This window comes from Pantoea sp. GM_Pan_3 (genome assembly GCF_026541045.1).
GTDB classification, from domain to species: Bacteria; Pseudomonadota; Gammaproteobacteria; order Enterobacterales; family Enterobacteriaceae; genus Pantoea; species Pantoea anthophila.
In genome coordinates, this window is record NZ_JALNVA010000002.1 from 173,014 (window position 1) to 230,684 (window position 57,671).

Sequence of the window (57,671 nt, forward strand, 5' to 3'; positions counted from 1 at the left end):
CTGAGCCGTATCACGACAGAAGCCTTTGGTCAGCGCCGTAAAACATTGCGCAACAGCCTGAACCACATGGTGGCGGCAGGTGCGCTGGAAGAGTTATCCATTGATCCTGGTCTGCGTGCTGAAAACGTCTCGGTCGCGCAATATTGTCAGCTGGCTAACTGGCTGGCGACGCATCAGGGAAAATCGCAGGAGTAAGTCATGAGTGAAACGGCCCGCGTCTCCGTTCATGTGCAAAGCCAGTACGTCGCCTCCCAGTCCTCGCCGGATGAGGATCGCTACGTCTTCGCCTATACCATTACGATACGCAATCTGGGCCGTTCCGCCGTGCAGCTGCTGGGGCGTTACTGGCTGATTACCAACGGTAACGGCCGCGAAACAGAAGTTCAGGGTGAAGGCGTGGTCGGTGAGCAGCCGCTTATCCCGCCGGGCAACGAATTTCAGTACACCAGTGGTGCTGTTATCGAAACGCCGATGGGCACCATGCAGGGACACTACGTGATGGTCGACGATCAGGGCGACACCTTTCACGTTGAAATCCCGGTGTTCCGCCTCGCCATCCAGACGCACATTCACTGATTTTCACGCCTTTTGCCCGATACGTCGGGCACATTCCCGATGGATAAAACGTTATGAGCACATACCTGATTGGCGACGTCCATGGTTGCTACGATGAATTACGTGCCTTGCTGCAGCAGGTCGATTTCAATCCCGAGCACGACACGCTGTGGCTGACCGGTGACCTGGTGGCGCGCGGTCCTGGCTCACTGGAGGTCCTGCGCTATGTGAAGTCACTGGGCGACGCCGTGCGCCTGGTGCTGGGCAACCACGATTTACATCTGCTGGCGGTCTATGCCGGAATCAGCCGTAACAAGCCTAAAGATCGCCTCACCACCCTGCTGGAAGCGGACGATGCTGATGAGCTGATCAACTGGCTGCGCCGTCAGCCGCTGCTGCAGGTGGATGAAGAGAAAAAGCTGGTCATGGGACACGCCGGTATCACGCCTCAGTGGGATATCGACACCGCGAAAAAATGTGCGCGGGAAGTGGAAGCGGTGCTCGCCAGCGACAGTTATCCGCTGTTCCTGGATGCGATGTATGGCGATATGCCAAATAACTGGAGCGAAGATCTGACCGGTCTGGCCCGACTGCGCTTCAGCACCAATGCCTTTACCCGTATGCGCTACTGCTTCCCCAATGGTCAGCTGGACATGATCTGCAAAGATGCCCCTGAATCGGCGCTGCCACCGCTGAAGCCCTGGTTCAACATCGACGGACCGGTCGCCCGGGACTACACCATCGTTTTCGGTCACTGGGCTTCACTGGAAGGCAAAGGCACGCCAGAGGGAATTATCGGCCTGGATACCGGCTGCTGCTGGGGCGGCGCGCTGACCCTGCTGCACTGGGAAGAGCAGCGCTATGTGGTTCAGCCCTCTAACCGCGAGAAAGCGCTCGACTCCAGCGAAAGTCTGGCGCCTCCGGCGCTATAACCCTGAGGCTGGCCTGGCGGCCAGCCTGCTGTTTTATGCGCCGATAATGCCGCCATCCTCCCGGGTGATCATGATCACCGACGAGCGCGGGCGCGGACTGTTGTCAGGAAAATGTGAATCCCCCTCTTCGCCAGGGTGCTGCACGTTCACGAACAGCGTTCTGTAGTCAGGCGTGAAGGTAATGCCGGTCAGCTCGCAGGATTTAGGGCCGACCATAAACCGGCGAATCTCGCCGCTGTCCGGGTCTCCTGCCAGCATCTGATTATTCCCCTGCCCCTGATAATCCTCTTTGTTGCTGTATTTGCCATCGGTAAGGATCCAGAGCCGTCCCTGCGCATCAAACCCCAGGCCATCCGGACTGTTAAAGGTGTTTTCAGCAGAGATGTTCGGTGTGCCACGATAGATGCCTTCGGGATGGGCAATCGGATTGCCGCATAACGCGTAGATGTCCCAGGCAAACGACGTGGCCGTGGCATCGCCCTTCTCATCCCAGCGGATAATCTGGCCGTAGATATTTTTAGGACGCGGGTTGGCGGCATTAACCGGCATCCCCTCATTGCCGCGCTTGTTGTTATTGGTCAGCGTACAGTAGGCGCGGCCATCATGCGGGTTAACGGCGATCCATTCCGGCCGATCCATCCGCGTGGCGTTAACCACATCGGCAGCAGCACGCGCATTGATCAGGACATCGGCCTGGCTATGAAATCCCTTCTCAGCAGTGAGTCCATTTTCCCCCCACTTCAGTGCCAGCCAGCGACCGCTGCCTTTCAGGGGTGTGCCCTGTTCATCGCCGTTAAACTGCGCCACATAGAGCGTGCCCCGATCGAGCAGTCCGTGATTCGCTTTCGCATCGTCCGGGTTAACCTTGTCGTCCGAGACATATTTATAAATGTACTCGCCACGCTCATCGTCGCCCATATAGACCACCAGCTGGCCGGTTTTAGCAACCGTCACCGCAGCATTCTCATGCTTGAAACGCCCCAGCGCGGTTCGTTTGACCGGCACCGATTGGGGATCGAAGGGATCGATTTCGACTATCCAGCCGTGGCGGTTAAATTCGTTAGGATTTTTTGCAATATCGAAGCGGGGATCAAAATCGGACCAGTTTCGCTCCGGCTCGGCGGCGTTCAGGGTGTAGCGCTTCTGCTGCGGGGTCGGCGTAAAATTCGCGTCATGCGTGCCAAAGTAGGTGTCGTAGTTCTCTTCGCAGGTCAGATAAGTGCCCCAGGGCGTTTTACCGTTGGCGCAGTTACCAAAGGTGCCGAGAACCTGCAGGCCCTGAGGATCGGCGGCGGTCTGCAGCGCTTTGTCGCCTGCGGCCGGACCGGAAAAACGCATCGGGGTATTCGCGGTAATGCGGCGGTTGTAATCTGAAGGACGGACAACCTGCCAGCGATTGCCTTCGCCGCGTTTAATCTCAACGACAGAAACGCCGTGCGCCGCCTGTGATTTCTTCACATCCTCCAGGCTGGTCGCTTTGCTGCCGCCATGGGCGAACAGCGTCGGCTCATTCACATACTCATTGTTGATTGCCATCACGCCACGATGCTCATCAATGGCGAAGAAGCTCATCCCGTCATTGTTGTCACCGAACTGCTTTTCCTGATCCTCCGCGCTGTTGTTGCCATGGGGATCGAACTCAGCCGCGCCATTAACCAGCGGATCGCCCCAGGAGATCAGCACTTCAGCGCGATAGCCTGGCGCCACGACAATCTCATCCGCGGTCGAAGCGGCAATCGCCTGAAAGCCCAGCAGCGGGCTGCCGGCGGGTTTTTCCTGCGCCAGTGCGCCGGATGAGAAAGTCAGGCCGCCGCTGAGAAAGCCGGTCAGCCCGAGTGCGCCGGAACCGGCAAGGAACTTACGTCGCTGCGAATCGGGCAGGCGGTCTGTGCTTAACGCGGAGAGTTCGATCTTCATCAGTGATTGCTTCCTTTGTGTCGGTCCCGGAAAAGAAGCAATGCTAATGAATAAAGATGACAGCCAGGTTACAGGCGGGCGGGCAAGGAATCAGCGACGGCGATCCAGGATCTCAAAGCAGTAGCTGTGGGAGTTATGCTCATCAGCGTCGTGGAACTCGCTGAACGTTGACTGCCACTCATCCGGCTCGTAATCCGGGAACTGCGTGTCACCTTCTACTTCTGCATCGATGTGGGTCAGATAGAGGCGATCGGCACGCTTCAGCATCTGCTCATAAACGCGTCCGCCACCGATCACCATGATCTCTTCGGCTTCACCGGCAGCCTGAACCGCCTCATCCAGCGAAGTGACCCAGGTGACGCCTTCGGCGGTGCCGGGCTGGCTGCTGACCACGATATTCAGTCGGCCAGGCAGAGGACGACCAATGGATTCAAAGGTCAGCCGGCCCATAATCACTGGTTTTTTCAGGGTGTTACGCTTGAACCACGCCAGATCTGCAGGCAGGTCCCACGGCATGGCGTTCTCCATTCCAATAATGCGATCTGCTGCTAATGCCGCGATAAGACTAATCATGTTAACTACTCACAGGAAAAAAATTGGCGCCATGATACGAGAAGGTGAAACTTTCGTCGATAGGGGGGAAGGTCTAATTGCGTAAAGCTTTTTATGATGTCGCATTTCACTGCCTGCGCAGCGTTTTTCACCGCGAAATCGCGTCTGTTAGCCGCAGCTCGCCAGTAATCTGACGCCAGCTGGCACAAAACCGGGCGAATAAGAAAACGGCTCCCGCAGGAGCCGTCGGGGTTATCAGAAGTCGTAGCGCAGACGCACCAGATTCATATCACCCAGGTTATCGGTGCTGGAGGTAAAGACATGTTCGTAATCGACACGGAAACCGTAGTCGAGGAAGAGCGTCACACCCAGACCGTTGTCGATGCGCTGATAATCACGGCCGGTCGCATACTCAATGCGATCGCCCATGACATACGGCTGCACCGCTTTCAGGCCATACTGCGCCACCGGAATTTTATAACCGGCAAAGTATTCCACGCCCCATGCATCGCCAGCAAAGTAGTCATGCACATCTTTGCGTTTGGTGGTCATGAAGTTCTGATACCAGCCGCCGCCCGCTGACAGCGTCCAGTTGCCCGGGGTCCAGCTCAGCGCGGTGCCATAAATGTTCTGGTCGTAATCGCCGCTGTCGCCATTGTTCGGGTTACGCATCGCCGCGCGGGTGTAGTTCCACGCCGTGCCCCAGCTCAGATCGTCGGTAATGTGATAATCCACACCCAGCGAACCGCCGCCTTTGCGCTTGTAGCGCAGGCCGTTGCCTGGCAGGAACTCATTATCGTCGAACAGATAAGAGGCGTAGAGATCCAGATCGCCGAAGGTGTTTTTATACTTCAGCTGCTTACGCGAACGGTAAGAGCCATCGTAGTCGCCATTGATCCCGTTGCCTGGTGCCTGACCGATCATGTCGTAGTCCCAGATATCGGTCTTGGCCCCTACGGTATCGTAGTAAACGCTGTTCTGCTGACCAAAGGTCAGCTGGCCCCAGGTCTTGCTTTTCAGACCGGTGTAGAGCTGGCGGCGCGTGGTGTTATTCGCACCGTCGGCATAATGACGATCCCAGCTGAATACCGCCGGAATATTCACACCCAGCTCGTAGTAGCTGATCCAGCTGACGTCGTCGAACAGGTAGTAATCCGCGCCGAAACGGAAACGGGTGCCGCCATCGAATCCGTCACGCTTGTACGATTTGTCATCCACGCCGGTCTGGTGATTGACCTGAGCACGGATGCTGCCGCCAAAGGTAAAGTTGAGGCGGCTAAGGGGATCGCCAGCCTGTGGATCCTGTTTTAACAGGGTGATTTCCGCCTGGCTGGCGAAAGGAAGAATAGCCATCAGTGCAGCCACTGCACTCACAGAAAAAGTACGCATTTTCATTTTTATAGGTGTCCTTGCACGCTCCGGTGATGAGCGGCAGGCATATTACTGGCGAAAAATCCGGACAGGAAGTGTTTATCTTATAAATTTGTGCGAACGGGGCTGATTCGCACCTATAGCTAAAAAACTAAGTCAAATCAGTGACTTTAAGGCAAATCCTTTGCTTTACGCGAGCCTGATTTTCAGATTATCGCCAGGTGAGAGGCAAAAAAAACGGCTCCCGCACGAGCCCTTCAGACAGCTGACAAATTCAAATTCTGGGGGTACCGCAACGTATCAGCACAACGCGCAGGGAGCACGGACAGAGGAGGAAAGCGTCCCGCGCCATGGACGGCGCGGGCCGGGCGGCCAGGGACTGGCTTGAGCGACTTTCCGATCTGCCCGTGTTCCCTTCGCAGGCGCGATCTCACCGCTGATATGGCCAGAATATAAAAAAAAACGGCTCCCGCAGGAGCCGCTTTTCACACTACCTCGACTTACATCGCCTTAATCTGCGCGTGCATCTCCTGAACGGAGATGACCTGCTCCGTCGGATCGGCATTCAGGGCCATCGCAGTGGCGAAACCGCCATTCAGCGTGGTGTCATAGTGCACTTTATACTGCAGAGCACTGCGGCGAATCAGCTTCGAATCTTCAATCGCCTGACGTCCTGCCGTGGTATTGACGATATAGCTATATTCGCCATTCTTCAGACGGTCCTGAATGTGCGGACGACCTTCATGCACCTTGTTCACCAGACGTGGGTTAATTCCCGCCTCGCCCAGCACAACCGCCGTGCCGTGTGTCGCATCCAGCTCGAAACCAAACTTCTGCAGCTTGGCAGCCAGGTCGACGATACGTTTCTTGTCGCCTTCACGCACCGACAGCAGTGCACGGCCCGACTTCTTCATGTTGCTCTGTGCGCCCAGCATCGCTTTAGAGAAGGCCTCAGCAAAGGTGCGGCCCACGCCCATGACTTCACCGGTCGAACGCATTTCCGGTCCAAGAATCGGGTCAACGCCCTGGAACTTGTTGAATGGCAGTACGACCTCTTTCACGGAGTAGTAAGGCGGAATCACCTCTTCGGTAACGCCCTGCTCTGCCAGCGTTTTACCTGCCATCACGCGTGCGGCCACTTTCGCCAGCGGCACACCGGTCGCTTTCGAGACGAACGGCACGGTACGCGCGGCGCGCGGGTTAACTTCGATCAGGTAGACTTCGTTGTCTTTAACCGCGAACTGGACGTTCATCAGGCCGCGGACGTTCAGCTCGAACGCCAGCTTCTCAACCTGCTGACGCATCACATTCTGAATCTCCTGATTCAGTGTGTAGGCCGGCAGTGAACAGGCGGAGTCACCGGAGTGAACGCCGGCCTGCTCGATATGTTCCATGATGCCGCCAATCAGCACCCGCTCACCGTCGCAGATCGCATCCACATCGACTTCGACCGCATCATCCAGGAAGCGATCCAGCAGCACCGGCGCATCGTTAGAGACGGAGACCGCTGTCTGGAAGTAGCGCTTGAGGTCGGTTTCGTCGTAGACGATCTCCATGGCACGGCCGCCCAGTACATAAGAAGGACGCACCACCAGCGGATAGCCCAGGCCAGCGGCTTTCTCAACGGCCTGCTCCAGCGTTGCGACCGTGGCATTGGCTGGCTGTTTCAGGCTCAGACGATCGACAGCCTGCTGGAAACGTTCACGGTCTTCAGCACGGTCAATAGAGTCCGGGCTGGTGCCGATAACCGGCACACCTGCCGCTTCCAGCGCACGCGCCAGCTTCAGCGGGGTCTGACCGCCATACTGCACGATTACGCCTTTAGGCTGCTCGATACGGACGATTTCCAGCACATCTTCCAGCGTTACCGGCTCAAAGTAGAGACGGTCGGAGGTGTCATAATCGGTCGACACCGTTTCCGGGTTACAGTTGACCATAATGGTCTGGTAACCATCTTCACGCAGCGCCAGCGCGGCGTGAACACAGCAGTAGTCGAACTCAATACCCTGACCGATACGGTTTGGCCCACCGCCCAGAATCATGATCTTATCGCGATCTGTCGCCGGGTTGGCTTCGCACTCCTCTTCATAGGTGGAGTACATGTAAGCGGTATCGGTGGCGAACTCGGCGGCGCAGGTATCCACACGCTTATAAACCGGGTGCAGGTTAAACTGCTGACGCAGCTTGCGAATTTCGCTCTCAGCCACGCCTGCCAGCGCCGCCAGCCGGGCGTCGGCAAAGCCTTTACGCTTCAGCGCACGCAGGAAGGTCGCATCCAGGCTGTTTACCCCTTCACGAGCCACCTGGTCTTCCAGCCGGATCAGCTCTTCAATCTGCACCAGGAACCAGCGGTCAATGTTGGTGAGATTGAAGACGCCATCGACCGACATCCCGGCGCGGAACGCGTCAGCGATATACCAGATACGGTCTGAACCGGCATCTTTCAGCTCGCGGCGGATGCGGGTCAGGGCTTCCGGGTCGTCCAGATGCACTTTCGGGTCGAAGCCGTGCGCGCCCACTTCCAGGCCGCGCAGCGCTTTCTGTACGGACTCCTGGAATGTGCGGCCAATCGCCATCACCTCACCGACCGATTTCATCTGGGTGGTCAGGCGGTCGTTGGCACCGGCAAATTTTTCGAAGTTGAAGCGTGGAATTTTGGTGACCACGTAGTCAATCGACGGCTCAAATGAGGCGGGCGTTAAACCACCGGTGATGTCATTCATCAGCTCATCGAGAGTAAAGCCGACCGCCAGCTTGGCCGCAACTTTCGCAATCGGGAAGCCGGTCGCCTTTGAAGCCAGCGCAGAGGAGCGAGAGACGCGCGGGTTCATCTCGATAACAATCAGGCGACCATCTTTCGGGTTCACCGAGAACTGGACGTTAGAGCCACCGGTTTCCACACCGATTTCACGCAGGACCGCCAGCGAGGCGTTACGCATGATCTGATACTCTTTATCCGTCAGCGTCTGAGCGGGGGCGACCGTGATAGAGTCACCGGTGTGAATCCCCATCGCATCGAAGTTTTCAATCGAGCAGACGATGATGCAGTTGTCGTTTTTATCGCGAACCACTTCCATCTCATACTCTTTCCAGCCAATCAGCGACTCATCAATCAGCAGCTCATTGGTCGGTGAAAGGTCGAGGCCCCGTTCACAAATCTCTTCAAACTCTTCGCGGTTATAGGCGATGCCGCCACCGGTGCCGCCCATGGTAAAGGAGGGACGGATGATGCAGGGGAAACCGACATCTTCCGCCACGGCCAGCGCTTCTTCCATGGTGTGTGCGATACCGGAACGGGCGGTGTCCAGCCCGATGCTTTTCATCGCGACGTCAAAGCGACGACGATCTTCTGCTTTATCAATGGCGTCTGCAGTCGCACCAATCATGGTCACGCCAAACTCTTCCAGCACGCCCTGACGCTCAAGCTCCAGTGCGCAGTTCAGCGCAGTCTGGCCGCCCATGGTCGGCAGTACGGCATCCGGACGCTCTTTTTCGATGATTTTGCGCACCACTTCCCAGTGAATGGGCTCGATATAGGTGGCATCGGCCATCTCAGGGTCGGTCATGATGGTCGCCGGGTTGGAGTTCACCAGGATGACCCGGTAACCCTCTTCACGCAGCGCTTTACACGCCTGCGCACCGGAATAGTCAAATTCACAGGCCTGACCGATCACAATCGGACCGGCACCAAGAATCAGGATTGATTTTATGTCTGTACGTTTTGGCATGAATTAGCTCCTGATTACTTCGCTTGCAGACGGAAGGCGTCAATCAATTCAATAAAGTGGTCAAACAGCGGCGCAGCATCACCCGGTCCCGGGCTGGCTTCCGGGTGTCCCTGGAAGCTGAAGGCTGGCTTGTCAGTGCGGTGAATGCCCTGCACCGTTTTATCGAACAGCGAAATGTGGGTGACACGCAGGTTCGCGGGCAGATCGTTCTCATCGACGGCAAAACCGTGGTTCTGGGCGGTGATCATCACGCGATTATTGTCGAGATCCTTCACCGGATGGTTGCCGCCGTGGTGGCCAAGTTTCATCTTCACGGTTCTGGCTCCGCTGGCCAGCGCCAGCAGCTGATGACCCAGGCAGATACCGAACACCGGAATCTCGGTTTTCAGGAAGGCCTGAATCGCGCTGATGGCGTAGTCACATGGCTCCGGGTCACCCGGGCCGTTGGAGAGGAAAATGCCATCCGGATTCATCTTCAGCACCTCTTCCGCCGGTGTCTGAGCCGGTACAACGGTCAGACGGCAGCCGCGGTCAACCAGCATACGCAGAATGTTGCGCTTGGCACCGTAATCGTAAGCCACGACATGATAAGGCAGGGATTCCGCTGAGGATTGTTCCGGCAGGCCACTGCCCAGCGTCCAGCTGCCCTGCTGCCAGCTGTAGGTTTCCGTTGTGCAGACCTCTTTCGCCAGATCCATCCCTTTCAGCCCGGGGAACGCCTGGGCTTTCTGCAGCGCCAGCGCGGCATCCGGATTATCACCGGCGATAATGCAGCCATTCTGAGCGCCTTTCTCACGCAGCAGACGCGTCAGCTTACGGGTATCGATATCGGCAATGGCCACAATGTTGTTGCGCTGCAGGTAAGCGGAGAGTCCCTCTTCGCTTCGGAAGTTGCTGGCAATCAACGGCAGATCGCGGATGACCAGGCCCTGAGCATGAATCTGGCTTGATTCTTCATCAGCGGCGTTGGCACCGACATTACCGATATGGGGATAAGTGAGAGTAACGATTTGGCGGGAATAGGAAGGATCAGTGAGGATTTCTTGATAACCGGTCATTGAGGTGTTGAAAACGACTTCCCCCACTGCCGACCCCGTTGCCCCGATGGCCCGACCGTGGAATTGGGTTCCGTCTTCCAGAACCAGGATTGCTGACTTAATCAAAACATCCTCCAGGGAATAAACAGTCATAATATCTGCATATTAATTCAAAATAGCCGCCTGAATCAATGCAAAAACCGCCTGAATTGTCGATTTTTGGCAAATTGCGCGCATTCTAATGATCACCCTGGGGCTTGTCTACCCTGAGGCCCATTTTTTTCATCTTTATCTGACTTATGAGGCCAGAAACGGGCTTAAGCGGTAAAAACAGGAGAAAACCCGGCCGAATAATCGTTTGCCAGGCAGTAAAAATAAGAACGCGAGGCTGTCAGGCTGATTTTTTTGACCAAATGGTCAAAAATGGCATCTTAACGGAGATAAAATGCACAGAAAGTGATAAAAACAGATAGTTTGATCTGCTTTTACATCATAGCGAGGATTTAAGACAAAATTAAGGGCAATAAAAATATTGCCCTTTTCCAATCAATTGGTTAACGATTGAAATAACCACATCACGATGGTTCACAACACGCACAACATCACAGATCCAGCACATCCCGCATATCAAACAGGCCTGCTTTCTTCTCTTTCAGCCATAATGCCGACTTAACCGCACCTTTTGCGAAGGTCATACGGCTTGAGGCCTTGTGGGTTATCTCAACCCGTTCGCCAATATCCGCAAACATAGCCGTATGCTCACCGACGATGTCCCCGGCGCGCACCGTGGCAAAACCGATAGTCTGAGGCTGACGTTCGCCGGTGTGTCCTTCGCGCGTATAGACCGCGTGCTCATCCAGTTTCCACTGCATCGCATCGGCAATCGCTTCACCCATCGCCAGTGCGGTGCCCGATGGCGCATCCACTTTGTGGCGATGGTGCGCTTCAGTAATCTCAATATCCGCATACTCCCCCATCACGCTGGCGGCTTTCTCCAGCAGCTTCAGCACCAGGTTAACGCCCACACTGAAGTTTGCGGCGAATACAATGGCGATATCTTCTGAGGCGGCGCGAATGGCTGCTTTGCCTGCGTCATCGAACCCTGTGGTGCCGATCACCATCGCTTTGCCGTGCTCACGGCAGATCGCCATATACTCCAGCGTGCCTTCCGGACGGGTAAAGTCGATCAGCACATCAAAGTCATCAATCACTGCACGTAAATCGTCAGCAATCAGGATGCCGTTTCTGCCGATGCCCGCTAACTCTCCGGCGTCGCTGCCGGTCAGCGATGAACCCGGACGGGCGAGCGCAGCACCCAGCTCCACGCCTTCTGCCTGCTGTGTCGCCTCAATCAGATTACGGCCCATACGGCCCGGCGCGCCCACAACGGCAATGCGGATATTCTTCATATTTATTCATTCCTAAAACAAAACTATGCATCCAAAGCGTCATCAGGTTAACGACGAGTTAACAGTCACGCCACTATTAATCAGGGATAATAAGAATTTTATGCCAGCCGCCTGCGATTATCAGTAAAAGCAATCGCCATGGCAAAAGATGGGCTTTTCATCGGCCGATAAAAACAAAAAAGGCCGAACAGAGTCGGCCTTTTTATCAGGATTAACGTGCGGTTACTGCACGTTGCGCACCTCGACGCGCAGCTCTTTTGGCACTTCAAAGACGATGTTCTCTTCACGGCCAATCAGCTCGATCGCGGCTTCGCCGCCCAGCTCACGCAGTCGCTGAATCACCTGCTGTACCAGAATATCGGGCGCTGAGGCACCGGCGGTGACACCGATACAGGCCACGCCTTTGACCCACTCTTCCTGAATATCATCAGCAGAGTCGATCAGCTTCGCCAGCTTACCGGCGCGCTGCGCCAGTTCAGCCAGACGGTTCGAGTTGGAGGAGTTCTTCGAGCCCACCACCAGCACCACCTCGGCATCTTTCGCCAGGGTGCGAACCGCTTCCTGACGGTTGGTTGTGGCATAGCAGATATCATCTTTACGCGGCCCGATAATCGCCGGGAAGCGCTGACGCAGAGCATCGATGATGTCTGACGTATCATCCACTGACAGCGTGGTCTGCGTCATGAAGCTCAGGTTGTTTTCATCCTTTACCGTCAGCCGGAAAACATCTTCCGGAGACTCGACCAGATACATCCCGCCATTGGGGTTGTTGTACTGCCCCATGGTGCCTTCCACTTCCGGATGACCCGCATGACCGATCAGTATCGCCTCAACGCCTTTACGGCTGGCACGTGCCACTTCCATATGCACTTTTGTCACCAGCGGACAGGTTGCATCAAACAACATGGTCAGATTGCGCGCTTTGGCTTCTGCACGCACCGCCTGCGAAACACCGTGCGCGGAGAAGATCAGAATCGCGTTGTCCGGCACTTCACTGATCTCTTCGATGAAGATCGCCCCGCGCTCACGCAGGCTGTTGACCACGTAACGGTTATGCACCACTTCGTGACGCACGTAGATGGGCGCGCCATACATCTCCAGCGCGCGCTCAACGATACTGATGGCGCGATCAACGCCGGCGCAGAAACCGCGCGGATTAGCTAACAGGATTTGCATCGTTCGCCTCCAGTGCCGGATCGATCTCCAGCACCTCTACATCAAACTGAATACGATGACCTGCCAGCGGATGGTTAAAATCCACGGTGATCGAATCACCGGAGACTTCACGGATCACGCCTGGCATTTCACTGCCGCCCATGCCGCTGAACAGCATGATGGCCCCCACTTCCGGTTCACCGGCATCGATAAAGTCACGACGCGAGAAATACTGGATCAGGTCAGGGCTGACGCCACCAAATGCCTCTTCCGGCGCCAGAGTGAACTGTTTAGTTTCACCCGCTTTCAGCCCCAGCAGTGCCTCCTCCAGTGCCGCAGAGAGGCTGCCATCACCGAGACGGAACAGCGCAGGCTTACCGTTTGCACGGGTCGATTCCGCCGTCGAGCTATCTTCCAGCTTCAGCGTAAAATGCACCAACACCGCGCTGTCGCGCTGTACGGACTCAGTCATCACTTACCCTTTCTGTTTAGCCTGTTTGCCGTTCGGGCTGAAAAAGCCCTCCAGCACCACCAATGCGGCACCAATACAGATGCCGCAGTCAGCGGTATTAAATGTAGCGAAGTGCCAGTTACCGACATAAAAATCGATAAAATCGACCACAAAGCCATGCCAGGAGCGATCAAATAAATTGCCTATCGCACCGCCGATAATCAGGGCATACGCGATGTTTGAAATCTTCTGGCTGGCCTGATTGCGATACATCATCAGCACCAGTGAAACCACGATCGCCAGCGCAATACCGGCAAAGAACCAGCGCTGCCAGCCGCCTTTGTCCGCCAGGAAACTGAACGCCGCGCCGTAGTTGTGCGCATAGAACAGGTTCAGATAAGGCATCAGCGGCTGCGTTTCATGCAGCATCATGTTGTTCATCACCCACTGCTTACTGGCGAAGTCGACAACGATGACCACCAGCACCAGCCACAGCCAGCGCAATCCGGTTGAGAGAATAGGTTTACGCATCAGGCAAATTCACGCTGTTCACCGTCACCGGCTACGTTAGTGTAACAACGACCACAGACCGCAGCGTGCTCCGGATTCTGGCCGACGTCGGTAGTGTAATGCCAGCAGCGCTGACATTTCTCGCCTTCCGCCTTGTGCAGCGCAATTTTCAGACCTTTCAGCAGTTCGCTCTGCTGCGCTTCATCGTTTGCCAGCGCATAATCGGCCACCAGGGCACCCGAGGTCAGCAGCACAAAGCGCAGCTCGTTGCCCAGCGCCTGCAGCTTAGCGGCCAGCTCCGCATCAGCATAGAGCGTCACGGTGGCTTCCAGTGCGCCACCGATACGTTTGTCGGCACGCGCCTGCTCGATGACCTTGTTGACTTCGCCACGCACTTTCAGCAGCTCAGCCCAGTAGGCATCGTTCAGGGCTTCATCTTCCGCCAGGCCAAACAGACCCTGATACCACTCTTCGGTGAAGACATACTGCGCGCGTTCGCCAGGCAGATAGCCCCAGATCTCATCCGCGGTAAAGGACATGATCGGCGCCATCCAGCGCACCAGCGCTTCAACGATGTGCCACAGCGCGGTCTGACAGCTACGACGCGCCAGGCTGTCGCCCTTCGCGGTGTACTGGCGATCTTTGATGATGTCGAGATAGAAGCTGCCCATCTCAACAGAACAGAACTGCATCAGGCGCTGGATCACTTCATGGAAATCGTAGTTCTCATAAGAGGCGACGATATCGGCCTGCGCCGCCTGCGCACGTCCCACGGCCCAGCGATCCACCACGACCATCTCTTCCGGTTTCACCAGGTCGGTGGCCGGATTGAAGCCGTTAAGGTTCGCCAGCAGGAAGCGGGCGGTGTTACGGATACGGCGATAGGCATCGGCGGAACGCTTCAGGATCTCATCGGAGACCGCCATTTCACCCGAATAGTCGGTTGATGCCACCCACAGGCGCAGAATGTCAGCACCCAGCTTGTTCATCACATCCTGCGGCGACACGGTGTTGCCGATCGATTTCGACATTTTGCGGCCCTGACCATCCACGGTGAAACCGTGTGTCAGTACCTGACGATAAGGCGCTTTGCCTTTCATCGCGGTGCCGATCATCAGCGAGGACATAAACCAGCCGCGATGCTGATCGGACCCTTCCAGATAGAGGTCCGGCGCCTGTCCTTCGAATTCCGGACGGGCATCCACGACGGAATAGCTGGTTGACCCGGAGTCGAACCAGACATCCAGAGTATCCGGAACCTTGACGTAATGATCGGCGTCATCGCCCATCAGCTCGCGCGGATCGAGATCCCACCAGGCCTGAATACCATCCTGCTCAACACGCTGTGCCACTTTCTCCATCAGTGCCAGGGTATCCGGGTGCAGCTCTTCGCTCTCTTTATGAACGAACAGCGCCATCGGCACGCCCCAGGTACGCTGACGAGAGATACACCAGTCCGGACGGTTCGCCACCATCGATTCAATACGCGCCTGACCCCAGTCCGGGATCCACTGCACGCCTTTGATCTCTTTCAGCGACTGCGCACGCAGGCCTTTCTGATCCATGCTGATGAACCACTGTGGCGTGGCACGGAAGATGATAGGCGTTTTGTGACGCCAGCAGTGCGGATAGCTGTGCAGCAGTTTTTCAACGTGCAGCAGCGCCTGCTTCTCTTTCAGCAGCTCAACGATCATATCGTTGGCTTTAAAGACGTTAACCCCATCCAGCGTCGGGTAAGTGCCTGGCAGATACGCGCCATCTGGCCCGACCGGGTTAGCGGTTTCGATGCCATATTTCTGGCCGATCACATAGTCATCCGGGCCGTGGCCGGGTGCCGTATGGACCGCACCGGTACCGGCGTCCAGCGTGACGTGTTCGCCCAGCACCACTTTCGACTGAATCTGCTCAAGGAACGGATGCTGGAACAGCTGCAGCTCCAGCGCGGCACCTTTGCATTCGCCCAGCACCTGCCATTCGCTGACACCGGCACGCTTCATGACGCTTTCCACCAGCTCTTTTGCCAGGATCAGGGCACGGCCCTCGATCTGGATCAGCTGATAGTCAAATTCCGGATGCAGAGAGATGGCGCGGTTAGCGGGCAGCGTCCACGGAGTGGTGGTCCAGATAACCAGTGAAATCGGGCCGTTGACCGCGGTGACGCCGAACGCCTGACGCACAGCGTCGGCATCGACGGCGTTGAACATCACATCAATCGACGGTGAGGTCTTGTCGTAATATTCCACTTCCGCTTCGGCCAGGGCAGAACGGCAATCCAGGCACCAGTGCACCGGCTTCGCGCCCTTGTGCAGGTGACCGTTGCCGATGATTTTACCCAGCGCACGGATGATGTTGGCTTCCGTGTTGAAGTCCATGGTCAGGTAAGGACGATCCCAGTCGCCCAGTACGCCCAGACGGATAAAGTCTGCTTTCTGGCCTTCAACCTGTTCTGCCGCATATTTGCGGCACGCTTCGCGGAATTCTGCCGCCGTGACTTTCTCGCCCGGCTTGCCGATCATCTGCTCAACTTTATGCTCGATAGGCAGACCGTGACAGTCCCAGCCCGGCACATAGGGCGCGTCATAGCCCGCCATGCCTTTCGACTTAACGATAATGTCTTTCAGAATCTTGTTAACTGAGTGACCGATATGAATGCTGCCGTTCGCATAAGGAGGGCCATCATGCAGGATAAAGGTTTTTTTCCCCTTTTTGGCTTCGCGGATAACGCCATACAGGTTGTCGGCATACCAGCGTTGCAACATTCCCGGTTCGCGTTTGGCCAGATCGCCACGCATCGGGAATCCCGTTTCCGGCAAATTCAGGGTAGATTTATAGTCACTCATCAGATTCTCGATTCCGTTTTTCGCTCAGGTTAAAGCAGCCCAAAGAACTGCCGGGCCGTTACCACATCATTCGCAATTTGTTCTTTCAACGCCTCCAGTGAGGCAAAGCGCTGCTCGTTTCGTATTTTCTGTTTCAGCACCACATCAATGTGACGACCATAAAGATTGATATTGATGTCGAGCAGGTGAACTTCAAGCTGCTGGCGTAAACCTTTTACCGTCGGACGGGTGCCGATATTCGCCACGCCCGGCAGCGGCTCCGGCGTCAGCCCTTCCACTTCCACCGCATAGACCCCTTTCACCGGCGACACGCTGCGGCGTAAAGGCAGGTTGGCGGTTGGGAAGCCCAGCGTGCGTCCCAGTGCATCACCGTGCACGACGCGGCCGGAAATCGTGAAAGGATGGCCTAACAACGACTGCGCCAGCGCTAAATCATCGGCGGCCAGCGCCTGACGCACGGCGGTGCTGCTGATGCGCTTTCCGCCCTCACAGAAGGTTTCGGTACTGATAACCTCGAAGCCATACTCCACACCGGCTTTCTGCAATAACCGGAAATCCCCCTGGCGACCGGCGCCAAAGCGGAAATCATCGCCCACCGCAAGGTATCTGACGTCGAGCTTTTCAACCAGCAGGTCGCTGATAAAACGCTGGGCGGATAACGCCGCAAAGCGACGGTCAAACCGCACGCAGAGCACCTTATCGACGCCGGCTTCAGCCAGGTAGCGCAGTTTTTCACGCAGGCGCGTCAGGCGAGCCGGGGCTTTATCGCCAGCAAACAGCTCCAGCGGCTGTGGTTCAAAGACCATGACCACCACCGGCAGATTACGTTTGCGTCCCTCTTCACACAGCCGGGCCATCAGTGCCTGGTGCCCGCGGTGTACGCCATCGAAATTACCAATGGTCAGAACGCAGCCGCGATGCTGCTCGTTAAGATTATGAATACCGCGGATAAACTTCATGGCTGACCCAAACCGGTGGAAATCGGCGGATTATACCCTTGAAACCGGTTCAGGTTAACCCGTCAGCACGCCTTTCATGCTTAACGCGCTGCATTTCCTGTTACAGAAGCACGTGTTGAGAATTTTGTCGCGAAATACTGTATTCAGGAAGGCGAAGCTGGTAGAATCTTGCGCCATCAAATACGTAACCGAGTGCTGCTCATAGAGCGACGCTTATTTGCACAAATCCATTGACAAAATCAGGTTGGAAGGGCATAGTCCTCGGCCTTTGATTTGTCTCTATAGAACACATTTGGGAGTTGGACCTTGGCTAATATCAAATCAGCTAAGAAACGCGCCGTAACATCTGAGAAACGCCGTAAGCATAACGCTAGCCGCCGCTCTATGATGCGTACCTTCGTTAAGAAAGTATACGCGGCGATCGCTTCAGGCGACAAAGCTGCTGCGCAGAACGCATTCAATGAAATGCAACCAATCGTGGACCGTCAGGCTGCTAAAGGTCTGATCCACAAAAACAAAGCTGCACGTTATAAAGCAAACCTGACTGCACAGATCAACAAACTGGCTTAATCGCCTGTTGTTTATCGCTTTGTTGAAAGAACCGGCGCTTACGCCGGTTTTTTTTCGCCTGTCATTTGCCGCACCGCCATTCCCCGTGAGGGTGATGCAGGGCGAAAAAAGGAGGCTTTCGCCTCCCCTCTCTTAACGCAGCCTGACCCGTAACAGGCTATATCCCAATACGGCGGAGAGCAGAGAACCGGTCAGAATTCCCAGCTTAGAGAACGTCACCAGCTGCTCATGGGCGGCATCAAAGGCCAGTGAACTGATAAATATCGACATCGTGAAGCCGATACCGCACAGCACGCCGATCGCCATGATATCGCGGATGGTGGTGCCGCCAGGCAATACCGCCAGCCGCAATCTGACGGCCAGCCAGCAGAAGAGCGTAATGCCCAGGGGTTTGCCGATTAACAGGCCAAAGATGATGCCTGCCGGTTCCGGTGACAGGATATCGCCCAGCGTAATACCGGCGAGTGAAATACCGGCATTGGCAAAGGCAAACAGCGGCAGAATCAGCCAGTTCACCCACGGCATCAGGCCGTGCGCCAGATGCTCTGCTGGCGAGTGCCCCTCTCTCTTCTCCAGCGGCACAAAGAAGCCCACGATAACGCCTGCCAGCGTTGCATGAACACCCGACTTAAGGACGGCGGTCCAGAGCACAATGCCCACCAGAATGTAGATCGAGATTTTGCGGACGTTGAAGTAATTCAGCAGGGCCAGCACCACAATCGCCGCTGCCGCCACGCCCAGAGAGAGCATCGACAGGCCGCTGGTATAGAACAGGGCGATAATCACAATCGCCCCCAGATCATCGATAATCGCCAGCGCCATCAGAAACACTTTCAGCGCAGCAGGAACCCGGCTGCCGAGCAGGGCCAGCACCCCCAGTGCAAACGCGATATCCGTTGCCGTGGGAATCGCCCAGCCGTTGCGGGCAATCTCATCACCGTGGTTGAAAGCCAGAAAGATCAGGGCGGGCAGCGCCATGCCTCCCAGGGCTGCGATAACCGGAAAGATTGCCTTCTCCCGGCTTGCGAGTTCACCGACCCTCAGCTCGCGCTTCACCTCCAGCCCAATCAGCAGGAAAAACAGCGCCATCAGCGCATCGTTTATCCATAACAGCAGATTTTTGCTGATATCCAGCGCACCAAAGCGGATCTGGACAGGCTCATTCAGTAACGCCTGATAGCCTTCGGCCGTCGCAGCGGTATTGGCGAGGATCATGGCCGCCACGGCTGCCAGGATTAATATCATGCCGTTACTGGCATCACTTTCAATGAAGCTCCTGAGGAGGTTTCTGAGTTTCCGAGGCTTATTCAACGTTTATCTTCCTGATCGGCGAGTGAAAGTGAATAAGTGTAACGACTCATATCGCCCGTTAACAGCAGCTTGTGCCCGGCGTTGTCGCTCGCGTTGACCGGAACATCCGCAGGCCCGGCTACGCTGCGGAGCAGTCGGTGTGCAGCATCCCTGATCAGAGGCCAAAAAAAACGGAGCCCAGGGCTCCGTTTTATCTTTCCCGGTTTATCGGGTCAGGTCGTCAAAGAATTTTTTCACACCGTCGAAAAAGCTCTTGGAGCGCGGGCTGTTGTGCTCGCCGCTCGGACCGCCAAAACTCTCTTCCAGTTCACGCAGCAGCGATTTCTGTTTCTCGTTCAGGCTGACCGGTGTTTCCACCACGACGCGACACAACAGGTCACCAACCGCACCACCGCGGACAGATTTCACGCCGCGTCCGCGCATGCGGAACAGCTTGCCGGTCTGGGTCTCTGACGGCACTTTCAGCTTCACGCGTCCATCCAGCGTCGGCACTTCAATCTCACCGCCCAGCGCCGCCATCGCAAAGTTAATCGGCACTTCGCAGTAGAGGTTATTCTCTTCACGTTCGAAAATCGGGTGTTTCTTCACCGAGACCTGAACATAGAGATCGCCCGCTGGCGCGCCCTGCTCGCCCGCTTCGCCTTCTCCGCTCAGACGGATACGATCGCCGGTGTCGACCCCGGCCGGAATTTTCACTGACAGCGTTTTCGACTTCTCAACGCGACCGTGACCGTGACAGGCGTTGCACGGATCTTTGATCACCGAGCCGCGACCGTGACAGGTCGGACAGGCCTGCTGAACGGTGAAGAAGCCCTGGCGCATCTGCACCTGGCCTGCACCGTGACAGGTCGAACAGGTTTGTGGCTGCGTGCCCGGTTTCGCGCCGCTGCCGTGGCAGACATCACACTCTTCCAGCGTTGGAATGCGGATCTCTTTGGTCACGCCGCGTACCGCTTCTTCCAGCGTCAGCTCCATGTTGTAGCGTAAATCGGCGCCGCGGGATGCGCGCTGACGGCGTCCACCACCAAAGATGTCACCGAATACGTCGCCAAAGATATCGCTGAAGTCTGCACCGCCGCCGCCAAAGCCGCCGCCGCCGAATCCACCGCCACCCATGCCGCCCTGTTCAAAGGCTGCATGACCATATTGATCGTAGGCCGCACGCTTCTGCGCATCGGTCAGGATTTCGTACGCTTCTTTAGCCTCTTTGAATTTGGCTTCGGCTTCTTTATCTCCGGGATTACGATCCGGGTGAAATTTCATTGCCAGGCGTTTGTACGCCTTTTTGATTTCACGCTCGTCCGCGGATTTGGCGACGCCTAAAATCTCGTAGTAATCACTCTTCGCCATGTTTATTTAGCCCTTAACATGATCGCACGGGCGTGGAGAGATCTCCGACGCCCGTGCTGGTTTCAACGGCTGTCAGGCCAGCCGTCGCGCCCGGTCAGGGGCAATTATTTCTTGTTGTCTTTTACTTCTTCGAATTCAGCATCGACAACGTCGTCATCTTTCTTCGCTGACGCATCACCGGCATCGGCTGCACCTGCCTGAGACTGCTGTGCGGCTTCCATCAGTTTGCCGGACACTTCCATCAGCGCCTGCATTTTGGCGTCGATTTCCGCTTTGTCTTCGCCTTTCAGCGCAGTTTCCAGCGCGGCCAGTGCGGCTTCGATTGGCGCTTTGTCATCTGCTGACAGTTTATCGCCGGCTTCTTCCAGCTGCTTACGCGTGCTGTGGGCAATCTGATCGCCCTGGTTGCGCGTCTGTACCAGCTCTTCGAACTTACGGTCAGCTTCTGCGTTCGCTTCCGCATCACGCACCATTTTTTCGATCTCTTCGTCGTTCAGACCGGAAGAGGCTTTGATGGTGATTTTCTGCTCTTTACCGCTGTTCTTATCTTTCGCCGACACGTGCAGGATACCATCCGCATCGATGTCGAAGGTGACTTCGATCTGCGGCATACCGCGAGGCGCAGCCTGGATACCGTCGAGGTTGAACTGGCCCAGTGACTTGTTGTCATTGGCGCGCTTACGCTCACCCTGCAGCACGTGAATGGTCACGGCTGACTGGTTATCTTCAGCAGTCGAGAAGACCTGGCTGTGCTTGGTCGGGATAGTGGTGTTTTTGCTGATCAGCGACGTCATCACGCCACCCATGGTTTCGATACCCAGTGACAGCGGGGTTACGTCCAGCAGCAGCACGTCTTTCACGTCGCCACCCAGTACACCACCCTGAACCGCAGCACCGACAGCAACGGCTTCGTCCGGGTTCACATCTTTACGTGGCTCTTTACCAAAGAACTCGGTGACTTTCGCCTGAACCAGTGGCATACGGGTCTGACCACCGACCAGGATAACGTCGTTGATGTCAGAAACCGACAGGCCCGCATCCTGCAGCGCAACTTTCAGTGGCGCGATTGAGCGAGCAACCAGATCTTCAACCAGTGACTCCAGCTTAGAGCGGGTCACTTTGATGTTCAGGTGCTTAGGACCGGTCGCATCTGCAGTGATGTACGGCAGGTTAACGTCGGTCTGCTGAGCAGAAGAGAGCTCGATTTTCGCTTTCTCTGCGGCTTCTTTCAGACGCTGCATCGCCAGAGGATCGTTGTGCAGATCGATGCCCTGATCTTTCTTAAATTCAGCTACCAGATAGTTAATCAGACGGCTGTCGAAGTCTTCACCACCCAGGTGGGTATCACCGTTGGTTGCCAGAACTTCAAAGGTTTTTTCGCCATCAACTTCGTCGATCTCGATGATAGAGATATCGAAGGTACCGCCACCCAGGTCATACACGGCGATGGTGCGGTTACCCTGACCTTTGTCCAGGCCGTAGGCCAGTGCAGCAGCGGTTGGTTCGTTAATGATACGCTTAACTTCCAGACCCGCGATGCGGCCTGCATCTTTGGTCGCCTGGCGCTGTGCATCGTTAAAGTATGCCGGAACGGTGATCACCGCTTCGGTCACTGGCTCACCGAGGTAATCTTCGGCGGTCTTTTTCATTTTCTTCAGCACTTCAGCCGAAATCTGCGGCGGTGCCATTTTCTGGCCTTTCACTTCCAGCCAGGCGTCGCCGTTGTCAGCGCTGGCGATTTTGTACGGCATGATTTTAATATCACGCTGAACTTCTTCGTCCTGGAAGCGACGACCGATCAGACGCTTAATTGCGAACAGGGTATTCTGCGGGTTGGTCACTGCCTGACGTTTAGCCGGTTGACCGACCAGAATTTCGCCATCCTGTGTGTACGCAATAATTGAAGGCGTGGTGCGATCGCCCTCGGCATTTTCCAGCACGCGTGCTTTGGTGCCATCCATGATCGCAACACAAGAGTTGGTTGTACCCAGGTCAATACCAATAATCTTACCCATCTAAACATCTCCCACTTAAATTCGTTGCCAATTTGGGTTGTGAACCTTTTATGTGGGCGGGTTGTTTGCATTCAACCTGCCAGCACATGCTTTTTTTCCAACGTTCACAACGCTCGATGAGAAGTAAATGGGGCCGCTTCGATGCGCATCAAGGGTTAAACCAAAAAAAATTTTCACCTCTGGCCCGGTCGGGATCAAAGAACCCAGGCAGAACGCTGAATATGATGCGCCGCTCCGCTCGATGGAGTGAAGCGGAGCGCTTTTTATCATCAACGTTTACTGACCGCCGAGGAACTATGGCAAATTCAACACTGGCCAACCCTGCCCCGCTGGGATTAATGGGATTTGGCATGACAACGGTTTTACTTAACCTGCACAACGCGGGCCTGTTCACGATGGACGTCGCGATTCTGGCCATGGGGATTTTTTATGGTGGGATTGCGCAGGTGCTGGCAGGCCTGCTGGAGTTTAAAAAGAATAACACCTTTGGGCTGACGGCCTTTACCTCTTACGGGATGTTCTGGTTAAGCTTTGTGGCGATTCTGCTGCTGCCGAAAATGGGCCTCGCGAACGCCCCCGACGAACGTTTTCTGGGGGCCTGGCTGCTTCTGTGGGGCATCTTCACGCTGTTTATGTTTGTCGGCACGCTGAAAGGTGCGCGGATGCTGCAGTTTGTTTTCGCCACGCTCACGCTGCTGTTTCTGCTGCTGGCCGTAGCGCATCTGATGCATCTGCCTGCGCTGGTCACCACGGCAGGCTGGGTTGGCCTTCTCTGCGGCGCCAGCGCCTGCTATCTGGCCATGGGGGAAGTGCTGAACGAAACCTTTGGCCGTACCGTTCTGCCGACGGGCGAGAAGCCCCATCACGCCTGATAAGACGCGGAGTCAGGCTCCGCGTCCTCTCACTACAGCGAATTAACCCCCTGATGCAGTTCTGGCTCGTGGCTGATATCACGCCGCAGCCAGATCCCCGTAACCAGTCCCACCAGCGCCAGTGCCATCACATACCAGCATGGGGCCATCACCGACACATTCATCAGTAGCGACACAAAAATCGGTGTCAGGCCGCCGAAAATCGCATAGGCGAGATTGTAGGAGAAGGAGATACCGGTGAAACGGACTTCCGCCGGAAAGGCACGCACCATCACGAATGGGACGGCGCCCACGGCACCAACGCTGAGGCCGGCCAGTCCATACAGCAGGAAGAGCTGCTGCGGATAGAGTGCAGTCAGATGATAAAACTGCCAGCAGCAGATCGCCAGCAGCAGGCTGCCGACACACAGCGTGCGGCTGGCACCGAAGCGATCGGCCGCCAGGCCGGCAATAATACAGCCGAAGCAGAGCATGACGGTGGCCAGGCTGTTGGCCTGCAGCGTCAGCGCAGGCGCAATGCCCAGCTGTTTTTGCAGCCAGACCGGGGACATCAGGATCACCACCACGATGCAGGCGGAGAGCAGCCAGGTCAGCAGCATGGAAATGACGACCGATTTTTTATGTTCAGCCAGCACGGTTTTCAGTGGCAGCTTACTGGAGAGCGCTTTACGCTGCTGCATCTCCACAAACACCGGCGTCTCATGCAGCCAGCGGCGCAGCACCATCGCGCCCAGCCCGAACAGGCCGCCGAGGAAGAACGGGATGCGCCAGCCGCCATCATGAATCGCCTGGGGTGAGAGTGAGGTATTGATCAGCGTCGCCACCAGCGACCCCAGTAAAATCCCGATGGTCAGCCCGGCCGTCAGTGTGCCGCAGGCGATACCGATACGTTTATAGGGCACATGCTCAGCGACAAACACCCAGGCTCCCGGCACTTCGCCACCAATCGCCGCCCCCTGCAGCATCCGCATCAGCAGCATCAGTAACGGTGCGGCCACGCCGATGGTCTGCCAGGTGGGGAGCGCGCCCATCATCAATGTCGGCAGCGCCATCAGCATAATGCTCAGGCTGAACATCTTCTTACGCCCCACTTTATCGCCAAAGTGGGCCATCACGATGCCGCCCAGCGGACGTGCCAGATAGCCGGCGGCAAAAATGGCAAAGGTCTGTAGCTGGCGCAGCCACTCGGGAATATCGGCGGGGAAAAAGAGTTCGCCAATGACGGTGGCGAAGAAGACAAAAATGATGAAGTCGTAAAATTCCAGCGCGCCGCCCAGTGCGGCCAGCGCCAGGGTTCTGTAACCCTTACCGGTCAGACGCTGCGTAGAGGTCAGGTTCATAATAGTCCAGAGGCAAAAGATCGGGTTGTAAAGATCTAATTACTATACCGTCAATCTTTTGCCACACCAGCCGGGCTATAGCTTATGCCTGAAATGGACAATATTTAGTTGTTTATCTCACGTATCGCGCTTTTAGGCCGAAATGCTGCTACCACGTCGCGATGAGTTTCGACATACGGGCCTTCCAGCAGCTGTAAACAATAAGGTACAGATGCAAAAATGCCGTGGACTTTGACGTTGCCCTGCTCATCTTTCAGCCCCTCCAGTGTCTCCCTGATCGACTTCGGCTGACCAGGCAGATTGAGGATCAGTGACTGCTTACGGATCACGCCAACCTGACGCGACAGAATCGCGGTCGGCACAAACTGCAGGCTGATCTGGCGCATCTGCTCACCGAATCCGGGCATCTCCCGATCGGCGACGGCTAAGGTGGCGTCGGGAGTGACGTCGCGCCGGGCCGGGCCGGTGCCGCCAGTGGTCAGCACCAGATGGCAAAAGCGTTCATCGACCAGCTCGCAAATCGCCTGCTCAATCATCGGCTGCTCGTCCGGCACCAGTCGGGACTCCATTTCGAACGGGCTGCTGATGGCCGTGCTGAGCCAGCTCTCCAGTGCGGGAATCCCCTGATCCTGGTAGATGCCGTTCGCGGCGCGATCGGAAACCGAGATCAGGCCAATGCGTAATGTATTCATGGTTAGCTTCGCTGTGAATGACCGCGGTGCGGTGGAGTAAAAGGGGAATAGCCGAAAGGATAATACAAAGTGAAAGGGTCGGAAAAGGGAAAACCGTGACGGCCTGCGCCGTCACGATCGGAGGATTACAGCAGTTCTGCCAGCATCTTCTCAAGTTTGCCCTGGTCAACGGCAAAGTTGCGGATGCCTTCTGCCAGCTTCGCTACCGCCATCGGATCCTGGTTGTGCTGCCACAGGAACTCAGACTCGGTCATGCGGGCCGGACGCGCTTTCACTTCACCGCTGTAGCTCAGTTTACGCTCCAGGGTTCCTTCGCTCTCGGCCAGCTCTTTCAGCAGCGCAGGCGAAATGGTCAGACGGTCACAGCCAGCCAGCTCGATGATTTCGCCGGTGTTACGGAAGCTGGCGCCCATCACGACGGTTTCATAGCCGTGCTGCTTGTAGTAGTTGTAGATTTCAGAAACAGAAACCACGCCTGGATCTTCGTGTGCCGCGTACTCTTTTTTGTCGGTGTTGGCTTTGTACCAGTCCAGAATACGACCCACAAACGGAGAGATCAGGAAGACGCCCGCTTCGGCACAGGCACGCGCCTGAGCGAAGGAGAACAGCAGCGTCAGGTTACAATTGATGCCCTCTTTTTCCAGCTGCTCCGCGGCGCGGATACCCTGCCAGGTTGAGGCCAGTTTGATCAGGATGCGGTCATTGCTGATACCGGCATCGTTGTAGAGTTTGATCAGACTACGGGCTTTATTGATGCTGCCTTCGGTGTCGTAAGAGAGACGCGCATCCACTTCGGTCGAAATACGGCCCGGGATCAGTTTGAGAATTTCCAGACCAATATTTACGGCCAGCTTGTCAGAAACCAGCTGCAGCTGCTCATCTTTATCGCTGCTCTGCTCACGCGCCCAGCCGATCGCTTCATCGATCAGTTTACGGTATTCAGGGATTTGTGCGGCGTTAAGAATCAGAGAAGGGTTAGTCGTGGCATCCTGCGGCTGATACAGCTTCATGGCTGCGATATCACCGGTGTCGGCAACGACGGTGGTGAGCTGACGCAGGGAGGTAAGTTTGTCCGTCATGTTCTTTTCTCTTAGTTAACTGTCAGTGTGAAAAAAGGCTGTTGCGATAATATCACGCGCCAACGGTGGCGCAAGGTCAGGGAATGCCGTTTACGATAGCGCGAACAAATAGGTGTGATTCGTCATTCTTTGCGGCTTTTTTGCTACACTGCGGAGCCTGATAAGCCGCCAATATCCTGTTAAAGCAGGCATTAAACGAGGAAGCAACTATGTTGATGGTGATCTCTCCCGCCAAGACGCTGGATTATGACAGTCCGCTGGCGACAACCCGCTATACCCAGCCTGCGCTGTTAGAAAAGTCACAACAGCTGATTGAGATTGCGCGTGACCTGTCACCGGCCAGCATCGCCTCGTTGATGGGCATCAGCGACAAACTGGCGCACCTGAATGCCGAGCGGTTTAACAGCTGGCAGCCCGACTTCTCGCCGCAGAATGCCCGCCAGGCGATTCTGGCGTTTAAAGGCGATGTTTATACCGGTTTGCAGGCGGAAACGTTCAGCGATCAGGATTTCGATTTTGCGCAGCAGCACCTGCGCATGCTGTCTGGCCTGTATGGCGTGCTGCGTCCACTCGATCTCATGCAGCCTTACCGCCTGGAGATGGGCATTCGGCTGGCAAATCCGGCAGGTAAAGATCTCTATACCTTCTGGGGTGACCTCATCACCGAAACGCTGAACGCCGCACTGGCGGAACAGGGCGACAACGTTCTGATCAACCTCGCCTCGGATGAATATTTCCGGGCGGTCAGACCGAAAGCGTTACAGGCGCAGATGATTAAGCCGGTGTTCCTGGATGAGAAAAATGGCAGCTACAAAGTTATCAGCTTCTACGCCAAAAAGGCGCGCGGCCTGATGAGTCGCTATGTGATTCAGGAGCGCCTGACAAAGCCGGAGCAGCTTAAGGCGTTTGATCTGGAAGGCTACCGTTTTGATGCAGCCAGCAGCAGCGAAAGCGAGCTGGTGTTCAAGCGCGCGGAGCAGTAGCCCCGCGCGTCTTCTCTTTCCCGCAGCCGGGAAAGATTATTTCAGCAGAAATGCCCGCAGCGCGGCAAAGTCCGCCTGCATCTGATGTGACAGCAGCGGGAGTTCCGCACGCTCCGCCAGCTCCGGCGGCAGCGTCAGGGTCTGCTCAAGGATCGCTTCCACGCTTTCACGGAATTTGGCCGGATGGGCGGTGCCGAGGAACAGGCCATACTCGCCCTCCTGCAGCTGATCGCGCAGCAGACGCCAGGCGATGGCGGCGTGAGGCTCAGAAATGTAGCCAATCTCAGCCAGTTCACGCATGGCGGCACGGGTGGTTTCGTCAGAGACCGCACCGCAGGCCAGGTCGGTCAGCCGCCAGGTTTTACGGCGGAACAGCTCTTCCACACGCGGCCAGTTGTTCGGCTGGCTGACATCCATCGCATTCGACAGGGTCGCGACCGTCTGGTTAGGCTGCCACTCGCCGTTTCCGAGGAAGCGCGGCACCGTGTCATTGGCGTTAGTGGCGGCGATAAAGCGCTTGATCGGCAGCCCCAGTGATTTCGCCAGCAGACCCGCCGTTAAATCCCCGAAGTTGCCGCTTGGCACGGAAACCACCAGCTGATTGCGTTTTTCCTGCGGCAGCTGCGCCACCGCTTCAAAGTAGTAGCAGATCTGCGCCAGCAGGCGGCTGATGTTGATGGAGTTAGCTGAGTTCAGGCCAATCGTCTTTTTCAGCGCTTCATCATCGAACGCCTGCTTGACCAGCGCCTGACAGGCATCGAAATCGCCGTCGATGGCGATAGTTTCGATGTTGCCGCCCAGCGTACAGAAGAGTTTCTCCTGCAGCGGGCTGATCTTGCCCTGTGGATAGAGGATCACCACACGCACATTCTCCATGCCGTAGAAGGCGTGGGCCACGGCCGCACCGGTATCACCGGAGGTCGCGGTCAGAATCGTGATCTGCTCGTCTGAACCGGAAACATAGGAGAGCATCTGCGCCATAAAACGGCCGCCGAAATCTTTAAACGCCAGCGTCGGGCCGTGGAACAGCTCCAGACAGGCCACATCTTCACTGACCGCTTTGACCGGTGCCGGAAACGCAAACGCGGCTTTAACACGCTCATGCAGCTGTTCGGCCGGGATCTCATCACCAATATAAGCCGACAGAATTTTGCTGCTGCGGCTGACAAAATCCATCTCCAGCATCGCGTCGATGTCTGTCAGTTCAAACTCCGGCAGTTCCAGCGGAAAGAACAGACCCTGCTGCGATCCCAGACCCTGTTTCACCGCCTGGGCGAAGCTGACCTGCTCGTTGTGATCCTTAAGATTGTAGAGTTTCATGCGTTATCCCAATTGTCGTGCGCCAGCCGTGTCGAGACGGCAGATATGGACGAAGCCTTCATCGTTCTGCAGATAGTGCTGGCTCAGCCAGTCAGCCATCCGCTGTGCCGTTTCCATCTGATTGCAAACGGCGAAAAGTGTCGGACCAGAGCCTGAGATACCGCACGCCAGTGCGCCGATATCTTTGGCCGCCTGTCGCGCCTCGGCGAAGCCCGGCAGCAGTCTGGTGCGATAAGGTTCAGCAATGACATCCTGCATAAGTTTAGCGGCCAGCAGCGGCTGACGCGTATGGCAGGCGTGAATGAAGCCCGCCAGCAGGCGGCCATGCTTGATGCACTCCTCTTTGCGGTACTGCGCCGGTAAAATCGCGCGCGCTTCGGCGGTCGAGACTTTAATGCCCGGATAGGCCATGACCCACAGCCAGTCATCAAAGCCGGGCACGGCCTGGCTGATAATCTCATTCTCCTGCAGCATCAGCTGAATGCCCCCAAGGAAGCAGGGCGCGACGTTATCGTAATGAACGCTGCCGGAGATGCGCCCTTCCAGCTCGCCCATCAGCGTCAGCAGGGTGCTGTCATCGAGGGGCTTACCGCAGAATTCATTCATCGCGACCAGACCGGCCACCACCGAGCAGGCGCTGGAGCCCAGCCCGGAGCCGATGGGCATGTTCTTCTCCAGCGTCATCGCCACCGGGATCTCTTTGCCCACCGCCTCGCAGAAGCGCTGCCAGCACTGATAAACGATATTCTCTTTAGGATCGGCGGGCAGCTTACTGACAAAACGTCCGGCGTTGGTCAGTGAAAAGTGCTCTGCCGCCTCCACGGAGACGCAGTCACCCAGCAGGGAACCGTCCACCGGCGAAACCGCCGCGCCCAGCACATCGAAGCCGACGCTGACGTTACCAATCGAGGCCGGTGCGTAAATTTTTACCATTTTTAAACTCCCAACTTCCATGACAGCGTGCGCAGCAGGTCGGCAAAGACACCGGCCGCTGTCACATCATTTCCTGCACCGTACCCGCGCAGCACCATCGGGATCGGCTGATAGTAGCGGCTGTAAAATGCCAGCGCATTCTCGCCATTTTTCACCTTAAAGAGCGGATCGTTGCTGTCTACGGCGTCAATTCTGACTTTGCAGACGCCGCCCTCTTCGATCAAGCCGACATAGCGCAACACTTTACCCGCATCACGCGCCTGCGCAACCCGCGCGGCAAAGGCGTTGTCCAGCTCGGGCAGGCGCTGCATAAACTGCTCAACGTCTGCAATGTCGGTCAGGCTGGCGGGCAGCAGCGGCTCAATCTCAATATCCGTCAGCTCCAGCTGATGACCCGCTTCGCGCGCCAGGATCAGCAGCTTACGCGCCACGTCTGTGCCGGCGAGATCGTCACGCGGATCGGGTTCGGTAAAGCCCATCTCCCGCGCCATCTGAGTCGCCTGAGACAGGGAGACGCCTTCATCCAGCTTGCCGAAGATAAAGGAGAGCGAGCCAGACAGGATGCCGGAGAAGCGCAGCAGCTCATCACCCGCGTTCATCAGGTTCTGCAGGTTTTCGATCACCGGCAGACCGGCACCGACGTTAGTATCATAAAGGAACTTGCGGCGCGATTTGGCCGCGGCGGCACGCATCTGCTGGTAGTAGTTCCAGGATGAGGTGTTAGCCTTTTTGTTCGGCGTCACCACGTGGAAACCTTCGCTGAGAAAATCGGCATACTGATCGGCGACCGCCTGGCTGGAGGTACAGTCCACAATCACCGGATTAAGCAGATGATACTCTTTGACCAGCCGGGTCAGGCGCGCCAGATTGAAAGGCTCTTTGGCTTCGCTTAATGCTGCTTCCCAGTGGCTCAGATCGATGCCGTGAACATTCGTCAACAGCGCATGCGAGTTGGCGATGCCGCAGACCCGCAGGTCGATATGCTTCTGCTTCAGCCACGCCTGCTGGCGATGTAACTGATCCAGCAGCGCACCGCCGACGCCGCCGACGCCCACCACAAAGACTTCGATAACCTGATCGGTGGCGAACAGCATCTGATGCACCACGCGCACCCCGGTGATCACTTCGTCGTTGTTAACCACGACGGAGATGGAACGTTCAGAGGAGCCCTGCGCAATCGCCACGATATTGATGTTGGCGCGCGCCAGCGCCGAGAAGAATTTGGCTGAGATGCCGCGCAGGGTGCGCATGCCATCGCCCACCACCGAGATCACCGCCAGATTTTCAATGATATCCAGCGGGTCCAGCAGGCCATCTTTCAGCTCCAGATAGAACTCCTCTTCCAGCACCTGACGCGCCCGCGCCAGCTCGCTCTGCGGCACGCAGAAACTGATGCTGTATTCAGACGAGGATTGGGTGATCAGCACCACGGAAATGCCGGTGCGCGACATCGCCGCAAACACCCTGGCCGCCATCCCGACCATCCCTTTCATGCCGGGACCGGAGACGTTAACCATCGCCATGTTATTCAGGTTGGTGATGCCTTTCACCGGATTTTCATCCTGCTCGCCTTCTGCCCCAATCAGGGTGCCGGGCGCCTGCGGATTGGCGGTGTTTTTGATCAGGCACGGGATCTGGAACTGCGCGATGGGCGCAATGGTGCGGGGATGCAGCACCTTGGCCCCGAAATAGGAGAGCTCCATCGCTTCCTGATAGGACATCGATTTCAGCAGGCGGGCATCCGGCACCTGACGCGGATCGCAGGTATAGACGCCATCGACATCGGTCCAGATTTCACAGCAGTCGGCGCGCAGACAGGCGGCCAGTACGGCCGCCGAGTAGTCTGAGCCATTACGGCCCAGCACCACCAGCTCACCGCGCTCGTTGCCGGCGGTAAAGCCCGCCATCAGGATCATATTCTGCGGCGGGATCTGGCTGGCTTCGATGCGACGGGTCGATTCGGCGATGTCGACGGTGGACTCCAGGTAGTGACCGACAGCGAGCAGCTTCTCTACCGGATCGATTACGCTGACCTCATGACCGCGTGCCTGCAGCAGCGCTTCCATAATGGCAATCGAGAGCTTTTCACCGCGGCAGATGATCGCCGCGTTGACGCTGTCCGGGCACTGCCCCAGCAGGCTGATGCCGTGCAGCACCTGCTTCAGCTGCGCAAACTCCAGGTCCACGCGGGTTTTCAGCCGCTCATATTCAAAGCCAGGCTGTGACTCAGCGAGGCCCTGCAGCAGCTCGCTGAAGATGCGCTCAGCGTCGCTGATATTCGGCAAAGCGTCCTGACCACTGATGGTTTTTTCAATCATCGCCACCAGGTGGTTAGTGATCTTTGCTGGCGCAGAGAGCACGGTTGCAACCTGTCCTTGTTGCGCATTACTTTCCAGAATGTCAGCGACGCGAAGAAACCGCTCCGCATTCGCTACCGAGGTCCCGCCGAATTTCAGCACTCGCATGATATAAACTCTCCTGAATTTAAGCCGAAAAAAAAGCCCGCACTGGTTAGGTGCGGGCTTTTTTTCTGTTTTTCCTGTATGCGTCAGCCCGCACCGTTACCTGTGGTAATGGTGATGGTAATAATTGTGGTGTTCAGGCTGATTTTACGCATTGAGATTTTTTTCTGTCTGTCTTTGTCTGTCCGTCTGGCATCCAGAAGTAAAGCAAAGCGCACATTAAGTCAACCCGATTTGTCCGGCGGGCCCGTTTCCCTGACTGCGCAGAGCCACCGGCGAAATCGTAAAACGCTCTTTGATCGTTTGCGATGCTGAACTTCTCTGCGATCTGTTACTGCAAAATCAGATTTTCGCCGAGGATTAATCTGCGAGTTTTTTTTCAATATCGTGCAGCAGACGATGCATCATCGCCGTGTCGCGCTGTTCCAGCAGCCCCACCCGCTGATCGATCCAGCCAGAGAGTTTCTCATCATCACTCACCTCCAGCTGCGCCAGCAGCTGATGCAAGCGCTGCCGCAGCGCCTGCAACTGCTGCCCGTCTGCGGCGGCGGTAAGCGGAGCCTCAACCTGATTCAGCTTCGACAGCTGATAGCAGTAGACCATCACCGCCTGGCCGAGATTGAGTGATGGATAGTCATTCGCCATCGGGATGCCGGTCAGCAGATCGACCTGCTCCAGCTCCTCATTGGTCAGCCCGCTGTCTTCGCGGCCAAATACCAGCGCCATACTCTTTACCCACTGACGCTTCTCCAGCAGCTGTGTTTCAACCTGCTCTGGCGTGGCGTAGTAGCGAAACTTTGCCCGACTGCGCGCAGTGGTGGCGACGGAGAAGTCGATGTCAGCTAATGCGTCAGCCAGCGTTGCAAACGTCTGGACGTTATCGAGGATCTCACCCGCGCCATGCGCGACCCGGCGCGCGGCCGGGTCCTGCCAGGCGTCGCTGGCGACAATGCGCAGCTGGCTGAAGCCCATGGTTTTCATGGCGCGCGCCGCAGCGCCGATATTTTCTGGCCGCGCGGGCGAGACGAGAATCAGGGGGAAGAGCATATTTATTCCATTGGTCCATTTACATAACGCCATATTAACATGACTGTTCAGGATTCAGCGGGCGGAAGCGAATAAGAAAAGCGGTGATTAACATTGTTAAAACCGGTTAAAAAAAGCGGTCCGAATCTTTTTACCGGCGAAGCGGCCTTTATTAAAGAAACCACTATTAATACATTTAAGTTCAACAGGATAGAATGTGATTACCAGTGGGTTTCATTTTGGAACCGAAGCGTGAAAAATGTAATGAAAATGATGCTTTTTGTGAGCTAAACGGGCAATCTACGAGAAGTTTTTCACAAAAGTGTTAACGTGCTACAATTGCATTTGATATAAGTCAACGAAGCGTTGTTTTTATGCTTATCGGTTGTAGTTGGTGCTGTTAGGTTGCTGTTAATGCAGTTAGGATATGCGCCATTATCATTCTCGCCTGGGGCATGCAATTTTCATCCTGACTGGCTGAGCTAATACTGTTGTTGACGTTGATAGATGGCTTATCAAAATATGATTTCGTACAACGGTTCAGCGCGGCCCGCTGCTCTCGATGATGGAGAACGCCATACCGCTGTACGCCCTGTTTTCAATTTGTTGGCAAATTTTAGGTAGCTAAACATGCAGACCCCGCACATTCTTATCGTTGAAGACGAACTGGTCACGCGTAACACCCTCAAGAGCATCTTCGAGGCAGAAGGTTATGTGGTGTATGAGGCGACTGATGGTGCAGAAATGCATCAGGTGCTGACCGACAATGACGTTAACCTGGTGATCATGGACATCAACCTGCCGGGTAAAAACGGCCTGCTGCTGGCCCGTGAACTGCGCGAACAGGCCAATGTCGCCCTGATGTTCCTGACCGGCCGTGACAACGAAGTTGATAAAATTCTCGGTCTGGAAATTGGCGCTGACGACTACATCACCAAACCGTTCAATCCGCGTGAGCTGACGATTCGTGCCCGTAATCTGCTGTCGCGCACCATGAATCTCGCCATGCCGGGCGAAGAGCGCCGTCAGGTTGAGAGTTACAAATTCAATGGCTGGGAGCTGGATATCAACAGCCGCTCACTGATCAACCCGAACGGCGAGCACTATAAACTGCCACGCAGTGAGTTCCGCGCCATGCTGCACTTCTGCGAAAATCCGGGCAAGATTCAGACCCGTGCCGATCTGCTGAAAAAAATGACCGGCCGTGACCTCAAGCCGCACGACCGCACCGTGGATGTGACCATCCGTCGTATTCGTAAGCATTTCGAATCGACGCCGGACACGCCTGAAATCATCGCCACCATCCATGGCGAAGGTTACCGCTTCTGCGGCGACCTGCATGAGTAAGCTGCGGTAAGCCTGAAAAAAAACGCCCCTGCGGGCGTTTTTTTTATGCTCAGTGCCACGGCATAATCGGCACGGCGCTGATCGCATTCTTCGGTGAACCATCGACGACTTTATCGGAGTAGGTCAGATAGACCAGGGCGTTACGCTTTTTATCGAAGAAGCGCACCACCTGCAGCTTTTTGAAGATCAGCGAGGTACGCTGGCGGAAGACCACCTCCCCCTCCGCTTTGCCCTGCGCGATTTTCTCACTCAGCTCCACTGGCCCAATCTGCTGGCACGAAATCGCCGCATCGGAGGTATCTTCAGCCAGTCCCAGCCCGCCTTTAATCCCACCGGTCTTCGCCCGGCTGATATAGCAGGTTACATTTTTAACATCCGGATCGTCGAAGGCTTCAACGACAATCTTGTGGTCAGGCCCGAATATCTTAAACACCGTGTCGACAGAGCCGATCTGTTCGGCGAGCAGCGGGCTGGAAAAGGTCAGTGCGGTCAGCGCAGCGAGGATAAGACGAGGTCTTGTCATGGGGTTACCATTGCAAATTGAATAGATGAACATGTAATGTACTGTCAATCGATATAATGACAAAACCAAAACGGGTTATGCCCGCACTGATTTAGCACAATCTTCCCCGGAAAACGGCCCACGTCTTTTGAGCAATGAGTGCTAATATTCTTCGATGCATTTAGCTGCACCACCAGAGTATGAGGATGTTTTATGGACCAAGCCGGTATCATTCGCGATTTGCTTGTCTGGCTGGAGAGCCATCTGGATCAACCCCTTTCACTGGACAACGTTGCCCAGAAAGCCGGTTACTCTAAATGGCACTTACAAAGGATGTTTAAAGACGTGACCGGACATGCGATCGGCGCCTATATCCGGGCGCGTCGCCTGTCTAAAGCGGCGGTGGCGCTGCGCCTGACCAGCCGTCCGATTCTGGACATCGCACTGCAGTATCGTTTTGATTCACAACAGACTTTTACCCGCGCCTTCAAGAAGCAGTTTGCGCAGACGCCGGCCTGGTATCGTCGCGCTTCCGACTGGAATTCCTTCGGTATTCGTCCCCCTATCCGTCTGGACAATGAGACGCAGCCGGAACCGACCTTCGTCACCCTGCCGGAAACGGTGCTGGTGGGTCAGACCCAGAACTACACCTGTATTCTGGAGCAAATCTCCAGCTACCGTGACGAGATGCGGATTCACTTCTGGAAGCAGTTCCTGCTGGAAACGGATACCGTGCCGCCGGTGCTGTATGGCCTGCATCAGGTGCGCGCCAGCCAGGAAAAAGATGATGAGCAGGAGATCCTCTATACCACAGCGGTACCGGCTGACAGCGCGGGCAGCCTGCACTCCGGTCAGAACGTCATTCTGGAAGCGGGCGATTATGTGCAGTTCACCTACACCGGCCCGCGCGTCAATCTGCAGGAGTTCATCCTGCTGCTCTACGGCACCTGCATGCCGACGCTGGGGCTGACCCGCCGTCAGGGGCAGGATATTGAACGCTTCTATACCCACGGCGGTAAAAAGCGTGCCGAGCCGCCGACAGAGATCCGTTGCGAATATCTGATTCCGATTCGCCGCCAGACCCCGGTCAGCTGATATTCAGGCTGCCGTCCTCACGACGGCGGCCTGCACACCTTCAGCGCTGCAGCTCGTCGAGAGCGGGCGCATCCAGATGAGAGATATCGCCCGCCATCTCCACAATCCACCCTTCGGCCAGCCAGGCGCTCTGCTGATAATCGACCCGCGAGAGAGAGCAGTTTCGCAGACGCAGCCGGCGTTCGGCCCAGGCGGGCAGACCGAGAATGGTGCTGACCAGCGATCCTAGCGCCATACCGTGACTCACCAGCAGCGGACGGCTCCCGGCCGGCAGGTCGAGACAGGCATTCAGCGCGGCGTGCATGCGCGCTGCCAGTTCGGACATGGACTCCCCTTCCGGGATGCGCCCGCCTTCGGTGCCGTTCACCAGCGTGGCACGCCACTGCTCTTCTTCGGCGGTTAAGCCATCCAGCGGACGCTTCTCCAGCACGCCCATATTGAGCTCCCGCAGGCGCGGATCGAGCGTCACCGTGCAACCACAGGCATCCGCGATAATCTCTGCGGTGCGGCGCGTACGGCCCAGATCGCTGGTAATAACGTGGGTAATACCCAGATGTTTCACGCGTTCACTCACCTGATGCGCCTGCTGTTCACCTTTTTCCGTCAGCGGACTGTCGGACTGCCCCTGAATGCGACGTTCCGCATTCCAAACCGTTTCACCGTGACGAACAAGATAGACCTGTAACATAGTAGTTTCCGTTATACTGCGACCAGAATCGCCTTAGAGCCTGTCTGTAGCCTGATGGGTCAGGCGCTTAACCATCTGAGGGTTCAATTAATTATGTACCATGTTGTCGCAGCCACCACCAATCCAGCGAAGATTCACGCGATTGCGCAGGCATTCAACGACGTTTTCGGCGAGGGATCCTGCCATATTGAAGGGGTCGGGGTCGATAGTGGTGTTGGCGCCCAGCCGCTGAGCCACCTCGAAACGCGAACGGGCGCACGTCAGCGCGTAATGAATGCCCGTCAGGTACGGCCTGAAGCGACATTCTGGGTGGCGATTGAGGCGGGGATCGAAGAGGACAGCGCCTTTGCCTGTATCGTGATAGAGAATCAGAAGCAGCGCGGCGAGTCGCGGTCAGCCAGCTTCACGCTGCCGCCGGCGGTGCTGGCGGGTCTGCGCGAAGGGCGGGAGCTGGGCGAAGAGATGGCGCGATTAACCGGCATTGAAAATATCAAACATCAGGGCGGGGCTATCGGGGCGTTCACGCACGGCCTGCTCAGCCGCGCCAGCGTCTATCATCAGGCCCTGATTCTGGCGCTCTGCCCGTTTGTTCATCCGCTCTATCAGTCGTAATTACTCGCCGTCCAGATGCGCCTGCAGCCAGCGTTTCAGCTCCGGCGGCGCCTCTTTCAGACTGTTAGAGCCACGGGTGATGGTGGCGATACCCACGCCAAGTTCGTTTTTCAGCTCGCGCTGGCTCATCTCCCCCTTCATCAACTCTTCGATAATCCGCAGTCGTGTACCAAACGCTTCCCGCTCATCCGCCGTCATCATCAGTTGCATCAGCGGCAGCGCGTGACCATCGGCAAAGGCCTGCTGCATCAGCCTGACAAAGCGCTGCCAGCTATCGTCGGCCGAAGGGGTTTCGGCTGAAGGGTAATGAGAATGGGTCATGAAGAGGCTTCCGTACTCGCTAAAGAGTACGGAAGCTTAGCACAGCTAGTAACGGCGATTCCACTCACCATCTGACAGGATTTTGTCAGGCTTGCCCATGAAGTGCCGATAGTAGGCGTCATAGGCCAGCACGTTCTTCACGTAACCGCGCGTTTCAGAGAACGGAATGGTCTCGATAAACGCCACGGCGTCGAGATTACCTGCACTGGTTTTCAGCCAGCTTCGCACCCGTCCCGGACCGGCATTGTAAGCCGCAGAGGCGAAAATCCGGTTCTGGTCAAACTGCTGGTAGACATACTCCAGATACTGGGTACCAATCTGAATATTGGTTTCCGGATCGAGCAGCTGACTGCTGTTACTGTAGCCGGGGATGTCATACATCTTCACGGTGTGCGCCGCGGTGGCAGGCATGATCTGCATCAGACCACTCGCCCCGACCGGCGAGCGCGCTTTCGGGTTCCAGGCACTCTCCTGACGCGAAATCGCCATCGCATAGCTTGGCGGGATCTGCTTCACCTGGGTGTTGCGCTCGTAAACGCTCTGCCACGCCAGCGGGAACCGCTCTTTCAGACTGTCCCACATTTTGGCCGTGATCGTGGCCTGCACGCTGAGATCCCACCAGTCCTGCTCATTGGCGTAGCGCGCCAGCATCTGCTGCTGCGTATGTGTGCGGCTGCCGATCAGATTGCTCCACTCGCTGCGCGCCAGGTTATCCAGCCCCCAGTACATCAGTTCACGGACGCGCGCCAGCTCGGGGCCCTGCACCGTAGCACTGTCAGGCTTGGGTGCTTCATCAATCTGCAGCGGATAATCCACCCCCAGACGCTGAGCGGCCACCATCGGATAGAAGCCACGCGCCTGCATCAGTTTACGCAGGATCTCTTCCGCTTCCTCTTTGCGATCTTTCTCAAACAGCAGGTCAGCCTGCCAGTACTGCCACTCATCCTTCTCTTTGGCCTCCACCGGCAGACGGGCGATCCAGGTGTTCAGACCGCGTCGATCGTGCTGCGACAGCGCCAGCCGCACCCGGCGTTCCACCAGCGCGGTGGACTCACTGTTCATCACCACGGCATCGCGCCAGCGTGCCTGTTCAGCGGTCAGATCGCTGCCCATCATGCGCCAGACCACGATCTCTTTCAGCGCCTGCTCATCTTCCGGCCCCATTTTCTGCGCCCGGACCAGAATCGGGATCAGGCTGCGGGCGTTTTCCATATCCTGCCGCGCCACGCGGGTAAAGGCGTAAATCGTCGCCTGGCGGGTAAAGTCGGTGGGTCCGACGGCGCTGGCGAAGGTGCTGACCGTCAGCGGGTCCTGCTGCAGCGCCTGCACCGCGTCAGACATGGTCTGATAATCTGCCGGCAGGGTTTTCGCCAGATAGCTCACCAGGCTGTCATTACCCGCCTTCATCGCCAGACGGATACGCTCCAGGATCGTGATCGGTGAAAGCTGACCCGATGACTGCCAGACCGAGAAGAGCTTATCGCAGTCGGCAGGCAGCGCAGTGCCGCGCAGCCAGATCTGCTTCGCGCCATCAAACGCGGCCTGCTGCTGACCTGTGGCCCATTTGGCGTAGTACCAGTTGCAGCGCGCCTGCACCGGTTTCGGTTCGGTCGGGCTGAAATTCAGCACGCCCTGCCAGTCCTGCCGGTAAGCCAGCACATTGATAAAGCGGGTGCTGAGCGAGCGCGCAGGCGGCAGCGTGGGATACTGGCGAATAAAATTCTGTACGGCCAGGGCGGTCTCCTGATCGAGATCCTGTGCCAGCAGGCGATATTGCAGATAAGGATAGAGCGGATAATCCTGAAGCGTGGGCAACAGCTGCTCCACGGTAGCCATCTGATTGCTGTCCCACGCCTGTTTAATTTGTTGATAACGTTGCCGTTGTTGATCAAGCGAATCGGCCCATGCGCTGCTGGCCGTACCGACCAGGCAGATCCCTATCATCCAGTTACGCCACTTCACCACGTAAATCTCCTCTGTTGCTGGGCGCCGGCGAGTTGCCAGGCAGTCTTCATGCTAACCAGGGCATCAGACTCTTGCCATGTTCTTCACAATATTTACGCACGCGGCGGTTAAACGCACCGTCATCGTTCAGCCTGCGCGCCGTCATTGTGCAAATAATCATCAGAAAAACTTATCGCCTGTCACTTTAAGGCGTTGAATCATCAGCTTAAAAAAGTGGCACACCCTTTGCTCTGTTGAATTCCATCTTGTATACCAGCTGGAATCCTTCTTATGACTTCGACCACTGGCCTGACACTGCACGCCTGGCAACAACGCTACCAGCAGGCGCCACATCAGATTAGCGCACTGCTGAGCGCTCACCTTGCCGCCCTGGATCCCCAGGATAATGCCTGGATCATGCTGGCGACCCCGGATCAGCTGGCGGCCCAGATTGAACCGCTGCTGGCTCACTATCAGCGCGATCCCGCATCGCTGCCTCTGTTCGGCGTGCCGTTCGCGGTCAAGGACAATATCGATGTGGCAGGCTGGCCCACCAGCGCCGCCTGCCCCGCCTTTACCTATACCGCCAGCGAGGACGCGGTAGCGGTAGCCAGACTGAAAGCGGCCGGGGCCGTGGTTATCGGTAAAACCAACCTCGATCAGTTTGCCACCGGTCTGGTCGGCACACGCTCACCTTTTGGCGCGGTCAGTAACACCTTTGACCCCGATTATGTCAGCGGCGGCTCCAGCTCCGGCTCGGCGTCGGTGCTGGCGCGCGGACTGGTCGCCTTTTCCCTGGGCACCGATACCGCCGGTTCGGGCCGCGTCCCGGCCGGTTTCAACAATATCGTTGGCCTGAAGCCGACCAAAGGCTGGTTCTCTGCGCGCGGCGTCGTGCCCGCCTGCCGCCTCAATGACACGATTTCCGTGTTCGCCCTGACGGCAGAAGATGCCTGGAGCGTCGCCAGCGTGATCGGGGGCTACGATGCCGGGGACGCCTATTCGCGCGTGAATCCGCACACCGCCCCCGCCAGCCTGCCGGTTCGCCCCCGCTTTGCCGTTCCTGACACGCCGGAGTTTTTCGATGATGCCGCCGCTGAAGCCGCCTGGGATCGGGCGCTGGAGGCCCTGCAGGCGAGTGGCGCGACGCTGCACCCCATCGACTTCACGCCGTTCCGGCAGCTGGCAGAGCAGCTCTACTACGGTGCCTGGGTTGCTGAGCGCACCGTGGCGGTAGGCGGGATGCTCGATCGCCCCACCGATATGGACCCGGTGGTGCATGAGATCGTCGCCAGCGGCCTGAAATACAGCGCCGTCGATGCCTACAAAGCGGAGTATCTGCGGGCCGGGCTAACGCGCCAGATTCAGCAGACCCTGGCGCAGTTCGACGCGCTGGTGGTGCCGACCTCACCCACCATTCATACCCTCGCAGAGATGAAGCAGGAGCCGATTCACTACAACTCACAGTTTGGCACCTACACCAACTTTACCAACCTCGCTGACCTCGCCGCGCTGGCGCTGCCTGCGCCGTTCCGCAATGACGATCTCCCGGCGGGTATCACGCTGATTGCGCCCGCCTGGCACGACCGGGCGCTGGCTGAATTTGGCATCCGCTGGCAGCGCCAGCTGGCGCTGCCGCTGGGGGCAACTGGCCTGCCCTGCCCGCCGCCCGTCGCTCTCCCCGTCTCCCCCGATCATGTCCGGCTGGCGGTGGTGGGGGCACACCTCACCGGCATGCCGCTGAATTTCCAGCTCACCGAGCGCAGGGCGGTATGGGTGGAAGAGACAAAGACCGCCCCTCACTACCGCCTGTTCGCCCTGCTGGACGGGGCGATTAAAAAGCCCGGCCTGATGCGGGACGAACAGGGTGCCGCCATCACGGTGGAGCTGTGGGACATTCCGCTGGCACGCTTCGGCGAATTTGTGGCGGAGATCCCCGCCCCGCTGGGTATCGGCAGCCTGACGCTGGCGGATGGGCGGATCGTCAAAGGCTTTATCTGCGAAGGCGCTGCGCTGAACAGCGCACTGGAAATCACCGAATCGGGCGGCTGGCGTAACTGGCTGACCTCACAGGGGAGTCACTGATCATGTTCACCACCGTACTGATTGCCAACCGGGGCGAGATTGCCTGCCGCGCCATTCGCACCCTGAAGCGCCTGGGCGTCAAAAGTGTCGCGGTCTACTCTGACGCGGATCGCAACGCGCAGCACGTTAAGCAGGCGGACAGCGCGATCGCCCTCGGCGGCGACAAAGCCAGTGACTCCTACCTGCGCATCGACAAAATCCTGGCGGCGGCGCAGCAGAGCGGCGCACAGGCGATCTGGCCGGGCTACGGATTTCTGTCGGAAAGCCAGGCCTTTGCCGAAGCCTGTGAGGCGGCGGGCATCGCCTTTGTCGGCCCGACCGCGCAGCAGATTGGCGAGTTCGGCCTGAAGCACCGCGCGCGTGAGCTGGCGGCCAGTGCAGGCGTACCGATGACGCCGGGCACTCCGCTGCTCGCCTCGCTGGAGGAGGCGATTCAGGCTGCCGACGAGATTGGCTACCCGGTGATGCTGAAAAGCACCGCCGGTGGGGGTGGCATTGGCCTGACGCGCTGCGCCGACGCCGGCGCGCTCGCCAGCGCCTGGGAGAGCGTGCGCCGCCTTGGTGAGCAGTTCTTCAGTGATGCAGGCGTGTTTCTGGAGCGCTGCATCGATCGCGCCCGCCATATTGAGGTGCAGATTTTTGGTGACGGTAACGGCACCGTCGTCGCACTGGGTGAACGCGACTGCTCCCTGCAGCGCCGCAATCAAAAGGTGGTGGAAGAGACACCCGCGCCCGGCCTTTCGCAGGAGACGCGCGACGCCCTGCTCGCCTCGGCGGTGCGGCTTGGCAGGCAGGTGAACTACCGCAGCGCAGGCACCGTGGAGTACATCTACGACGTCAGCCAGCAGGCGTTCTATTTCCTTGAAGTGAACACCCGCCTGCAGGTTGAACATCCGGTCACCGAATGCGTCACCGGGCTCGACCTGGTGGCGTGCATGCTGCAGGTGGCGGCGGGTGATCCGGTGGAGTGGTCACGCCTGCAGCAGCCGCCTCAGGGCGCGGCGATCGAAGTGCGGCTTTACGCGGAAGATCCCCTGAAAAACTTCCAGCCCAGCCCTGGCCTGTTAACCGCGGTGAGCTTTCCTGACGGCGTGCGTGTCGACAGCGGCGTCGAAACCGGCAGTGAAGTCTCCAGCTTTTATGACCCGATGATCGCCAAGCTGATTGTGCATGCCGACAACCGTGAAGCGGCGCTGGAAAAACTGCATCACGCGCTGGATGCGACCCAGCTGTACGGTATCGCCACCAACCTCGACTATCTGCGCCAGATTACCACCAGCGAGGCGTTTCGCAGCGGCAACGTCTGGACGCGCTATCTCGACAGCGTGGTGCCTGCCGCCACCGTGGTGGAGGTGCTGCAGCCCGGCACCTTCAGTTCGGTGCAGGACTACCCCGGCCGCCTCGGCTACTGGGACATCGGGGTGCCGCCTTCCGGCCCGATGGATGACTTTGCGTTCCGGCTGGCTAACCGCATCGTCGGAAACCATGAGGCGGCGGCGGGGCTGGAGTTCACCCTGCAGGGCCCCACCCTGCGCTTCCACTGCGACGCGATTGTGGCGCTGACAGGCGCAGAATGTGACGCGCAGCTTGATGGCGAAGCGGTCAGTTACTGGCAGCCGCTGACAATAAAAGCGGGACAGACGCTGACGATGGGACGCGCCCGCCAGGGCTGCCGCAGCTATCTGGCGGTGCGCAACGGCTTTGACGTGCCGGAATATCTGGGCAGCCGCAGCACCTTTTCGCTGGGCCAGTTTGGCGGTCACGCCGGACGCACCCTGCGGGTCGCCGACATGCTGCCAATCTCACAGCCTGCGCGCGCCGCCTGCACCACACCGGCCCCGACTGGCGCGCCGCAGCCGCTTGATGCGTCGCTGATTCCGCACTACGGCAGTGAATGGCGCATCGGTGTGCTCTACGGTCCGCACGGCGCACCGGACTTTTTCACCCAGGCCGCCATCGACGAGTTCTTTGCCAGCGACTGGCAGGTGCACTACAACTCTAACCGCCTCGGCGTGCGGCTGGTCGGCCCGAAACCGACCTGGACCCGCGCCAACGGCGGTGAGGCGGGCCTGCATCCCTCCAACGTTCACGACTGTGAATATGCCATCGGTGCGGTCAACTTCACCGGCGACTTCCCGGTGATCCTGACGCACGACGGCCCGAGCCTCGGCGGCTTTGTCTGTCCGGTAACCATCGCCAGAGCCGAGTTGTGGAAAGTGGGCCAGGTCAAACCCGGCGACACCATCCGCTTCCATCCAATCAGCGCGGAGGAGGCGCTGGCGCGGGAAAACGCGCAGCGTCATCTGATTGAGACGCTGCGCCCGGAACATCCCCCGGCCTTTGCCGTGCCGTCGCTGGCTGAAACCGCTCACGGCTCCGCCACGATTCTCGCCGCCCTCGACGCCACCGACACCACCCCGAAAGTGGTCTATCGCCAGGCGGGCGACAAATATGTGCTGATTGAATATGGCGACAACGTGCTGGATCTGGCGCTGCGTCTGCGCGTGCATCTGCTGATGAATGCGCTGACGGCGCAGGCAGAACCCGGCGTCGAGGAGCTGTCGCCGGGCGTGCGCTCGCTCCAGGTGCGCTACGACAGCCGCATCATTAATCAGTCCACCCTGATGACGCTGCTGCTGGCGCTGGAGGCGACGCTGGGCGATGTCAGCACGCTGAAGGTCCCCTCCCGCGTGGTGTGGATGCCGATGGCCTTTGAGGACAGCGCCACGCTCGGTGCCGTCAGCCGCTACCAGGAGACGGTTCGCGCCAGCGCCCCCTGGCTGCCGAACAACGTGGACTTTATCCAGCGTATTAATGGTTTAAGCAGCCGGGAGGAGGTGCGCGCGACCCTGTTTGATGCCAGTTATCTGGTGCTGGGGCTGGGCGACGTCTATCTTGGCGCGCCCTGCGCTGTGCCGGTCGATCCACGCCATCGTCTGCTGAGTTCCAAATACAGTCCGGCGCGCACCTTTACCGCCGAAGGCACCGTCGGTATCGGCGGCATGTACATGTGTATCTACGGTATGGACTCGCCTGGCGGCTATCAGCTGGTGGGCCGGACGCTGCCAATCTGGAACACCTTCCTGAAAAATCCGCAGTTCGCGCCCGACGCGCCATGGCTGCTGCGCTTCTTCGATCAGGTGCGGTTTTATCCCGTCAGTGAAGAGGATCTGACCCGGCTGCGCGAAGATTTTCGCGAAGGTCGTGGCAGCCTGCGTATCGAAGAGACGCAGTTCGATTTTGCCGCCCACCAGCAGTTCCTCACCGATCACGCCGCTGAGATCGCGGCGTTCCGCCAGCGCCAGGCCGCCGCTTTTGAGCAGGAGGTGCAGCTATGGGCGCAGGAAGAGCAGAGCGCGCCGCAGGCTGAGGAGGCGCTGGCCAGCGTCAGCGAGGAGCAGGAAAACGGCGTGGCGGTGCAGGCTGACCTCAACGGCAATATCTGGAAAGTGCTGGTGCAGCCGGGCGACGCGGTCAGCGCCGGTCAGACCCTGATCATCGTGGAAGCGATGAAGATGGAGCTGGCGATTGTCGCCCCGCAGGCCGGTCGGGTCACGCGTATCGCCTGCCAGGCGGGCCGCCCGGTCAGCCCGGGCGATAACCTGCTGTGGCTGGAATAAGGAGCAGCAATGACAAGGCAACCTCAATCCCCAAAAGCGCGCCCGGAGGCGCTGGCAGAGCGGGTCTATCAGGCGCTTAAGGCCGATATCTTCGCCTTTCGCCTGATGCCGGGTGACCGCTTCAGTGAAAGCGAAATCGCCGGACGGCTGGCGGTAAGCCGCACACCGGTGCGTCAGGCGCTGTTCCGGCTGGAGCGCGAAGGCTTTGTGGAAGTGTGGTTCCGCAGCGGCTGGCAGATCCGAAACTTCGATTTCGCCTGGTTTGAATCGCTCTATGACCTGCGCACCGTGCTGGAGTGCGAGGCGGTAAAACGCCTCTGCGCCCTGCCCGCCCCGCAGTGTGCAGCCCTGTTAGCGGAGCTGAACCAGTTCTGGTGTGAGGCAGAGGCGCTCACCGAGGGGCTGGTGGTTTCGCAGCACGATGAGGCGTTTCATATGACGCTGGTGGCAGCGGCGGGCAACCCGGAGATGGCCCGCATCCATGCCGAACTCACGGAGAAGATCCGCATTATCCGGCGGCTCGACTTCACCCGCGACGACCGTATCTGCGCGACCTATCAGGAACATGCAGAGATTTTACAGGCGATTTTTCAGCAACAGACCACCGACGCGCAACGCATGCTGACCGACCATATCGCCGTCAGCAAGGCGGAAGTCAGGAAGATCACGTTGCATCGCCTGCAGCAGGCCCGGCTCCAGACCATCGAATAACACAACAACCACTCAGGGGTTCAGATGATGAAAAGACGTTCGTTGATCAAAGCTTTTGCGCTCTCCGCCACCGTTGTCAGCATGGGATTTGCCTGGAGTGCGCAGGCGGCTGACACCATCAAAGTGGGGATCATGCATTCCCTCTCCGGCACCATGGCGATTTCTGAAACGCCGCTGAAAGATGTGGCGCTGATGACCATTGATGAGATCAATGCCAAAGGGGGCGTGCTGGGCAAAAAGCTGGAGCCGGTGGTGGTAGACCCCGCCTCTAACTGGCCGCTGTTTGCCGAGAAGGCGCGGCAGCTGCTGACGCAGGACAAAGCGGCGGTGGTGTTTGGCTGCTGGACCTCAGTGTCACGCAAATCGGTGCTGCCGGTATTTGAAGAGCTGAACGGCCTGCTCTTCTATCCGGTGCAGTATGAAGGCGAAGAGATGTCGCCTAACGTCTTCTACACCGGTGCGGCGCCAAACCAGCAGGCGATCCCGGCGGTGGAGTATCTGATGAGCGAAGATGGCGGCAGCGCTAAACGCTTCTTCCTGCTGGGCACCGACTATGTCTATCCACGCACCACCAACAAGATCCTGCGCGCCTTCCTGCACAGCAAAGGCGTGGCGGACAAGGATATCGAAGAGGTCTATACGCCGTTTGGTTACAGCGACTACCAGACCATCGTGTCGAATATCAAAAAGTTTGCGGCTGGCGGCAAAACCGCGGTCGTCTCGACCATCAACGGCGACTCCAACGTGCCGTTCTACAAAGAGCTGGCCAACCAGGGGATCAAAGCCACCGACATTCCGGTGGTCGCCTTCTCGGTGGGTGAAGAGGAGCTGCGCGGCATTGATACCAAACCGCTGGTCGGCCAGTTAGCCGCCTGGAACTACTTCGAGTCGATCGACAACCCGACCAACGCGAAGTTTGTCGCGGACTACCGCGCCTACGCCAAAGCGCACAATCTGCCGAACGCCGCCACCGTGGTCACCAACGACCCGATGGAAGCGACCTATGTGGGCATCCATATGTGGGCCCAGGCGGTGGAAAAAGCGGGCACCACCGATGTCGACAAAGTGCGGGCCGCGATGGCCGGTCAGACCTTTAACGCCCCGGATGGCTTTACCCTGACCATGGACAAAACCAATCACCATCTGCACAAGCCGGTGATGATTGGCGAAGTGGAAGAGAACGGCCAGTTCAGCGTGGTGTGGCAGACCGACAAGCCGGTGCGCGCGCAGCCGTGGAGCCCGTACATTGCCGGTAACGACAAAAAGCCCGATTACCCGGTAAAAACCGCGCAGTAAGCGCGCGGCAGACAGGCAGCTTCCATCGCTGCGAAGCGGCAGCACGGCTGTTTAATCCGCCGTGCTACCTCCCCCTGACGAGGCTCTCTTTATGACTCTATGCCGCTGCTTATTCAGCCTGCTGCTGCTGATGCCGCTGCTGGCCAGCGCCGGACCGGCGGCTGACTTTGCCGCCGCCAGCCGCAGCCAGCAGGCCACCCTGCTGCAGCAATGGGCCGCCGCGCCGGACAGTCAGCGCCTGCCGCTGCTGGAAGCGCTGCACGCCGAAACGGTGGTCATCGACCAGAACAAACAGCCCTTTAGCCAGCAGGGTACACAGCTGACACCGCTGGAGGGTGCGGCCCGGCCCGCCGGTAACCTGAAAAAACTCTTTATGAACAACCGGCTGCGCGTGCTGGTCAACAATGCGCTGGCCGCCCACCAGCTGGTGAGCAGTGATGCCGCGCTGCGCCTGCGTGCCGCGCAGCAGCTGCAGAATGGGGGGGTTGCCGACCAGCTGCCGCTGCTGACGCAGCGCCTCGCCGCCGAGCAGGATAGCCGGGTTCATGCTGCCTTAGCGCTGGCGCTGGCCAACCTGCAACTGGCAGACAGCAATCCGATGGTGCGCCTGCGTGCGGTCAATCTGCTGGGCGAGTCCAGCGATCCTGACACCCAGGCCAGCCTGCAACGCCTGACTCAGCCCGCAAATGAACCGGATGCCACGGTGCGGGCTGCGGCGGCGGACAGCCTGCAACAGATTCAGCAGCGGCTGAGATGGGGCGATCTGCTGGGTCAGGCCTTCAGCGGCCTGTCGCTGGGATCGATCCTGCTGCTGGCCGCGCTGGGCCTGGCGATCACCTATGGCCTGCTCGGGGTGATCAATATGGCACACGGCGAAATGCTGATGCTCGGCGCGTACGCCACCTGGTGGGTACAGAGCCTGTTTCAGCAGTTTGCGCCGCACTACCTGGCCTGGTATCCGCTGCTGGCGCTGCCGGTCGCCTTCCTGGTCACCGCCGCCGTCGGTATGGCGCTGGAGCGCACGGTGATCCGCCATCTTTATGGCCGCCCCCTGGAGACGCTGCTCGCCACCTGGGGGATCAGCCTGATGCTGATTCAGCTGGTGCGGGTGCTGTTCGGGGCGCAAAACCTGGAGGTGGCGAACCCGTCATGGCTGTCAGGAGGATTACAGGTGCTGCCTAATCTGGTGCTGCCGTGGAACCGCATCGCGGTGATCCTGTTCGTGGTATTTGTGCTGGCGCTCACCTGGCTGCTGCTGAACCGCACCCGCCTGGGCATGAACGTGCGCGCCGTGACGCAGAATCGCGCCATGGCGGAGTGCTGCGGCGTGCCGACCGGCCGCGTCGATATGCTGGCATTCGGGCTCGGCTCCGGCATTGCCGGGCTGGGCGGCGTGGCACTGTCGCAGCTGGGCAACGTCGGCCCGGAACTGGGTCAGGGCTATATCATCGACTCGTTTCTGGTGGTGGTGCTGGGTGGCGTCGGCCAGCTGGCGGGCACCGTGGTCGCCGCCTTCAGTCTGGGCATTCTGAACAAAGTGCTGGAGCCGCAGATTGGCGCGGTCCTGGGCAAGATCCTGATTCTGGTGCTCATCGTACTGTTTATTCAGAAACGTCCACAGGGGCTGTTTGCGGTGAAAGGAAGGGTGACTGACTGATGACGCAACCTATCACGCTTCGCGTGGCGCGCACCGCCCCACGCCTGACCCTTACCCTTGGCCTGGTCATCACCCTGGCGCTGCTGCTGATGCCGTTTCTGGCGCTGCTGCCCGCCACAAATCCGCTGGCGATCTCCACTTACACTCTGACGCTGGTCGGCAAAATCCTCTGCTATGCGGTGGTCGCCGTGGCGCTGGATCTGGTGTGGGGCTACGCCGGCCTGCTGTCGCTGGGCCACGGCCTCTTCTTTGCCCTGGGCGGCTACGCCATGGGCATGTACCTGATGCGCCAGGCCGCCGGGGAAGGCTTGCCCGCCTTTATGTCCTTTCTCTCCTGGCGTGAGCTGCCCTGGTTCTGGGCCGGCACCGACTCCTTCGCGTGGGCGCTCTGTCTCAGCATGCTGGTGCCAGGCCTGCTGGCGCTGCTGTTTGGCTTCTTCGCCTTTCGCTCAAAAATCAAAGGCGTCTACTTTTCGATTATGACCCAGGCGCTGACCTACGCGGGCATGCTGCTCTTCTTCCGTAACGAAACCGGTTTTGGCGGCAACAATGGCTTTACCGGCTTTACTACCCTGCTCGGCTTTTCGGTGACGGCGACCCCGACCCGTATCGGACTGTTTGTCGCCACGGTGCTGCTGCTGCTGCTGAGCCTGACGATCGGCTTCGCCCTGGCGCGCAGCAAATTCGGCCGGGTGCTGACCGCCGTGCGGGATGCGGAGAACCGCCTGACCTTCTGCGGTTACGATCCACGCGGCTTCAAGCTGTTTGTCTGGACGCTCTCCGCGGTGCTGTGCGGTCTGGCCGGGGCGCTCTATGTGCCGCAGGTCGGCATCATCAACCCTGGCGAGATGTCCCCCGCCAACTCGATCGAAGCGGCGATCTGGGTGGCGCTGGGCGGACGCGGCACGCTGATTGGCCCGCTGCTGGGCGCAGCGATCGTTAACGGCGCACGCAGCTTCTTTACCGTCGCCTTCCCGGAATACTGGCTCTTTTTCCTGGGCCTGATGTTTATCCTGGTCACGCTGTTTCTGCCGAACGGCGTGATTGGCCTGCTGCGCCGGAGAGAAAAATGAGTGATGTCCTGTTTACCCAACCCCAGTTAGCGGATCGCCACCGGGTGCAGCGCGATCCGGTGCTGCAGCTCGATAAGATCAGCGTCTCCTTTGAAGGCTTCCGGGCGCTGACCGATCTCTCGCTGCAGATCGGCGTCGGTGAGCTGCGCTGCGTGATCGGCCCCAACGGCGCGGGCAAAACCACACTGATGGATGTGATCACCGGCAAAACCCGGCCGGATGCGGGCCGGGTGATCTACGACCAGGACAGCGATCTGACCCGTCTGTCACCGGTGGCGATCGCCCGCGCCGGGATTGGCCGTAAGTTCCAGAAACCCACGGTTTTCGAAGCGCTGACCGTGTTCGAGAATCTTGAGATCGCCCTCAGGGCCGACAAATCGGTCTGGGCCTGCCTGCGCGCCCGCCTCAACAGCGAGCAGCGGGACCGGATTGATGAGGTGCTGAAGCTGCTGCGGCTGGGCGGCGAGCGCCAGCGCCGGGCGGGTCTGCTGTCGCACGGTCAGAAGCAGTTTCTGGAGATTGGCATGCTGCTGGTGCAGGAGCCGCATCTGCTGCTGCTGGATGAACCGGCGGCGGGCATGACCGATGCGGAAACGGCCTACACCGCCGAGCTGTTTCGCAGCCTGGCGGGGAAACATTCGCTGATGGTGGTGGAGCACGACATGGGCTTTGTGGAGACCATCGCCGACCACGTTACGGTGCTGCATCAGGGGCAGGTGCTGGCGGAGGGATCGCTGCGTGAGGTGCAGGCCAACGAGCAGGTTATCGACGTTTATCTGGGGCGCTGAGATGTTACAGGTTACTGAACTGAATCAATATTATGGCGGCAGTCACATCCTGCGCGGCCTCTCGTTTGAGGTCAGGATTGGCGAAATCACCTGCCTGCTGGGGCGCAACGGCGTGGGAAAAACCACGCTGCTGAAGTGCCTGATGGGCCTGATCCCGGCGAAGTCGGGGGAGATTCACTGGCAGCAGCAGCGGATGAATGGCCGCAAACCGCATCAGCGGGTGCAGGCTGGCATCGCCTATGTGCCGCAGGGGCGGGAAATTTTTCCGCGCCTGACGGTGGAGGAGAATCTGCTGATGGGCCTGTCACGCTTTCCGGCGGCAGAGGCACGGGCCGTCCCGGAGGAGATCTATCAGCTCTTCCCGGTGCTGCAGGCGATGAAGTCACGCCGGGGCGGCGACCTCTCTGGCGGCCAGCAGCAGCAGCTGGCGATCGGCCGGGCGCTGGCCTGTCGGCCGCAGCTGCTGATCCTGGATGAGCCGACCGAAGGGATCCAGCCGTCGGTGATCAAAGAGATCGGCGCGGTGATCCGCCAGCTGGCGCAGCGAGGCGATATGGCGATCCTGCTGGTTGAGCAGTTTTATGACTTCGCGGCCGAACTGGCGGACAGCTATCTGGTGATGTCCCGCGGTGAAATTGTGCAGCGAGGCCGCGGCGACGCCATGGAGGCAGAAGGCGTGCGCGGCCTGGTGGCGATTTAACGCCCGGCTTACAGTAAGCCGGTCTCTACTGAGCAGTGGCGCGATTCCCCCGGGCCAGAGGTTTGCGGCCCTCACAGATTGCGGGTAAGATTGAGTGCCAGCCTGGCGGATGAGACGCAACTCATTCAAATCTGTGAGGTTTGTCGCGTATCGACGCCGATTCCGGCGTCCTTCCTCCGCACTGCAGGATAGGGAACAGAGAGATGACCATGGAAACCCGGCGCGATGAACGCATCCAGAAACTGACGCAGGCGCTCAAACGCACCGACAAACTCCATCTGAAAGATGCGGCCCGGCTGCTGGGCGTCTCTGAGATGACGGTTCGCCGCGATCTGACCGAGCCGGGCTCCAGCGTAGTGCTGCTGGGCGGCTATATCGTCAGCGATCCCAAAAGTCATGCCGGTCACTATTTTGTCAGCGACCAGCACGGGCAGAACGCCGCCAGAAAGCAGCGGCTGGCTCAGGTGGCCGCCAGCCTGGTCAGCGAGAACGACACGGTCTTTTTTGACTGTGGCACCACCCTGCCCTATATCATTGATGCCCTCCCCGACACGCTCTCTTTTACCGCCATCTGCTGCGCCATGAACACGTTTCTGGCTCTGAAAGAGAAACCGGCCTGTCACGTGATCCTGAGCGGCGGGGAGTTTCATGCCGACAATGCGCTCTTTACGCCGGTGGGTGTGCACACCCTTCTCGACGATCTCTGCCCGACGCTCGCCTTTATCTCTGCGGCCGGGATCGACAAAGATCAGGGCGCAACCTGCTACAACACTAACGAGCTGACGATGAAACATCATGCCATGCTGCGCGCCCGGCAGTCGGTGCTGGTGGCGGACAGCAGCAAATATGGCAAAGTGCTGCCCGCCCGCATCGGCGACCTGCAGCGCTTCGATCTGCTGGTCAGCGACAGTGCCCCCGATCAGGCCCTGCAGACCTGGCTGACGCAGCAGGCTATTCCCCTGCGTCTGCCCTGAGGCCAGAGGCCAGCCGGTCTCTGCCCGCCTTTTCATATGGCTCGCCGGTGAGCCGGACAAATCAGCGTCTTATGCCTGACCGCCCCCGGCCCGCGAATATTCGCCGCCCCCCGGCTGGGATTAAGGGGTGAAAAAGGCTAAACTTCGACATCATTCCAACGACCAACAGACCCAGAGGCTCAAACCAACGTGGCTCAATTCGTCTATAGCATGCATCGCGTCGGCAAAGTGGTTCCGCCGAAGCGACATATCCTGAAGAACATCTCGCTCAGCTTCTTCCCTGGCGCCAAAATCGGCGTACTCGGCCTGAATGGCGCGGGTAAATCGACCCTGCTGCGCATCATGGCCGGCATCGATAAAGATATTGAAGGGGAAGCGCGTCCGCAGCCAGGCATCAAGATTGGCTACCTGCCGCAGGAGCCGCAGCTCAACCCTGAACACACCGTGCGTGAGTCGATTGAAGAAGCGCTGTCGGAAGTGGTTGGCGCACTGAAACGCCTTGATGAAGTTTACGCACTCTACGCTGAAGAGGATGCTGATTTCGACAAGCTGGCCGCTGAACAGGGTCGTCTGGAAGAGATTATCCAGGCGCACGACGGCCACAACCTGAATACCCAGCTGGAACGTGCAGCCGATGCGCTGCGTCTGCCAGACTGGGATGCGAAAGTCGCGACCCTTTCCGGTGGTGAACGTCGCCGTGTTGCCCTCTGCCGCCTGCTGCTGGAAAAACCAGACATGCTGCTGCTGGACGAACCGACTAACCACCTGGATGCGGAATCTGTCGCCTGGCTGGAACGCTTCCTGCACGACTTCGAAGGCACGGTCGTCGCCATTACGCATGACCGTTACTTCCTGGATAACGTGGCAGGCTGGATCCTGGAGCTGGACCGTGGCGAAGGCATTCCATGGGAAGGCAACTACTCCTCCTGGCTGGAGCAGAAAGATGCGCGTCTGGCGCAGGAAGCCTCTTCTGAAGCTGCCCGTCGCAAGTCGATTGAGAAAGAGCTGGAGTGGGTTCGCAAAGGACCAAAAGGCCAGCAGTCTAAGGGCAAAGCCCGTCTGGCACGCTTTGAAGAGCTGAACAATACCGACTACCAGAAGCGTAACGAAACCAACGAACTGTTCATTCCACCAGGTGCCCGTCTGGGTGACAAAGTGCTGGAAGTCAGCAACCTGCGTAAGTCCTATGGCGACCGTGTGCTGATTGACGATCTCTCCTTCTCCGTGCCGAAAGGCGCGATTGTCGGGATTATCGGTCCGAACGGCGCGGGTAAATCGACGCTGTTCCGCATGATGTCCGGTCAGGAACAGCCTGATTCCGGCAGCATCGTGCTGGGCGACACCGTCAAGCTGGCCGCCGTGGATCAGTTCCGCGACAGCATGGACAACTCGAAAACCGTGTGGGAAGAAGTTTCCGGCGGTCAGGATATTATGCGCATCGGTAACACCGAGATGCCAAGCCGCGCCTATGTCGGACGCTTTAACTTTAAAGGCGTCGATCAGGGCAAACGCGTGGGCGAACTCTCAGGCGGTGAGCGTGGTCGTCTGCACCTTGCGAAGCTGTTGCAGGTTGGCGGCAACATGCTGCTGCTCGATGAACCGACGAACGACCTGGATATCGAAACCCTGCGCGCACTGGAAAACGCCCTGCTGGAGTTCCCGGGCTGTGCCATGGTGATCTCGCATGACCGCTGGTTCCTGGACCGTATCGCCACCCATATTCTGGATTATCAGGATGAGGGCAAAATTGAATTCTTCGAAGGTAACTTTACCGAATACGAAGAGTACAAGAAGCGTACCCTCGGCGCAGATGCGCTGGAGCCGAAGCGCATCAAGTACAAGCGTATGACGAAGTAATTTCTGATGTTAAAAAAGGGAAGCACTTGCTTCCCTTTTTAGATTAATAAAGCGAAGTCCATTGCTCAATAACCCCTTGATGCTCCTCGTCATTCGATTTAAATAAAATACAGTTCAATTTATTATTTTTATCAAAGCCAATTACGATATTATCTCCAGGAACGGCCAGTTCAGTTACCGGATTACTTTCATAATAAAGCCGAAACTCAGAACGAGTCCCATGCGACTCCCGTGCATCATACCAGGTAACTGAGGCATTACAGCTAACATCACTGCCTCTGAGTATGAAAGTAGTATCGATAACCTTATTTTCGTTACCCAGGATATTTTTAAGAGCTGTTACCCCATTAAACTCTCTTTGATCGTAAATTTCACTTTTGGATAAAGTTTTGATACATGCAGTCTTTAAATTTTGAGCCTTCATAAATTCCTCATCCTCTGAGAACAATAGGAAGTCTCATCATAATTAAAGCAATTAAATTTTCTGCTACAGGTATCAAATTTTAATTTAATTCCTGTCTTAATATTCAGCGATAAAAATCCCTGAACACCGGGGATTGCAGCGCGAACTCGATAAAGCGAGCCAGTGCCGGAGAGTGCAGTTTGCGCCCCGGATAGACCAGCCAGAGTTCATTTCCTTCAATCTCCCATTCCGGCAGGACGGGCACCAGACGCGGGTCCGCCATCGCGCCATCGGTCAGAAAGTGCGGCAGCAGCGTGATACCGGCATCACCCAGCGCGCATTCACGGGCGTAGAGCAGATTATCTGTGAGGTGGCCTGGCGGCAGCAGCCAGCGATAGAACTCATCATCGCGCTGCAATACCCACTCATTCCAGGCGCGATGGGCAATACAGCGGTGCGCAGAGAGTTGCTGCGGATGAACCAGCGGCGGATGCTGATCGAGATAGCCCTGCGAGGCGACCAGCAGTCGCGGGCAGTTACCGATCCGGCGGCCAATCAGCGACGACTCGTGCGGCTGACCGGTGCGCAGCGCCACATCGAACCCCTCCTGCACCAGATCGCGCATCTCATCGGAGATCGACACATCCAGCGTTACATCGGGGTAGAGGCGTAAAAATGCCGCGTTACAGCGTGCCAGCAGCGTCGCGCCGATCCCGGCCGGGCTGGTGATGCGCAGACGACCGCTGGGATTTTCACGCAGGCTGGCGATCGCCTGATCCGCGCGTTCACTCGCCTGCATCATCTCCTGACAATGCAGCAGATAGCGCTCACCGGCAAAGGTCAGATTGAGCTGGCGGGTTGTGCGGTTCAGCAACCGAATCCCTACCCGCTGCTCCAGCTGGCTGATGCGCTGACTGACGCTCGATTTCGGCAGTCCCGCCCGCTCTGCCGCGCCGGTAAAGCTGCCGCACTCCGCTACCAGCGCAAAGAGCGCCATATCCTGCCACTGCCGGAAGGCCATTGTTCACCTCAGACGAACACTCTATGAAAGATTGTCCATCTTATCACCGCTAAAACCAGGTTCTACACTTAAACCTGTTCCAGATCGTGACGCCAGTCTGCCACGGACAGCGCATCACCCGCCGGGCGGCCTCTTCACCGGCTGGCGTGCACTGCCCAGGGCCAGAATGGCAACTGACACTCTCCAGGCTTTGAGCCTGACTTAACAGGAAAATGCTATGTCTATTCGCGCTATCGCTATTAATCCGGAAAGTCCTGAAAACTTCACAGAAATCTTCCCTGAAACCCCGACGCCCGGTGAGTATGACCTGCGGGTCAGCGTCAAAGCCGCCTCGGTCAACCCGGTCGACACCAAAGTCCACAAAGGGGCGATCAAAAATGGCTTACAGGTGCCGCGTGTTCTCGGCTGGGATGCCAGCGGCGTCGTGCTGGAAGTCGGCAGCAAAGTCAGCAACTTTAAACCTGGCGATGAGGTCTTTTACGCTGGCGACCTGACCCGTCCTGGCAGTAACAGCACCGAGCAGCTGGTGGATGCGCGCATCACCGGACACAAGCCCGAAAGCCTGGACTGGGCGCAGTCGGCGGCCATTCCCCTGACGGCGCTGACCGCCTGGGAAGGCCTGTTTGAGCGGCTGAACCTGGAGACGGCCACCGAGGATCAGACACTGCTGATCGTCGGCGGCGCTGGCGGTGTCGGATCGCTGGCGATCCCGCTGGCGAAGCTGCGCAGCAAGGTTCAGATCATCGCCACCGCCTCCCGCGAGGACTCCGCGCAGTGGTGCCGCGATCGGGGCGCTGACAAGGTGATCAACTACAAAGATATGATCGGTGAGCTGGAAAAAGAGGGCATTAAACAGGTGGACTACATCTTCTGCCTGAATGATACCGACGGTCACTGGGAGACGATGGCAAAACTGATCGCCCCGCAGGGCCATATCTGCACCATCGTGGAAAATGAGCATCCGCTGTCGATGGATCAGCTGAAGCTGAAGAGTGCCGCTCTGCACTTCGAGCTGATGTACACCCGCAGCATGTTTAAAACGCCCGATATGGCGCGCCAGGGCGAGATTCTGGATGCCGTTTCGGCACTGCTGGATGAAGGTAAACTGCAGACCACACTGAGCGAGACGCTGCACGGCTTAAGCGTTGAAACCTTAACCGCTGCCCATCAGCGTGTGCTGGAAGGTCACATGCGCGGCAAAGTGGTCATGGTCTATTAATCCGGCTGTTCTGCGGCGGCGGCGAAAAGCGACAGCCGCCGCGCTGAGGATGTATGCATGACGTAGCCCGGTGCAGACCGGGCTATGACAGATCTTACGGCTGAACGTTCTTCTCGCCCAGCACTCCTTTCACCAGTTCAATACAGCGCAGGAAACGGGTGTCGTAGTCATCTTCCTGGACATGGACGAAGTCGATGTTGTTTTCCCGCAGCATCGTGACCAGCATGGACTGAAACTCCCGCCGATCCACCGAGCTGCCCAGGCTGCGTAAGCCATCCGCCACCCAGGGCACGTTGTTCTCCAGCAGAATCACCAGGTCAAAGCGATACTCATCGATCAGCGCCTGCACAAACGGATGCTCACGCCCTTCATACTTCAGACAGAACGCC

The 57,671-nt window shown here is 58.0% G+C and carries 49 protein-coding genes and 1 other annotated feature (2 of these 50 only partly in view); of the genes, 20 read left to right on the forward strand and 29 right to left on the reverse strand.

Going from position 1 to position 57,671, the window contains the following annotated elements; translation table 11 throughout:
* The 3 genes in view from rsmA to apaH are tightly spaced (at most 53 nt apart) and all read left to right on the forward strand, a layout consistent with a single transcriptional unit that may run on beyond the window.
* A protein-coding gene (gene rsmA, locus OXR04_RS08615) for a 16S rRNA (adenine(1518)-N(6)/adenine(1519)-N(6))-dimethyltransferase RsmA (protein ID WP_009092193.1) crosses the window boundary here: on the forward strand, positions 1-195 show its 3' portion. It extends 627 nt beyond the left edge of the window; 195 of the gene's 822 nt are visible here — the last part of the coding sequence; the start codon falls outside the window, past its left edge; its stop codon occupies positions 193-195.
* A 3-nt stretch (positions 196-198) separates the two neighbouring features.
* On the forward strand, positions 199-576 hold the full coding sequence (gene apaG / locus OXR04_RS08620; protein WP_009092195.1) for a Co2+/Mg2+ efflux protein ApaG: 378 nt from the start codon (positions 199-201) through the stop codon (positions 574-576).
* A 53-nt stretch (positions 577-629) separates the two neighbouring features.
* Positions 630-1,487, forward strand: a complete 858-nt coding sequence (gene apaH / locus OXR04_RS08625; RefSeq protein ID WP_009092197.1) for a bis(5'-nucleosyl)-tetraphosphatase (symmetrical) ApaH — start codon at positions 630-632, stop codon at positions 1,485-1,487.
* 33 nt (positions 1,488-1,520) lie between these two features.
* Here apaH and OXR04_RS08630 read toward each other — a convergent pair whose 3' ends face one another.
* The 11 genes from OXR04_RS08630 to ribF form a co-directional block, all read right to left on the reverse strand.
* Positions 1,521-3,404, reverse strand: coding sequence for a PhoX family phosphatase (locus tag OXR04_RS08630; RefSeq protein ID WP_267369790.1), 1,884 nt, complete (start codon positions 3,402-3,404; stop codon positions 1,521-1,523).
* A 90-nt stretch (positions 3,405-3,494) separates the two neighbouring features.
* Positions 3,495-3,977, reverse strand: coding sequence for a type 3 dihydrofolate reductase (folA, locus tag OXR04_RS08635; protein WP_009092201.1), 483 nt, complete (start codon positions 3,975-3,977; stop codon positions 3,495-3,497).
* Between the two features lie 234 nt (positions 3,978-4,211).
* Positions 4,212-5,357 carry a porin gene (locus OXR04_RS08640; RefSeq protein ID WP_267369853.1) on the reverse strand — a complete coding sequence of 382 codons (1,146 nt, stop codon included), beginning with the start codon at positions 5,355-5,357 and terminating at the stop codon, positions 4,212-4,214.
* Between the two features lie 470 nt (positions 5,358-5,827).
* Positions 5,828-9,055: a carbamoyl-phosphate synthase large subunit gene (gene carB, locus OXR04_RS08645; RefSeq protein ID WP_009092204.1), complete on the reverse strand. Its 3,228-nt coding sequence runs from the start codon at positions 9,053-9,055 to the stop codon at positions 5,828-5,830.
* Positions 9,056-9,069: 14 nt separating this feature from the next.
* A complete protein-coding gene (carA, locus tag OXR04_RS08650; protein WP_058957748.1) occupies positions 9,070-10,218 on the reverse strand; it encodes a glutamine-hydrolyzing carbamoyl-phosphate synthase small subunit in 1,149 nt (382 codons plus the stop codon).
* Between the two features lie 476 nt (positions 10,219-10,694).
* Positions 10,695-11,501 (reverse strand): 4-hydroxy-tetrahydrodipicolinate reductase, encoded by an 807-nt coding sequence (gene dapB / locus OXR04_RS08655; protein ID WP_009092207.1) that lies wholly within the window; start codon positions 11,499-11,501, stop codon positions 10,695-10,697.
* A 222-nt stretch (positions 11,502-11,723) separates the two neighbouring features.
* Positions 11,724-12,677 (reverse strand): 4-hydroxy-3-methylbut-2-enyl diphosphate reductase, encoded by a 954-nt coding sequence (gene ispH, locus OXR04_RS08660; protein ID WP_010253724.1) that lies wholly within the window; start codon positions 12,675-12,677, stop codon positions 11,724-11,726.
* Positions 12,658-13,128, reverse strand: coding sequence for an FKBP-type peptidyl-prolyl cis-trans isomerase (fkpB, locus tag OXR04_RS08665; protein ID WP_267369789.1), 471 nt, complete (start codon positions 13,126-13,128; stop codon positions 12,658-12,660). The genes ispH and fkpB overlap by 20 nt, the downstream gene beginning before the upstream one ends.
* A 3-nt stretch (positions 13,129-13,131) precedes the next feature.
* The gene (gene lspA, locus OXR04_RS08670; protein WP_267369788.1) at positions 13,132-13,638 is read right to left on the reverse strand and encodes a signal peptidase II; all 507 of its coding nucleotides are present in this window, start codon (positions 13,636-13,638) and stop codon (positions 13,132-13,134) included.
* On the reverse strand, positions 13,638-16,457 hold the full coding sequence (gene ileS / locus OXR04_RS08675) for an isoleucine--tRNA ligase (protein ID WP_267369787.1): 2,820 nt from the start codon (positions 16,455-16,457) through the stop codon (positions 13,638-13,640). Before ileS ends, lspA begins: the two co-directional genes overlap by 1 nt.
* Positions 16,458-16,486: 29 nt before the next feature.
* Positions 16,487-17,416, reverse strand: a complete 930-nt coding sequence (gene ribF / locus OXR04_RS08680; protein WP_009092217.1) for a bifunctional riboflavin kinase/FAD synthetase — start codon at positions 17,414-17,416, stop codon at positions 16,487-16,489.
* A gap of 306 nt (positions 17,417-17,722) precedes the next feature.
* Between ribF and rpsT the strand changes: the two genes are divergently transcribed.
* Positions 17,723-17,986 carry a 30S ribosomal protein S20 gene (gene rpsT / locus OXR04_RS08685; protein ID WP_006117633.1) on the forward strand — a complete coding sequence of 88 codons (264 nt, stop codon included), beginning with the start codon at positions 17,723-17,725 and terminating at the stop codon, positions 17,984-17,986.
* A gap of 132 nt (positions 17,987-18,118) precedes the next feature.
* Here the strand turns inward: rpsT and nhaA are convergent, their stop codons facing one another.
* The 3 genes from nhaA to dnaK all read right to left on the reverse strand — a co-directional run bounded on the left by nhaA (position 18,119) and on the right by dnaK (position 22,662).
* Positions 18,119-19,297: a Na+/H+ antiporter NhaA gene (gene nhaA / locus OXR04_RS08690; protein ID WP_033736405.1), complete on the reverse strand. Its 1,179-nt coding sequence runs from the start codon at positions 19,295-19,297 to the stop codon at positions 18,119-18,121.
* Positions 19,298-19,501: 204 nt separating this feature from the next.
* Entirely contained in the window at positions 19,502-20,647 is a 1,146-nt protein-coding gene (dnaJ, locus tag OXR04_RS08695; protein WP_009092225.1) for a molecular chaperone DnaJ, read from the reverse strand.
* Between the two features lie 104 nt (positions 20,648-20,751).
* A complete protein-coding gene (dnaK, locus tag OXR04_RS08700) occupies positions 20,752-22,662 on the reverse strand; it encodes a molecular chaperone DnaK (RefSeq protein WP_009092227.1) in 1,911 nt (636 codons plus the stop codon).
* A 296-nt stretch (positions 22,663-22,958) separates the two neighbouring features.
* On the opposite strand from dnaK, the gene satP reads away from it, so the two are divergent.
* Entirely contained in the window at positions 22,959-23,534 is a 576-nt protein-coding gene (satP, locus tag OXR04_RS08705; RefSeq protein WP_267369786.1) for an acetate uptake transporter, read from the forward strand.
* 32 nt (positions 23,535-23,566) lie between these two features.
* Here satP and OXR04_RS08710 read toward each other — a convergent pair whose 3' ends face one another.
* The 3 genes from OXR04_RS08710 to tal form a co-directional block, all read right to left on the reverse strand.
* Complete coding sequence (locus tag OXR04_RS08710) at positions 23,567-24,874, reverse strand: MFS transporter (protein ID WP_267369785.1); 1,308 nt, start codon at positions 24,872-24,874, stop codon at positions 23,567-23,569.
* A 104-nt stretch (positions 24,875-24,978) separates the two neighbouring features.
* Positions 24,979-25,566, reverse strand: coding sequence for a molybdopterin adenylyltransferase (mog, locus tag OXR04_RS08715; protein WP_009092232.1), 588 nt, complete (start codon positions 25,564-25,566; stop codon positions 24,979-24,981).
* Between the two features lie 125 nt (positions 25,567-25,691).
* The gene (gene tal / locus OXR04_RS08720) at positions 25,692-26,645 is read right to left on the reverse strand and encodes a transaldolase (RefSeq protein WP_009092233.1); all 954 of its coding nucleotides are present in this window, start codon (positions 26,643-26,645) and stop codon (positions 25,692-25,694) included.
* A gap of 209 nt (positions 26,646-26,854) precedes the next feature.
* Between tal and yaaA the strand changes: the two genes are divergently transcribed.
* On the forward strand, positions 26,855-27,628 hold the full coding sequence (yaaA, locus tag OXR04_RS08725) for a peroxide stress protein YaaA (RefSeq protein ID WP_046101187.1): 774 nt from the start codon (positions 26,855-26,857) through the stop codon (positions 27,626-27,628).
* Positions 27,629-27,664: 36 nt separating this feature from the next.
* Here yaaA and thrC read toward each other — a convergent pair whose 3' ends face one another.
* From thrC to OXR04_RS08750, 5 genes are all read right to left on the reverse strand, one after another.
* A complete protein-coding gene (gene thrC / locus OXR04_RS08730; RefSeq protein ID WP_046101186.1) occupies positions 27,665-28,948 on the reverse strand; it encodes a threonine synthase in 1,284 nt (427 codons plus the stop codon).
* Between the two features lie 3 nt (positions 28,949-28,951).
* Positions 28,952-29,881, reverse strand: coding sequence for a homoserine kinase (gene thrB / locus OXR04_RS08735; RefSeq protein WP_058957752.1), 930 nt, complete (start codon positions 29,879-29,881; stop codon positions 28,952-28,954).
* Positions 29,882-29,883: 2 nt separating this feature from the next.
* The gene (gene thrA / locus OXR04_RS08740) at positions 29,884-32,346 is read right to left on the reverse strand and encodes a bifunctional aspartate kinase/homoserine dehydrogenase I (protein WP_267369784.1); all 2,463 of its coding nucleotides are present in this window, start codon (positions 32,344-32,346) and stop codon (positions 29,884-29,886) included.
* A gap of 26 nt (positions 32,347-32,372) precedes the next feature.
* Positions 32,373-32,491 (reverse strand) — a sequence feature (Thr leader region).
* Positions 32,430-32,498: a thr operon leader peptide gene (thrL, locus tag OXR04_RS08745; protein ID WP_111209051.1), complete on the reverse strand. Its 69-nt coding sequence runs from the start codon at positions 32,496-32,498 to the stop codon at positions 32,430-32,432. It overlaps the preceding feature by 62 nt.
* Positions 32,499-32,703: 205 nt before the next feature.
* A complete protein-coding gene (locus OXR04_RS08750) occupies positions 32,704-33,390 on the reverse strand; it encodes a tRNA/rRNA methyltransferase (protein WP_267369783.1) in 687 nt (228 codons plus the stop codon).
* Positions 33,391-33,999: 609 nt separating this feature from the next.
* Here OXR04_RS08750 and arcA point away from each other — a divergent pair.
* The gene (gene arcA / locus OXR04_RS08755; RefSeq protein ID WP_009092239.1) at positions 34,000-34,716 is read left to right on the forward strand and encodes a two-component system response regulator ArcA; all 717 of its coding nucleotides are present in this window, start codon (positions 34,000-34,002) and stop codon (positions 34,714-34,716) included.
* A 49-nt stretch (positions 34,717-34,765) separates the two neighbouring features.
* On the opposite strand, the gene creA is transcribed toward arcA, so the two are convergent.
* Positions 34,766-35,239 carry a protein CreA gene (creA, locus tag OXR04_RS08760; protein WP_009092240.1) on the reverse strand — a complete coding sequence of 158 codons (474 nt, stop codon included), beginning with the start codon at positions 35,237-35,239 and terminating at the stop codon, positions 34,766-34,768.
* A 192-nt stretch (positions 35,240-35,431) separates the two neighbouring features.
* On the opposite strand from creA, the gene robA reads away from it, so the two are divergent.
* On the forward strand, positions 35,432-36,313 hold the full coding sequence (gene robA / locus OXR04_RS08765) for an MDR efflux pump AcrAB transcriptional activator RobA (RefSeq protein ID WP_009092241.1): 882 nt from the start codon (positions 35,432-35,434) through the stop codon (positions 36,311-36,313).
* A 40-nt stretch (positions 36,314-36,353) separates the two neighbouring features.
* On the opposite strand, the gene gpmB is transcribed toward robA, so the two are convergent.
* Entirely contained in the window at positions 36,354-37,001 is a 648-nt protein-coding gene (gpmB, locus tag OXR04_RS08770) for a 2,3-diphosphoglycerate-dependent phosphoglycerate mutase GpmB (RefSeq protein WP_154928466.1), read from the reverse strand.
* A gap of 93 nt (positions 37,002-37,094) precedes the next feature.
* Here gpmB and yjjX point away from each other — a divergent pair, with 93 nt between their 5' ends.
* On the forward strand, positions 37,095-37,613 hold the full coding sequence (gene yjjX, locus OXR04_RS08775; RefSeq protein ID WP_267369782.1) for an inosine/xanthosine triphosphatase: 519 nt from the start codon (positions 37,095-37,097) through the stop codon (positions 37,611-37,613).
* Here the strand turns inward: yjjX and trpR are convergent, their stop codons facing one another.
* Both trpR and sltY read right to left on the reverse strand, forming a co-directional pair.
* Entirely contained in the window at positions 37,614-37,934 is a 321-nt protein-coding gene (gene trpR / locus OXR04_RS08780) for a trp operon repressor (protein ID WP_267369781.1), read from the reverse strand.
* A 45-nt stretch (positions 37,935-37,979) separates the two neighbouring features.
* Positions 37,980-39,899, reverse strand: coding sequence for a murein transglycosylase (gene sltY / locus OXR04_RS08785; RefSeq protein WP_009092246.1), 1,920 nt, complete (start codon positions 39,897-39,899; stop codon positions 37,980-37,982).
* A gap of 270 nt (positions 39,900-40,169) precedes the next feature.
* Between sltY and atzF the strand changes: the two genes are divergently transcribed.
* The 10 genes from atzF to ettA all read left to right on the forward strand — a co-directional run bounded on the left by atzF (position 40,170) and on the right by ettA (position 54,639).
* Positions 40,170-41,963, forward strand: coding sequence for an allophanate hydrolase (gene atzF, locus OXR04_RS08790; protein ID WP_167429162.1), 1,794 nt, complete (start codon positions 40,170-40,172; stop codon positions 41,961-41,963).
* Positions 41,964-41,965: 2 nt separating this feature from the next.
* A complete protein-coding gene (gene uca / locus OXR04_RS08795) occupies positions 41,966-45,583 on the forward strand; it encodes an urea carboxylase (protein ID WP_267369780.1) in 3,618 nt (1,205 codons plus the stop codon).
* Between the two features lie 9 nt (positions 45,584-45,592).
* A complete protein-coding gene (locus OXR04_RS08800) occupies positions 45,593-46,294 on the forward strand; it encodes a GntR family transcriptional regulator (RefSeq protein ID WP_046101179.1) in 702 nt (233 codons plus the stop codon).
* A gap of 27 nt (positions 46,295-46,321) precedes the next feature.
* Entirely contained in the window at positions 46,322-47,590 is a 1,269-nt protein-coding gene (gene urtA / locus OXR04_RS08805; RefSeq protein WP_046101286.1) for an urea ABC transporter substrate-binding protein, read from the forward strand.
* A gap of 91 nt (positions 47,591-47,681) precedes the next feature.
* Positions 47,682-49,247, forward strand: coding sequence for an urea ABC transporter permease subunit UrtB (gene urtB, locus OXR04_RS08810; RefSeq protein ID WP_265137257.1), 1,566 nt, complete (start codon positions 47,682-47,684; stop codon positions 49,245-49,247).
* Positions 49,247-50,320 carry an urea ABC transporter permease subunit UrtC gene (gene urtC / locus OXR04_RS08815; RefSeq protein WP_267369779.1) on the forward strand — a complete coding sequence of 358 codons (1,074 nt, stop codon included), beginning with the start codon at positions 49,247-49,249 and terminating at the stop codon, positions 50,318-50,320. Before urtB ends, urtC begins: the two co-directional genes overlap by 1 nt.
* Positions 50,317-51,108: an urea ABC transporter ATP-binding protein UrtD gene (gene urtD / locus OXR04_RS08820; protein WP_046101176.1), complete on the forward strand. Its 792-nt coding sequence runs from the start codon at positions 50,317-50,319 to the stop codon at positions 51,106-51,108. Before urtC ends, urtD begins: the two co-directional genes overlap by 4 nt.
* A 1-nt stretch (position 51,109) precedes the next feature.
* A complete protein-coding gene (urtE, locus tag OXR04_RS08825) occupies positions 51,110-51,808 on the forward strand; it encodes an urea ABC transporter ATP-binding subunit UrtE (RefSeq protein ID WP_009092254.1) in 699 nt (232 codons plus the stop codon).
* Positions 51,809-52,017: 209 nt separating this feature from the next.
* The gene (deoR, locus tag OXR04_RS08830) at positions 52,018-52,782 is read left to right on the forward strand and encodes a DNA-binding transcriptional repressor DeoR (protein WP_009092255.1); all 765 of its coding nucleotides are present in this window, start codon (positions 52,018-52,020) and stop codon (positions 52,780-52,782) included.
* A 189-nt stretch (positions 52,783-52,971) separates the two neighbouring features.
* Positions 52,972-54,639 (forward strand): energy-dependent translational throttle protein EttA, encoded by a 1,668-nt coding sequence (ettA, locus tag OXR04_RS08835; RefSeq protein ID WP_072215507.1) that lies wholly within the window; start codon positions 52,972-52,974, stop codon positions 54,637-54,639.
* A 43-nt stretch (positions 54,640-54,682) separates the two neighbouring features.
* On the opposite strand, the gene OXR04_RS08840 is transcribed toward ettA, so the two are convergent.
* Together OXR04_RS08840 and OXR04_RS08845 are read right to left on the reverse strand one after the other, a co-directional pair.
* A complete protein-coding gene (locus OXR04_RS08840; protein WP_140924186.1) occupies positions 54,683-55,063 on the reverse strand; it encodes a type II restriction endonuclease in 381 nt (126 codons plus the stop codon).
* 103 nt (positions 55,064-55,166) lie between these two features.
* Positions 55,167-56,063: a LysR family transcriptional regulator gene (locus tag OXR04_RS08845; RefSeq protein ID WP_058957759.1), complete on the reverse strand. Its 897-nt coding sequence runs from the start codon at positions 56,061-56,063 to the stop codon at positions 55,167-55,169.
* A gap of 217 nt (positions 56,064-56,280) precedes the next feature.
* Here OXR04_RS08845 and OXR04_RS08850 point away from each other — a divergent pair, with 217 nt between their 5' ends.
* Positions 56,281-57,282, forward strand: coding sequence for a zinc-binding alcohol dehydrogenase family protein (locus OXR04_RS08850; protein ID WP_009092259.1), 1,002 nt, complete (start codon positions 56,281-56,283; stop codon positions 57,280-57,282).
* A gap of 94 nt (positions 57,283-57,376) precedes the next feature.
* Here the strand turns inward: OXR04_RS08850 and nadR are convergent, their stop codons facing one another.
* Positions 57,377-57,671, reverse strand: the end of a protein-coding gene (nadR, locus tag OXR04_RS08855; protein ID WP_009092260.1) for a multifunctional transcriptional regulator/nicotinamide-nucleotide adenylyltransferase/ribosylnicotinamide kinase NadR. 947 nt of this gene lie beyond the right edge of the window; only the last 295 of its 1,242 coding nucleotides appear in the window; its start codon lies off the right edge, out of view; the stop codon is at positions 57,377-57,379.

What these genes read in the sequence shown, in the direction of transcription:
- apaG (WP_009092195.1), top strand. Translation starts at nt 199, where the DNA reads ATGAGTGAAACGGCCCGCGTCTCCGTTCATGTGCAAAGCCAGTACGTC.
- apaH (WP_009092197.1), top strand. Translation starts at nt 630, where the DNA reads ATGAGCACATACCTGATTGGCGACGTCCATGGTTGCTACGATGAATTA.
- OXR04_RS08630 (WP_267369790.1), bottom strand. Translation starts at nt 3,404, where the DNA reads ATGAAGATCGAACTCTCCGCGTTAAGCACAGACCGCCTGCCCGATTCG.
- folA (WP_009092201.1), bottom strand. Translation starts at nt 3,977, where the DNA reads ATGATTAGTCTTATCGCGGCATTAGCAGCAGATCGCATTATTGGAATG.
- carB (WP_009092204.1), bottom strand. Translation starts at nt 9,055, where the DNA reads ATGCCAAAACGTACAGACATAAAATCAATCCTGATTCTTGGTGCCGGT.
- dapB (WP_009092207.1), bottom strand. Translation starts at nt 11,501, where the DNA reads ATGAAGAATATCCGCATTGCCGTTGTGGGCGCGCCGGGCCGTATGGGC.
- ispH (WP_010253724.1), bottom strand. Translation starts at nt 12,677, where the DNA reads ATGCAAATCCTGTTAGCTAATCCGCGCGGTTTCTGCGCCGGCGTTGAT.
- fkpB (WP_267369789.1), bottom strand. Translation starts at nt 13,128, where the DNA reads ATGACTGAGTCCGTACAGCGCGACAGCGCGGTGTTGGTGCATTTTACG.
- lspA (WP_267369788.1), bottom strand. Translation starts at nt 13,638, where the DNA reads ATGCGTAAACCTATTCTCTCAACCGGATTGCGCTGGCTGTGGCTGGTG.
- ileS (WP_267369787.1), bottom strand. Translation starts at nt 16,457, where the DNA reads ATGAGTGACTATAAATCTACCCTGAATTTGCCGGAAACGGGATTCCCG.
- ribF (WP_009092217.1), bottom strand. Translation starts at nt 17,416, where the DNA reads ATGAAGTTTATCCGCGGTATTCATAATCTTAACGAGCAGCATCGCGGC.
- dnaJ (WP_009092225.1), bottom strand. Translation starts at nt 20,647, where the DNA reads ATGGCGAAGAGTGATTACTACGAGATTTTAGGCGTCGCCAAATCCGCG.
- dnaK (WP_009092227.1), bottom strand. Translation starts at nt 22,662, where the DNA reads ATGGGTAAGATTATTGGTATTGACCTGGGTACAACCAACTCTTGTGTT.
- satP (WP_267369786.1), top strand. Translation starts at nt 22,959, where the DNA reads ATGGCAAATTCAACACTGGCCAACCCTGCCCCGCTGGGATTAATGGGA.
- OXR04_RS08710 (WP_267369785.1), bottom strand. Translation starts at nt 24,874, where the DNA reads ATGAACCTGACCTCTACGCAGCGTCTGACCGGTAAGGGTTACAGAACC.
- mog (WP_009092232.1), bottom strand. Translation starts at nt 25,566, where the DNA reads ATGAATACATTACGCATTGGCCTGATCTCGGTTTCCGATCGCGCCGCG.
- tal (WP_009092233.1), bottom strand. Translation starts at nt 26,645, where the DNA reads ATGACGGACAAACTTACCTCCCTGCGTCAGCTCACCACCGTCGTTGCC.
- yaaA (WP_046101187.1), top strand. Translation starts at nt 26,855, where the DNA reads ATGTTGATGGTGATCTCTCCCGCCAAGACGCTGGATTATGACAGTCCG.
- thrC (WP_046101186.1), bottom strand. Translation starts at nt 28,948, where the DNA reads ATGAAACTCTACAATCTTAAGGATCACAACGAGCAGGTCAGCTTCGCC.
- thrB (WP_058957752.1), bottom strand. Translation starts at nt 29,881, where the DNA reads ATGGTAAAAATTTACGCACCGGCCTCGATTGGTAACGTCAGCGTCGGC.
- thrA (WP_267369784.1), bottom strand. Translation starts at nt 32,346, where the DNA reads ATGCGAGTGCTGAAATTCGGCGGGACCTCGGTAGCGAATGCGGAGCGG.
- OXR04_RS08750 (WP_267369783.1), bottom strand. Translation starts at nt 33,390, where the DNA reads ATGCTCTTCCCCCTGATTCTCGTCTCGCCCGCGCGGCCAGAAAATATC.
- arcA (WP_009092239.1), top strand. Translation starts at nt 34,000, where the DNA reads ATGCAGACCCCGCACATTCTTATCGTTGAAGACGAACTGGTCACGCGT.
- creA (WP_009092240.1), bottom strand. Translation starts at nt 35,239, where the DNA reads ATGACAAGACCTCGTCTTATCCTCGCTGCGCTGACCGCACTGACCTTT.
- robA (WP_009092241.1), top strand. Translation starts at nt 35,432, where the DNA reads ATGGACCAAGCCGGTATCATTCGCGATTTGCTTGTCTGGCTGGAGAGC.
- gpmB (WP_154928466.1), bottom strand. Translation starts at nt 37,001, where the DNA reads ATGTTACAGGTCTATCTTGTTCGTCACGGTGAAACGGTTTGGAATGCG.
- yjjX (WP_267369782.1), top strand. Translation starts at nt 37,095, where the DNA reads ATGTACCATGTTGTCGCAGCCACCACCAATCCAGCGAAGATTCACGCG.
- trpR (WP_267369781.1), bottom strand. Translation starts at nt 37,934, where the DNA reads ATGACCCATTCTCATTACCCTTCAGCCGAAACCCCTTCGGCCGACGAT.
- atzF (WP_167429162.1), top strand. Translation starts at nt 40,170, where the DNA reads ATGACTTCGACCACTGGCCTGACACTGCACGCCTGGCAACAACGCTAC.
- uca (WP_267369780.1), top strand. Translation starts at nt 41,966, where the DNA reads ATGTTCACCACCGTACTGATTGCCAACCGGGGCGAGATTGCCTGCCGC.
- OXR04_RS08800 (WP_046101179.1), top strand. Translation starts at nt 45,593, where the DNA reads ATGACAAGGCAACCTCAATCCCCAAAAGCGCGCCCGGAGGCGCTGGCA.
- urtA (WP_046101286.1), top strand. Translation starts at nt 46,322, where the DNA reads ATGAAAAGACGTTCGTTGATCAAAGCTTTTGCGCTCTCCGCCACCGTT.
- urtB (WP_265137257.1), top strand. Translation starts at nt 47,682, where the DNA reads ATGACTCTATGCCGCTGCTTATTCAGCCTGCTGCTGCTGATGCCGCTG.
- urtC (WP_267369779.1), top strand. Translation starts at nt 49,247, where the DNA reads ATGACGCAACCTATCACGCTTCGCGTGGCGCGCACCGCCCCACGCCTG.
- urtD (WP_046101176.1), top strand. Translation starts at nt 50,317, where the DNA reads ATGAGTGATGTCCTGTTTACCCAACCCCAGTTAGCGGATCGCCACCGG.
- urtE (WP_009092254.1), top strand. Translation starts at nt 51,110, where the DNA reads ATGTTACAGGTTACTGAACTGAATCAATATTATGGCGGCAGTCACATC.
- deoR (WP_009092255.1), top strand. Translation starts at nt 52,018, where the DNA reads ATGGAAACCCGGCGCGATGAACGCATCCAGAAACTGACGCAGGCGCTC.
- OXR04_RS08840 (WP_140924186.1), bottom strand. Translation starts at nt 55,063, where the DNA reads ATGAAGGCTCAAAATTTAAAGACTGCATGTATCAAAACTTTATCCAAA.
- OXR04_RS08845 (WP_058957759.1), bottom strand. Translation starts at nt 56,063, where the DNA reads ATGGCCTTCCGGCAGTGGCAGGATATGGCGCTCTTTGCGCTGGTAGCG.
- OXR04_RS08850 (WP_009092259.1), top strand. Translation starts at nt 56,281, where the DNA reads ATGTCTATTCGCGCTATCGCTATTAATCCGGAAAGTCCTGAAAACTTC.